Origin of the sequence: Streptomyces caelestis (assembly GCF_001279005.1) — a bacterium.
In the GTDB taxonomy this organism is placed as follows: Bacteria; Actinomycetota; Actinomycetes; order Streptomycetales; family Streptomycetaceae; genus Streptomyces; species Streptomyces heliomycini.
Window position 1 is genome coordinate 55,391 of sequence record NZ_LGCN01000177.1, and the last position, 56,445, is coordinate 111,835.

General features: G+C 70.8%; 53 protein-coding genes, 1 tRNA gene and 1 pseudogene (2 of these 55 only partly in view). 33 read left to right on the top strand and 22 right to left on the bottom strand.

Annotated features, from left to right (window positions below):
• Together ADK41_RS15675 and ADK41_RS15680 are read right to left on the bottom strand one after the other, a co-directional pair.
• A protein-coding gene (locus ADK41_RS15675) for a pyridoxamine 5'-phosphate oxidase family protein (protein WP_030835426.1) crosses the window boundary here: on the bottom strand, positions 1 to 90 show its start. It extends 336 nt beyond the left edge of the window; 90 of the gene's 426 nt are visible here — the first part of the coding sequence; it begins with the start codon at positions 88 to 90; the stop codon falls past the left edge of the window.
• 204 nt (positions 91 to 294) lie between these two features.
• Positions 295 to 930, bottom strand: coding sequence for a TetR family transcriptional regulator (locus ADK41_RS15680; RefSeq protein ID WP_030835429.1), 636 nt, complete (start codon positions 928 to 930; stop codon positions 295 to 297).
• Positions 931 to 1,064: 134 nt separating this feature from the next.
• Here ADK41_RS15680 and ADK41_RS15685 point away from each other — a divergent pair, with 134 nt between their 5' ends.
• Both ADK41_RS15685 and ADK41_RS15690 read left to right on the top strand, forming a co-directional pair.
• The gene (locus tag ADK41_RS15685) at positions 1,065 to 1,787 is read left to right on the top strand and encodes a VOC family protein (RefSeq protein WP_030835431.1); all 723 of its coding nucleotides are present in this window, start codon (positions 1,065 to 1,067) and stop codon (positions 1,785 to 1,787) included.
• 182 nt (positions 1,788 to 1,969) lie between these two features.
• Positions 1,970 to 4,336: a PQQ-binding-like beta-propeller repeat protein gene (locus ADK41_RS15690; RefSeq protein ID WP_053670256.1), complete on the top strand. Its 2,367-nt coding sequence runs from the start codon at positions 1,970 to 1,972 to the stop codon at positions 4,334 to 4,336.
• 346 nt (positions 4,337 to 4,682) lie between these two features.
• On the opposite strand, the gene ADK41_RS41685 is transcribed toward ADK41_RS15690, so the two are convergent.
• From ADK41_RS41685 to ADK41_RS15710, 4 genes and pseudogenes are all read right to left on the bottom strand, one after another.
• Positions 4,683 to 4,898, bottom strand: a complete 216-nt coding sequence (locus tag ADK41_RS41685) for a hypothetical protein (RefSeq protein ID WP_030822133.1) — start codon at positions 4,896 to 4,898, stop codon at positions 4,683 to 4,685.
• A 222-nt stretch (positions 4,899 to 5,120) separates the two neighbouring features.
• Positions 5,121 to 5,306, bottom strand: a complete 186-nt coding sequence (locus ADK41_RS15700; RefSeq protein WP_030822130.1) for a hypothetical protein — start codon at positions 5,304 to 5,306, stop codon at positions 5,121 to 5,123.
• 203 nt (positions 5,307 to 5,509) lie between these two features.
• Positions 5,510 to 8,467 carry an AfsR/SARP family transcriptional regulator gene (locus ADK41_RS15705; RefSeq protein ID WP_030822127.1) on the bottom strand — a complete coding sequence of 986 codons (2,958 nt, stop codon included), beginning with the start codon at positions 8,465 to 8,467 and terminating at the stop codon, positions 5,510 to 5,512.
• Positions 8,468 to 8,579: 112 nt separating this feature from the next.
• A pseudogene (locus ADK41_RS15710) lies at positions 8,580 to 9,004 on the bottom strand (nitroreductase/quinone reductase family protein).
• Between the two features lie 105 nt (positions 9,005 to 9,109).
• Here ADK41_RS15710 and ADK41_RS15715 point away from each other — a divergent pair.
• The 4 genes from ADK41_RS15715 (at position 9,110) to ADK41_RS15730 (ending at position 13,598) form a co-directional block, all read left to right on the top strand.
• Complete coding sequence (locus ADK41_RS15715) at positions 9,110 to 9,316, top strand: hypothetical protein (protein WP_030822124.1); 207 nt, start codon at positions 9,110 to 9,112, stop codon at positions 9,314 to 9,316.
• A 113-nt stretch (positions 9,317 to 9,429) separates the two neighbouring features.
• The gene (locus ADK41_RS15720) at positions 9,430 to 10,293 is read left to right on the top strand and encodes an LLM class F420-dependent oxidoreductase (RefSeq protein ID WP_030822121.1); all 864 of its coding nucleotides are present in this window, start codon (positions 9,430 to 9,432) and stop codon (positions 10,291 to 10,293) included.
• Positions 10,294 to 10,337: 44 nt separating this feature from the next.
• Complete coding sequence (locus ADK41_RS15725; protein ID WP_030822112.1) at positions 10,338 to 12,926, top strand: bifunctional FO biosynthesis protein CofGH; 2,589 nt, start codon at positions 10,338 to 10,340, stop codon at positions 12,924 to 12,926.
• A gap of 105 nt (positions 12,927 to 13,031) precedes the next feature.
• Positions 13,032 to 13,598 (top strand): L,D-transpeptidase, encoded by a 567-nt coding sequence (locus tag ADK41_RS15730; RefSeq protein ID WP_030822108.1) that lies wholly within the window; start codon positions 13,032 to 13,034, stop codon positions 13,596 to 13,598.
• Positions 13,599 to 13,856: 258 nt separating this feature from the next.
• Here the strand turns inward: ADK41_RS15730 and ADK41_RS15735 are convergent, their stop codons facing one another.
• Positions 13,857 to 14,369, bottom strand: coding sequence for a DUF2165 domain-containing protein (locus ADK41_RS15735; protein ID WP_030822106.1), 513 nt, complete (start codon positions 14,367 to 14,369; stop codon positions 13,857 to 13,859).
• A 247-nt stretch (positions 14,370 to 14,616) separates the two neighbouring features.
• Between ADK41_RS15735 and ADK41_RS15740 the strand changes: the two genes are divergently transcribed.
• Positions 14,617 to 15,735 (top strand): ADP-ribosylglycohydrolase family protein, encoded by a 1,119-nt coding sequence (locus tag ADK41_RS15740; protein ID WP_030822103.1) that lies wholly within the window; start codon positions 14,617 to 14,619, stop codon positions 15,733 to 15,735.
• A gap of 159 nt (positions 15,736 to 15,894) precedes the next feature.
• On the opposite strand, the gene ADK41_RS15745 is transcribed toward ADK41_RS15740, so the two are convergent.
• From ADK41_RS15745 to ADK41_RS15755, 3 genes are all read right to left on the bottom strand, one after another.
• Positions 15,895 to 17,451, bottom strand: a complete 1,557-nt coding sequence (locus tag ADK41_RS15745) for a sodium:solute symporter family protein (RefSeq protein WP_030822100.1) — start codon at positions 17,449 to 17,451, stop codon at positions 15,895 to 15,897.
• A gap of 219 nt (positions 17,452 to 17,670) precedes the next feature.
• Positions 17,671 to 19,536 (bottom strand): MFS transporter, encoded by a 1,866-nt coding sequence (locus tag ADK41_RS15750; RefSeq protein WP_030822097.1) that lies wholly within the window; start codon positions 19,534 to 19,536, stop codon positions 17,671 to 17,673.
• 111 nt (positions 19,537 to 19,647) lie between these two features.
• On the bottom strand, positions 19,648 to 22,071 hold the full coding sequence (locus ADK41_RS15755; protein ID WP_420706732.1) for a D-alanyl-D-alanine carboxypeptidase: 2,424 nt from the start codon (positions 22,069 to 22,071) through the stop codon (positions 19,648 to 19,650).
• A gap of 400 nt (positions 22,072 to 22,471) precedes the next feature.
• On the opposite strand from ADK41_RS15755, the gene ADK41_RS15760 reads away from it, so the two are divergent.
• The 3 genes from ADK41_RS15760 (at position 22,472) to ADK41_RS15770 (ending at position 24,835) form a co-directional block, all read left to right on the top strand.
• Positions 22,472 to 23,227, top strand: a complete 756-nt coding sequence (locus ADK41_RS15760; RefSeq protein WP_030822091.1) for a GOLPH3/VPS74 family protein — start codon at positions 22,472 to 22,474, stop codon at positions 23,225 to 23,227.
• Positions 23,228 to 23,559: 332 nt separating this feature from the next.
• Positions 23,560 to 24,417: a helix-turn-helix domain-containing protein gene (locus ADK41_RS15765; protein ID WP_030822088.1), complete on the top strand. Its 858-nt coding sequence runs from the start codon at positions 23,560 to 23,562 to the stop codon at positions 24,415 to 24,417.
• A gap of 226 nt (positions 24,418 to 24,643) precedes the next feature.
• Positions 24,644 to 24,835, top strand: a complete 192-nt coding sequence (locus ADK41_RS15770; RefSeq protein ID WP_030822084.1) for a DUF397 domain-containing protein — start codon at positions 24,644 to 24,646, stop codon at positions 24,833 to 24,835.
• A 129-nt stretch (positions 24,836 to 24,964) separates the two neighbouring features.
• Here ADK41_RS15770 and ADK41_RS15775 read toward each other — a convergent pair whose 3' ends face one another.
• The 5 genes from ADK41_RS15775 to ADK41_RS15795 form a co-directional block, all read right to left on the bottom strand.
• A complete protein-coding gene (locus tag ADK41_RS15775; protein ID WP_030822081.1) occupies positions 24,965 to 25,828 on the bottom strand; it encodes a MerR family transcriptional regulator in 864 nt (287 codons plus the stop codon).
• Between the two features lie 80 nt (positions 25,829 to 25,908).
• Positions 25,909 to 26,418 carry a glutathione peroxidase gene (locus ADK41_RS15780; protein ID WP_030822078.1) on the bottom strand — a complete coding sequence of 170 codons (510 nt, stop codon included), beginning with the start codon at positions 26,416 to 26,418 and terminating at the stop codon, positions 25,909 to 25,911.
• A gap of 71 nt (positions 26,419 to 26,489) precedes the next feature.
• Complete coding sequence (locus tag ADK41_RS15785; RefSeq protein WP_037803679.1) at positions 26,490 to 27,311, bottom strand: SAM-dependent methyltransferase; 822 nt, start codon at positions 27,309 to 27,311, stop codon at positions 26,490 to 26,492.
• A gap of 505 nt (positions 27,312 to 27,816) precedes the next feature.
• The gene (locus tag ADK41_RS15790) at positions 27,817 to 28,104 is read right to left on the bottom strand and encodes a DUF4190 domain-containing protein (RefSeq protein WP_030822071.1); all 288 of its coding nucleotides are present in this window, start codon (positions 28,102 to 28,104) and stop codon (positions 27,817 to 27,819) included.
• A 122-nt stretch (positions 28,105 to 28,226) separates the two neighbouring features.
• On the bottom strand, positions 28,227 to 30,455 hold the full coding sequence (locus ADK41_RS15795) for an MMPL family transporter (protein ID WP_030822068.1): 2,229 nt from the start codon (positions 30,453 to 30,455) through the stop codon (positions 28,227 to 28,229).
• A gap of 272 nt (positions 30,456 to 30,727) precedes the next feature.
• Here ADK41_RS15795 and ADK41_RS15800 point away from each other — a divergent pair, with 272 nt between their 5' ends.
• The 6 genes from ADK41_RS15800 to ADK41_RS15825 all read left to right on the top strand — a co-directional run bounded on the left by ADK41_RS15800 (position 30,728) and on the right by ADK41_RS15825 (position 35,130).
• Entirely contained in the window at positions 30,728 to 31,459 is a 732-nt protein-coding gene (locus ADK41_RS15800) for a TetR/AcrR family transcriptional regulator (RefSeq protein WP_030822065.1), read from the top strand.
• Positions 31,460 to 31,499: 40 nt separating this feature from the next.
• Positions 31,500 to 31,862 carry a hypothetical protein gene (locus ADK41_RS15805; protein WP_037803675.1) on the top strand — a complete coding sequence of 121 codons (363 nt, stop codon included), beginning with the start codon at positions 31,500 to 31,502 and terminating at the stop codon, positions 31,860 to 31,862.
• Between the two features lie 100 nt (positions 31,863 to 31,962).
• The gene (locus ADK41_RS15810) at positions 31,963 to 32,829 is read left to right on the top strand and encodes an AraC family transcriptional regulator (protein WP_030822060.1); all 867 of its coding nucleotides are present in this window, start codon (positions 31,963 to 31,965) and stop codon (positions 32,827 to 32,829) included.
• Between the two features lie 35 nt (positions 32,830 to 32,864).
• Positions 32,865 to 33,149 (top strand): hypothetical protein, encoded by a 285-nt coding sequence (locus ADK41_RS15815; RefSeq protein ID WP_030822057.1) that lies wholly within the window; start codon positions 32,865 to 32,867, stop codon positions 33,147 to 33,149.
• A gap of 282 nt (positions 33,150 to 33,431) precedes the next feature.
• Positions 33,432 to 34,064: a response regulator gene (locus tag ADK41_RS15820; RefSeq protein ID WP_234318621.1), complete on the top strand. Its 633-nt coding sequence runs from the start codon at positions 33,432 to 33,434 to the stop codon at positions 34,062 to 34,064.
• Positions 34,065 to 34,458: 394 nt separating this feature from the next.
• Positions 34,459 to 35,130: an enoyl-CoA hydratase-related protein gene (locus tag ADK41_RS15825; RefSeq protein WP_030822051.1), complete on the top strand. Its 672-nt coding sequence runs from the start codon at positions 34,459 to 34,461 to the stop codon at positions 35,128 to 35,130.
• A 31-nt stretch (positions 35,131 to 35,161) separates the two neighbouring features.
• Here the strand turns inward: ADK41_RS15825 and ADK41_RS15830 are convergent, their stop codons facing one another.
• Positions 35,162 to 35,674 carry a DUF6584 family protein gene (locus tag ADK41_RS15830; protein ID WP_030822047.1) on the bottom strand — a complete coding sequence of 171 codons (513 nt, stop codon included), beginning with the start codon at positions 35,672 to 35,674 and terminating at the stop codon, positions 35,162 to 35,164.
• A gap of 601 nt (positions 35,675 to 36,275) precedes the next feature.
• Here ADK41_RS15830 and ADK41_RS15835 point away from each other — a divergent pair.
• The 4 genes from ADK41_RS15835 (at position 36,276) to ADK41_RS15850 (ending at position 39,962) form a co-directional block, all read left to right on the top strand.
• Positions 36,276 to 36,884 (top strand): superoxide dismutase, encoded by a 609-nt coding sequence (locus tag ADK41_RS15835; RefSeq protein ID WP_030822044.1) that lies wholly within the window; start codon positions 36,276 to 36,278, stop codon positions 36,882 to 36,884.
• A 657-nt stretch (positions 36,885 to 37,541) separates the two neighbouring features.
• Entirely contained in the window at positions 37,542 to 38,225 is a 684-nt protein-coding gene (locus ADK41_RS15840) for a DUF2238 domain-containing protein (RefSeq protein ID WP_030822041.1), read from the top strand.
• A 224-nt stretch (positions 38,226 to 38,449) separates the two neighbouring features.
• Positions 38,450 to 39,382, top strand: a complete 933-nt coding sequence (locus ADK41_RS15845) for a hypothetical protein (RefSeq protein WP_030822038.1) — start codon at positions 38,450 to 38,452, stop codon at positions 39,380 to 39,382.
• 265 nt (positions 39,383 to 39,647) lie between these two features.
• Positions 39,648 to 39,962, top strand: coding sequence for a hypothetical protein (locus ADK41_RS15850; protein ID WP_030822035.1), 315 nt, complete (start codon positions 39,648 to 39,650; stop codon positions 39,960 to 39,962).
• Between the two features lie 154 nt (positions 39,963 to 40,116).
• On the opposite strand, the gene ADK41_RS15855 is transcribed toward ADK41_RS15850, so the two are convergent.
• From ADK41_RS15855 to ADK41_RS41690, 4 genes are all read right to left on the bottom strand, one after another.
• Positions 40,117 to 40,563 carry a hypothetical protein gene (locus tag ADK41_RS15855; protein ID WP_030822031.1) on the bottom strand — a complete coding sequence of 149 codons (447 nt, stop codon included), beginning with the start codon at positions 40,561 to 40,563 and terminating at the stop codon, positions 40,117 to 40,119.
• Positions 40,560 to 40,826 carry a hypothetical protein gene (locus ADK41_RS15860; protein WP_030822029.1) on the bottom strand — a complete coding sequence of 89 codons (267 nt, stop codon included), beginning with the start codon at positions 40,824 to 40,826 and terminating at the stop codon, positions 40,560 to 40,562. The genes ADK41_RS15855 and ADK41_RS15860 overlap by 4 nt, the downstream gene beginning before the upstream one ends.
• A gap of 169 nt (positions 40,827 to 40,995) precedes the next feature.
• On the bottom strand, positions 40,996 to 41,370 hold the full coding sequence (locus tag ADK41_RS44265; RefSeq protein ID WP_051843029.1) for a hypothetical protein: 375 nt from the start codon (positions 41,368 to 41,370) through the stop codon (positions 40,996 to 40,998).
• Positions 41,371 to 41,576: 206 nt separating this feature from the next.
• Complete coding sequence (locus tag ADK41_RS41690; RefSeq protein ID WP_158717643.1) at positions 41,577 to 41,891, bottom strand: hypothetical protein; 315 nt, start codon at positions 41,889 to 41,891, stop codon at positions 41,577 to 41,579.
• A gap of 327 nt (positions 41,892 to 42,218) precedes the next feature.
• Between ADK41_RS41690 and ADK41_RS43925 the strand changes: the two genes are divergently transcribed.
• The 5 genes from ADK41_RS43925 to ADK41_RS15890 all read left to right on the top strand — a co-directional run bounded on the left by ADK41_RS43925 (position 42,219) and on the right by ADK41_RS15890 (position 47,263).
• Positions 42,219 to 44,261: a PA14 domain-containing protein gene (locus tag ADK41_RS43925; protein WP_051843028.1), complete on the top strand. Its 2,043-nt coding sequence runs from the start codon at positions 42,219 to 42,221 to the stop codon at positions 44,259 to 44,261.
• Between the two features lie 423 nt (positions 44,262 to 44,684).
• On the top strand, positions 44,685 to 44,810 hold the full coding sequence (locus tag ADK41_RS43930) for a hypothetical protein (RefSeq protein WP_267883139.1): 126 nt from the start codon (positions 44,685 to 44,687) through the stop codon (positions 44,808 to 44,810).
• A gap of 349 nt (positions 44,811 to 45,159) precedes the next feature.
• A complete protein-coding gene (locus ADK41_RS15880) occupies positions 45,160 to 45,429 on the top strand; it encodes a type II toxin-antitoxin system Phd/YefM family antitoxin (RefSeq protein ID WP_030822025.1) in 270 nt (89 codons plus the stop codon).
• A complete protein-coding gene (locus tag ADK41_RS15885; protein WP_030822023.1) occupies positions 45,419 to 45,886 on the top strand; it encodes a type II toxin-antitoxin system VapC family toxin in 468 nt (155 codons plus the stop codon). Before ADK41_RS15880 ends, ADK41_RS15885 begins: the two co-directional genes overlap by 11 nt.
• A gap of 774 nt (positions 45,887 to 46,660) precedes the next feature.
• A complete protein-coding gene (locus tag ADK41_RS15890) occupies positions 46,661 to 47,263 on the top strand; it encodes a hypothetical protein (RefSeq protein WP_030822020.1) in 603 nt (200 codons plus the stop codon).
• Between the two features lie 194 nt (positions 47,264 to 47,457).
• On the opposite strand, the gene ADK41_RS15895 is transcribed toward ADK41_RS15890, so the two are convergent.
• Together ADK41_RS15895 and ADK41_RS15900 are read right to left on the bottom strand one after the other, a co-directional pair.
• Positions 47,458 to 48,291 carry an alpha/beta fold hydrolase gene (locus tag ADK41_RS15895; protein WP_051843027.1) on the bottom strand — a complete coding sequence of 278 codons (834 nt, stop codon included), beginning with the start codon at positions 48,289 to 48,291 and terminating at the stop codon, positions 47,458 to 47,460.
• A 196-nt stretch (positions 48,292 to 48,487) separates the two neighbouring features.
• Positions 48,488 to 48,560 (bottom strand) — tRNA-Arg (locus ADK41_RS15900).
• Positions 48,561 to 49,052: 492 nt separating this feature from the next.
• Between ADK41_RS15900 and ADK41_RS41695 the strand changes: the two genes are divergently transcribed.
• From ADK41_RS41695 to ADK41_RS15935, 8 genes are all read left to right on the top strand, one after another.
• Positions 49,053 to 50,720, top strand: coding sequence for a hypothetical protein (locus ADK41_RS41695; RefSeq protein ID WP_158717642.1), 1,668 nt, complete (start codon positions 49,053 to 49,055; stop codon positions 50,718 to 50,720).
• A 446-nt stretch (positions 50,721 to 51,166) separates the two neighbouring features.
• Positions 51,167 to 52,018, top strand: a complete 852-nt coding sequence (locus tag ADK41_RS15905) for a helix-turn-helix domain-containing protein (RefSeq protein ID WP_078661850.1) — start codon at positions 51,167 to 51,169, stop codon at positions 52,016 to 52,018.
• A 97-nt stretch (positions 52,019 to 52,115) separates the two neighbouring features.
• On the top strand, positions 52,116 to 52,505 hold the full coding sequence (locus ADK41_RS15910) for an ATP-binding protein (protein WP_030822011.1): 390 nt from the start codon (positions 52,116 to 52,118) through the stop codon (positions 52,503 to 52,505).
• A 175-nt stretch (positions 52,506 to 52,680) separates the two neighbouring features.
• On the top strand, positions 52,681 to 53,532 hold the full coding sequence (locus ADK41_RS15915; protein WP_030822008.1) for a sigma factor-like helix-turn-helix DNA-binding protein: 852 nt from the start codon (positions 52,681 to 52,683) through the stop codon (positions 53,530 to 53,532).
• Entirely contained in the window at positions 53,529 to 54,350 is an 822-nt protein-coding gene (locus ADK41_RS15920; protein ID WP_030822005.1) for a protein phosphatase 2C domain-containing protein, read from the top strand. Before ADK41_RS15915 ends, ADK41_RS15920 begins: the two co-directional genes overlap by 4 nt.
• Positions 54,351 to 54,529: 179 nt before the next feature.
• Positions 54,530 to 54,877: a hypothetical protein gene (locus ADK41_RS15925; RefSeq protein WP_030822002.1), complete on the top strand. Its 348-nt coding sequence runs from the start codon at positions 54,530 to 54,532 to the stop codon at positions 54,875 to 54,877.
• A 5-nt stretch (positions 54,878 to 54,882) separates the two neighbouring features.
• Positions 54,883 to 56,244 (top strand): FtsK/SpoIIIE domain-containing protein, encoded by a 1,362-nt coding sequence (locus ADK41_RS15930; protein WP_030822000.1) that lies wholly within the window; start codon positions 54,883 to 54,885, stop codon positions 56,242 to 56,244.
• An 83-nt stretch (positions 56,245 to 56,327) separates the two neighbouring features.
• A protein-coding gene (locus ADK41_RS15935; protein ID WP_030821997.1) for a hypothetical protein crosses the window boundary here: on the top strand, positions 56,328 to 56,445 show its 5' portion. 95 nt of this gene lie beyond the right edge of the window; only the first 118 of its 213 coding nucleotides appear in the window; the start codon lies at positions 56,328 to 56,330; its stop codon lies beyond the right edge, outside the window.

Genomic DNA, 56,445 nt, shown 5'->3' on the forward strand with positions numbered 1-56,445 from the left:
CGGGGCGCGGCCGGCCCCCGCGTCGACCGCCAGCGCCGCGACGTGCGGCTCGGCCAGGAACTGTTCGCGTTCTTCGCGGGTCAGGGCCATTCCGGGTTCCTCCTGCGACGTGCGCGTCGGGTGTCCACTCGGGTCCGTGGTCGGTTCGTCGATGCACAACACCGTCCGGGCGGCGCCGTGTTCCCCTTCTCCCCGGCGCCGTGCGGAAAGCGACGGGCGGCGGCCCACCGGAGTGAACCGCCGCCCGTCTGACAGGACTTGCGCGACCGTGCATCGGTGTGGACCGCCGGGCGCCTACCTCGCCGGCTTCTTGCCGGTGATCCCCAGGTGGACCAGCAGGGCCAGGTTCGGTTTGAGTTCCGCCTGCTTCACGCCCCAGGAGGAGAAACCTTTCTGGTGGGAGGCGACGGCCGCGAGCATGGCCACCAGGGAGCCGGCGATCGCCGCGGGATTCACGTCCTTGTCGATCCGGCCCTTGGCCTGCAGTTCGGTGACGGCGTCCGCCAGCGAGGCGTTCACGGAGTTCAGGATCTTCATGCGGATCTTGTAGAAGCGCTTGTCGCCCTCGGCCGCGCCGAGGTCCACGACCCGCAGGATCGCGTCGTTGTCGCGCCAGAACTGCAGGAAGCCGTCCACGAGTTCCTGCGCCGTCTGCCAGCCGGCCTTCCCCGCCCAGGAACGGCCCTCCAGCAGCTCGCTCAGCCCGGAGCTCTCGGCGGCCGTGCGCTCGGCGATCTCCAGGACGGCGCCCTCGACGTCCGGGAAGTACTGGTAGAAGGTCGCGGGCGAGGTGCCCGCCCTGCGTGCGACATCGATGACCTTGACGTCCCGGTAGGGGGAGGAGCTGAGCATCTCGCTGAGGCAGTCGAGCAGTTTCTGCCGGGTCGCCTGCCCACGCCGGCCGGCCACACGGCCGTCGACGGTACGCACTTGTCCTGTCATGCCGTCAGCTTACCGACGGGTGATCCGAGCGCGATTCGGCCGACTGCAAATGGGGTGTGCGGGTCCCTGGAGGCTGGTGTGCCTGGTCTGCGGCCTGCGGGCGACGCGGTTACTTTGGCGGCATGGCCGAAAACAGGGCATCGGAGTACACGGAGGGCACCCCCTGCTGGGTGGACGCGCAGCTGCCCGACGTGGAGGCGGGCAAGCGGTTCTACGGCGACCTCTTCGGGTGGACCTTCGAGGACCAGCCCCAGGGAACCGTGCGGGCGTCGAAGGACGGCGCCCCCGTCGCCTCCCTCGCGCACAAGACGGACGGCCGGCTGCCCACCGTGTGGACGGTGTCCTTCGCCACCCCGGACGCCGGGGCGCTGTGCCGGCGGATCCACGCGGCCGGCGGGCAGGTCGTCGCCCCGCCGGTCCCCTTCGGCGACCTGGGCGTCACCGCGCTGGTCACCGATCCCGAGGGGGCGGTGTTCTCCCTCTGGCAGGGCGCTCGGACCCCCGGCTTCGGGCGCCGCCACGAGCCGGGCACCTTCGCCTGGGTGCAGCTGTACACGCGGGACACGCGGACGGCCAACACCTTCTACGGCGGCCTCTTCCACGACGCCCTGTTCGGCCCGGACGCCGACCCCGACTTCGGCCGCGCGCCGGTCTCCGACGTCTTCCCCGCCGAGATGCCGCCGCACTTCCTCGTCCACTTCGCCACCCCGGACCCCGGGGCCGCCATGGCGGAGGTGGTCCGGCTCGGCGGCCGGGTCCAGGTCCCGCCCTTCGAGACGTCCTACGGCACGGCGGCCGTGGTCACCGACGATCAGGGGGCGTCCTTCGCGCTGCTGCGCCGATGAGCCGTTTTCATCACCTGTGTCGTATGGAAACCTGGACACCCTATTTGTCGGCCGGTTCGCAACCGGGGGCGCGGCCAGGAACAATCGGGGTGCGTGCCGCCACGGCGGTGCGGTGGTGAGACGCTGCACTACGGTCGCGGGCACAGGTGGTGGCGCGACTCGTACGGGGAGGTGGCAGGCAAGTGGTGGATCAGCTGACGCAGCACGATCCGCGGCGTATCGGGCCGTTCGAGGTGCTGGGACGGCTGGGAGCCGGCGGCATGGGGCTGGTCTATCTCGCGCGCTCGGCGTCCGGGCGGCGGGTGGCGATCAAGACGGTCCGGACCGAACTGGCCGAGGACCAGCTGTTCCGGGTCCGCTTCACGCGCGAGGTCGAGGCGGCCCGCGCGGTCTCCGGTTTCTACACGGCGGCCGTCGTGGACGCCGATCCGCGCGCCGCCGTGCCGTGGCTGGCCACCGCGTACGTTCCCGCGCCCTCCCTCGAGGAGATAGTGAACGAGTGCGGGCCGCTCCCGGCCCAGGCGGTGCGCTGGCTCGCGGCGGGCGTCGCGGAGGCGCTCCAGTCGATCCACGGCGCCGGGCTGGTCCACCGTGACCTGAAGCCCTCCAACGTCCTCGTCGTCGAGGACGGCCCCCGGGTGATCGACTTCGGCATCGCCTCCGGCGTTTCGAACACCCGTCTGACGATGACGAACGTCGCCGTCGGCACCCCCGCCTACATGTCCCCGGAGCAGGCCAAGGACTCCCGCAGCGTCACCGGCGCGAGCGACGTGTTCTCGCTCGGCTCGATGCTGGTCTTCGCCGCCACGGGGCATCCGCCGTTCCACGGCGCCAACCCCGTCGAGACCGTCTTCATGCTGCTGCGCGAGGGTCCGGACCTCGAGGGTCTCCCGGACGAGCTGCGCCCGCTCATCGAGGCCTGCATGCAGATGGACGCCACGGCCCGGCCCAACCCCGCCGACCTCCAGGCCCAGCTCGCCCCGCACCTGTTCGGCTCCGGCTCCGACGACAGCGGTACGGCGTCGGCGTGGCTGCCCGAGCGGGCGGTGAGCCTGATCGAGACGCGGCGGGGCGGCCGGACGGCGGTCAGGCCCGCGCACGGGACCGGCCGCAGCGGCGGCGGGGCCCGCCCCCACGTCCCCCCGCCGCCCCCGCACGACCCGGTCGTCCCGCCGCCGCCCCCGTCCAGACCCGCGCCGGTGGGCGCTCCGGCGGGCGCCCCCGACACCGGCCCCGTACGGCTGGCGGGCGTGGCGGTGCCCATCGGACCCGGCCCGCGCGTCGCCGACGCGCGCGCGGCCGCCGCCAAGGCGCCCTCGCCGGCCGCCGCCCTGGCCGCCACCTGGTCCAAGCCCCGCCCCGGCGTCAACGGCGCCGACCCGGCCGTACCGGCGCCCGCCGCGCCGCCGGAGCAGCCCGGCGGCTGGCGCCCGTGGCGCTTCCGCATGTCCAACGACGTCTGGGGCACCCCGGCCGTCGACGGCGACCTCGTCTACGTCACCTCCTTCGAGGTGCACGCCCTCGACGTCGCCACCGGCCGGCGCCGTTTCAAGACCCGCGACGTCGCCTGGTCGATGACGGTCGCCGACGGCCGTATCCACGCCTCCGACGGACCCACCCTGTTCGCCCTCGACGCCCGCGAGGGCGGCGACCTGTGGCGGCTGTCCACGGACGCCTGGGTGTACTCCCTCAAGGCCGACCGCGGCACCGTCGTCACCGGCACGCGCGGCGGCGGCGTCCAGGCGTGGGAGGCGTCCACCGGCCAGAAGCTGTGGGAGGTCACCGGCTGCCAGACCGACTTCGAGTCCCCCGAGGCCGGCCCCGCCGTCCACGAGGGCACGGTCTACGTCTGGCAGGACGCCCGCCTGCGCGCCCTCGACGCCCGCACCGGCGACGAGCGCTGGTCGTACCCCATCGGGGACGCGGCCTCCTGCGGCGGGGTGCCGGTCCGGGTGACGCACGCCCCCGACGGCCACGTCTACGTCTGCGCCGGCACCCGGGTCCTCGCCCTGGAGGTCACCACCGGCCACGTCCGCTGGCACTTCGAGGCCCCGGCGGTCTTCCTCGCCCCGCCCGCGTTCGTCCCCGGCCCGGCGGTCACCGGCGGCGGCCTCTACCTCGCCGACTACCTCGGCACGGTCTACGCCCTCGACGCCACCGACGGCCGCGACCGCTGGCGCATCGCCACCGAGTCCCGCGCCTCCGTCGACCCGGTCCTGGTCGCCGCCGGCCACGTCCACGTGGGCAGCGGCAAGGGCCTGTACACGCTGGACGCGGTCACCGGCACGCCCAAGTGGCGCTTCCAGTCCGGCGGCGAGATCGTGGGCGCGCCCGCGGTCGCGGAGGGCCGCATCCACTTCGGCTCCAGCGACCACCTGCTCTACACCCTGAAGGCCGACGACGGCCGCCTGAGGTGGAAGCTGGCGACCGGTGGTGAGATCACCGGCTCCCCGGTGGTTCGGGACGGCGTGGTGTACGCGTGCAGCAAGGACCGCTGCGTGTACGCGCTGGACGCGGAGAAGGGGACGGGGACGGCGCGCACGACGTAGGCGGGGTGCGGGACGGCCCTCGTACCGGGGCGCACGGAAGGGTGGCCGGACGGCGGCCGCCGCCGCGGGGAGCGGCGGCCCGCCGCTCCCACCGCGGTCGCCACGCCGGGTACGCGACGGTCGCCGGACGGTGACGTGCCCGTGACGCGGGGCTCGACGGCCTGACGGCCATGAATCCCCGGGGGAACACACTCGGGCTCGCCGCGGTCTCGGCGCTCGCCGTCCTCACCCTCACCGGTTTCTCGACCGGCCGCGGCCACGGCGGCAGCGGCGACGGGGGCGGCGGGTGCAGCAGCTCGGGCCAGAACCACGACTCGTCGACCTCGGGCGGCGGCTCGCACCGTGACTACGACGACGATGACGACGACCACGACACCTCGGGCGGCGGCGGGGGCGGCGGAGACGCGTCGACGTCCCCGCAGGACGCCACGGTGGCGCTGGTGGACTGCGCCTCGGAGGAGACCCCGTACGCCACGGTCGAGGTCACCAACCCGAACACCGCGGACGGCGTGTTCACCGTCACCGTGATCTTCGAGGACGCGGCCGGCGCGGAGGTCGTCACCCGGTCCGAGGAGGTCGCCGTACCCGGGTCCGGGACGGTGCCGGTCCGGGTGGAGGTCGGCGACGGCGAGGACGTGCCCCGGATCGCCGCATGCGACCCCGGCCCGTCCGCCCCGGTCGTGCGGTCGGCCGGCAGTTCTCGTGGACATACGTCGGCCGCGGCGGCTCCCCCTCCGCGCCGCCGCGGCCGACCCCCCGTCGGGATGGAAGTGCCCTCGACTCCTTACCGGCCGTCCAGGTCCAGGGCGGGCGGGGCCGGTGCGTGCTGGTCGAGCGTGGTGACCTCGCCGATGCTCGGCGGAGCGGGCGCGTGCTGGTCGAGCGTCGTGATCTCGGGACCCTTGCTCGGCGGAGCGGGCGCGTGCTGGTCGAGCGTGGTGATCTCCGGGTCCTTCTTGGCTTCGCTCATGACATGTACCCCCAAGTGGTGGACAAAGCTTCGCGGTCCGGACCGCCCGTTCGGTGACTCCCCCGGAGGTCGCCGAACGGGCGGTCCAGCGGGCCTCGGACCGGAGCCGGGCCCCTGGAGATCCGCCTGCCCCCCGACGCGACGGATCCGTTCCATGAGAGTCGCAGCCGGACATAAACGTTCGATGAACGCGGTTCCCGGCGTCAGGTCGCGGAGAGCGGAGCGAGCAGCCGGCGCACCTGGGCCGCTTCGGCGGAGCCCGCCTCGTCGTAGATGACCAGGGCTTCGCGCCAGCACGCGCGGGCCCGGTCCGCCTGACCGAGTGCGTCCAGTGCCCTGCCGAGCACGGTCAGGGCGTTGGCCCGCATCCAGTCGCCCCCGATGCAGCCGGTCACCAGGGCCTGTTCGGCGTGCCGGGCGGCCCGCGTCGGGCGGCCGGCCCTCAGGTGGACCTCCGCGATGCGGTAGTGGGTCGTGCCCTCCCAGAGGGACTGCCGGTTCTCCGTGAAGATGCGCAGCGCCTCGTCGAGCTGGACGAGCGCCTCGGCCGGCCGCCCCGCCTGGGCGAGCACGATGCCGGAGGCGTACCTGGCGTTCGCCAGACGCACGGACAGTCCCAGCTCGTCGTAGATCTCGATGCCCCGCTGCGCCAGTTCGACGGCCTCGGGGCTGCGGTCCATCGAGGCCAGGGTGCGGGAGAGGTTGCAGACCGCGCTCGCCTCGCCCGGCGCGTTGTCGTCGGCGCGGAAGGCGTCGATCGCCCTGAGGAAGTACCCCTCGGCGTCCGCGTAACGGGCCGTGCACAGGGCGATGATGCCCAGCTGGTTGGGGGCGGTGCTCCTCGCCCAGGGGTCGTCCGTACCGCGCAGCAGCGCGTCGGCGCGCCGGGCTTCCTCCTCCGCGGCTTCGAACCGGCCCGCTTGGCTGAGCACTTGGGCCAAGGTGACGCGCGCCCGCATTTCGGCTCGCGCCTCCCCCAGAGCGGCGGCGGCGTCACAGGCGGCGATCGCGGTCTTCCGGTACTGACGCGAGTCGGCCCCGGATTCCGCCAGGTCGATGGAGACCACGAGCAGGTCGACGGCGCGCCGCAGCATGGGAGCCTCGAGGGACTGCTGCACGCAGGCCAGGAGCGGTCCGGCTTCCGCGTGCAGCCAGTCCAGGGCCTTCGAGGCGTCGGCGAACTCCTCGCCCGTGAACCGGCCCTTCTCCAGGTGCGCGACGGTCCGGTCGCCCGGGCGCTCGATGGCGTACACCTGGACCGCCCTCGCCAGGTAGAAGTCCAGCAACCGCGACATCGCCGCGTCCCGCTCCCCGGGCGGCTGTTCGTCGCGCTCCGCGCACGCACGCGCGTAGAGGCGGACCAGATCGTGGAAGCGGTAGCGGCCGGGGGCGGCGGATTCCAGGAGGGACGTGTCGACCAGGGACTCCAGCAGATCCTCCGTGTCGTCCACCGGGAGGTCGAGCACGGCCGCGGCGGCGGCCAGGGAGACGTCGGGGCCGTCCGCCAGGCCCAGCAGGCGGAACGCGCGGGCCTGGGTCGCGTCCAGGGCGCCGTACCCCAGTTCGAAGGTGGCCTTGACCGCGAGGTCCCCGGCCTGGAGTTCGTCCAGACGGCGGCGGCCGTCGGCCAGCTTGGCGGCGAGGGCCGAGACCGTCCAGGTGCGGCGGGCCGCCAGCCGGGACGCGGCGATGCGGATCGCCAGCGGGAGGAAACCGCAGGCCGCCACCACGTCCAGGGCCGCCTCGCGTTCCGGGGCGACGCGCTCCTCGCCGACGATCTTCGTGAACAGGGCCAGCGCCTCGTCCGGCGACATCACGTCCAGGTCGACCAGGTGCGCGCCGGCCAGATCCACCATCCGCACCCGGGAGGTCACCAGCGCCGCGCAGCCCGCCGTGCCGGGCAGCAGGGGTCTCACCTGGGCCGCGTCATGGGCGTTGTCCAGCAGGACCAGCACCCGGCGGCCGTCCAGGAGCGAGCGGTACAGCGCCGCCCGCTCCTCCAGCGAGTCCGGGATCGCCGAGTCCGCCGTGCCGAGGGCGCGCAGGAAGGAGCCCAGGACCGTCTCCGGCTCCGCCACGCGCGCGCCGGCGCCCTGGAGGTCGACGTACAGCTGGCCGTCGGGGAAGGCGGCCCGGGCCTGGTGGGCCACGTGGACCGCGAGGGTCGTCTTGCCGACGCCGCCGATGCCCGCCAGCGCCGACACCGCCATCACCCGGGCCCGGTCCCCGGACGCCGACGCGAGTACCTCGCTCAGCTCCCGTACGAAGGAGGCGCGCCCCGTGAAGTCCGGCACCGTCGCCGGGAGCTGGGCCGGGCGGACGAGGACCGCCACCGGTTCCGCCAGGGGGGCGGGGGGTTCCGCCAGGTTCGGGTCGGCCCGCAGGATGCGCTGCTGGAGTTCTCGGAGGCCGGGGCGCGGGTCCACCCCGAGTTCGTCGGCGAGGAGGCGGCGGGTGTCCGCGTACACCGCGAGCGCCTCCGCCTGGCGGCCGCTGCGGTACAGGGCCAGCATCAGCAGTTCGCGCAGCCGCTCCCGCAGCGGGTGCGCCGCCGTCAGCGCCGTCAGTTCCGAGACCGCCTCCGCGTGGCAGCCCTGCTCCAGGTCCATGTCCAGCCTGGATTCCAGCAGTTGGAGCCGCCATTCCTCCAGGCGGACCCGCTGGGCCTCCGCGTACGGGCCCGGCACTCCGGCCAGCGTCTCGCCGTCCCACAGGGACAGGGCGCGGTTCAGCACGTCCCGTGCGTGGCACAGGTCCCCGGTGTTCCGCGCCTTCTCCGCCTCCGCCGCCAGCTCCTGCGCCGCCGCGAGGTCCAGCGCCTCCTCGCCGAGCCCGCGCACCGCGTAGCCGCCGGACTCGCTGACCAGGACCCCGGGGTCCATCACCTTCCGCAGCCGGGAGGCGTAGGTGCGCACCGCCGCCAGTGCCTGGGAGGGGGGTTCCTCGCCCCACAGGGAGTCGATGAGCTCGGCCGCCGTGGCCGTACGGCCCTCGCGCAGCAACAGGGCCGCGAGCAGGGCGCGTTGCTGGGGGCTGCCGGTGGCGACCGGCTCGCCGCCGCGCCAGGCGCGCACCGGTCCGAGCACGCTGAAGCGCAGCGCCTCGGGCTCCGTCGAGGAGCCGGGGCGCCGTTGCTCCGGTCCCCGCGGCACACCGTCCATCCAGTCCCCCTCTGCGTCCTGAACAACTACGCCAGTTTGCCTTGTTCATGGCGGAAGCGGCAGCCGTGCGAGACGGCGATCACACGGCGGTCACACGGGGGACGGCGGGTCGTCACCGGGCCCGCACATGTTCTCCTCGGTCGTCCGGATCCACCCGCACCGTCAGCGGCCCCGCCCCGAAGGCCCGCACGGCGGCGCTGTCGAAGCGGGGCGGGGCGCGCGGCCGGGCCAGGGGGTCGTCGTCGGGCAGGAGGCGGGCGGTGCCGGTGTGCCGGCGGCCCCGGACGCGCACCCGCGCCCGGGGTCCGCCTCGATGTCGCGGACGTACTGCGACCGTTCGCCGAACTCCGGCGCCGGCCGGAAGGAGTCCCCGGCCCGCCGTCCGCTCGCCGGGGTCCGGCGGGGCGGCCCGGAGACCCGGCCGGCGGTCTCCGGAACCGTCCGGAACGGGAGCCGGCGCAGGACGGGGTCGATCCGGCGCCGGAAGGCGGTGGCGCTCCGGTACGTGCGTGCGGCGTGCGGGGTCCCGGAAGCCATCGTGCGGCGAGCCCGCCGGCGGCCGGTGAGGACCGGACCGGTGCTGTGAGACCTTTGCCGTGACCGCTGAACTGCCGTGCGGGAGAAGGGAATCGACAGCAGATCATGAGAATCGCCTGGTTCGTCTGGCTCATCCGGCACATCAACGAGTTCGGGTTCAGCCACGGCCTCGTGAAAGGCGCGATCGGAACGGCCGCCGTGCTGCTCACCGCCGTGCTGCTCGGTCTGACGCTGTACCGCCACCGGGCGGCCGGCCTGGCCGTCGGCGGTGTCACGGTGGTCGCGGGGATCGGCTGGCTGGCCTTCCACTGAACGGAGCGCGGGGAGCCGAGGGAGTCGGGAGGGGAATTCCGACCGGTCGGTATGGACAGATGAGGGCCGCACGGGTATTGATGGGTCCGTCGTCCGCGTACGAAAGGCCGCCCATGCGCATCGCCGTCACGATCTTCCTCACCGACGAGACGATCACCCCGGTCCGGCTCGCCCGCGAACTGGAACAGCGCGGGTTCGCCGGGCTGTACCTGCCGGAGCACACGCACATCCCCGTCGAGCGGACCAGCCCGTACCCGGCGGGCGGGGAGCTGCCGCGGGAGTACGGCCGCACGCTCGACCCCTTCGTCGCGCTCGGGCAGGCCGCCGCCGTCACCGAGCGGCTGGGGCTCGGCACCGGCATCACGCTCGCCGCGCAGCACGACCCGATCGACCTGGCGAAGCAGGTCGCGACCCTGGACCACCTCTCCGGCGGCCGGTTCACGCTCGGCCTCGGCTTCGGCTGGAACGTGGAGGAGGCCGCCGACCACGGGGTGCAGTGGCGCACCCGGCGGGAGCTGGTGCGGGACCGGATGGGGCTGATGCGGGCGCTGTGGGCGGAGGAGCCGACGGCGTACGACGGGGAGTTCGGGAGCGTGCGGGCGAGCTTCGCGCACCCCAAGCCGGTGCAGAAGCCGCGCGGACCGGTGGTCGGGCCGCGCACGCTGGTCGGCGGGGCGGCGGGGCCGAAGCTGTTCGGGAGCATCTGCGAGTACGCCGACGGCTGGCTGCCGATCGGCGGCCGGGGCCTGACGGAGTCGCTGCCCGCACTCCGTACCGCCTGGGCCGACGCGGGCCGTGATCCCGGCGCCCTCCAGGTGGTGCCGTACGCCGTCCTGCCCAACGCGGGCAAGCTGGCCCACTTCGCGGAGCTGGGCATCGAGGAGGTCGTGGTGCAGCTGCCGCCGGAGGGGGAGGCGGGGGTGCTGCGGGCGCTGGACGCGTTCCAGCCCTTCGTGGACGGACAGGCGGACCGATGAGGAGGGACAGGGGGGCCTGATCAGTCCGAACGTATGCTCAGAGGATGACGACTTCCGTGACCACCGGAACCGGCGGCCCCACCGAGAACTCCCTGCGGCGCGCCCTCAGACGCGCCCGGGACGGCGTCTCCCTGGACGTCTCCGAGGCGGCGGTCCTGCTCCAGGCGCGCGGCGAGCACCTCCGGGACCTCTCCGCGTCGGCCGCCCGGGTGCGGGACGCGGGGCTTCGGGCGGCGGGGCGGCCCGGTGTCATCACGTACTCGAAGAGCGTCTTCGTCCCGCTGACCCGGCTGTGCCGGGACACGTGCCACTACTGCACGTTCGTCACCGTGCCCGGCAAGCTGCGCCGGGCCGGGCACGGGATGTTCATGTCGCCGGACGAGGTGCTGGACATCGCCCGCAAGGGCGCCGCCGCCGGCTGCAAGGAAGCCCTCATCACCCTCGGCGACAAGCCCGAGGACCGCTGGCCCGAGGCGCGCGAGTGGCTCGACGCGCACGGCTACGACGACACGATCGCGTACGTGCGAGCGATCTCCATCCGGATCCTGGAGGAGACGGGACTCCTCCCGCACCTCAACCCGGGCGTCCTGACCTGGACGGACTTCCAGCGGCTGAAGCCCGTCGCGCCCTCCATGGGCATGATGCTGGAGACCACCGCCACCCGTCTGTGGTCCGAGCCCGGCGGCCCCCACCACGGCTCCCCGGACAAGGAGCCCGCACTGCGGCTGCGGGTCCTGGAGGACGCCGGCCGCTCCTCGGTCCCCTTCACCTCCGGCATCCTCATCGGCATCGGCGAGACGTACGAGGAGCGCGCCCAGTCGCTGTTCGCGCTGCGGAAGGTCTCCCGCGCCCACCACGGCATCCAGGAACTGATCATCCAGAACTTCCGCGCCAAGCCGGACACCGCGATGCGCGCCGCGCCGGACGCGGAACTGGACGAACTGGTCGCCGCGGTCGCCGTCGCCCGGCTGGTCCTCGGCCCCTCCGCCTGCCTCCAGGCCCCGCCGAACCTGGTCGACGCCGCCTACGGGCGGCTGATCGAGGCCGGCATCGACGACTGGGGCGGCGTCTCCCCGCTCACCATCGACCACGTCAACCCCGAACGCCCCTGGCCGCGGATCGAGGAACTGGCCGAGAAGTCCCGCGCGGCCGGCTTCGAACTGCGGGAACGGCTCTGCGTCTACCCGGAGTTCGTGCGGCGCGGCGAGCCGTGGCTGGACCCGCGGCTGCGCCCGCACGTGGCCGCGCTCGCCGACCCGGCCACGGGCCTCGCGCGCCCCGACGCGCTCCCGCGGGGGCTGCCCTGGCAGGAGCCGGACGAGGCGTTCACCGCGACGGGCCGCACCGATCTGCACCGCACCATCGACACAGAGGGCCGCACCGGTGACCGGCGCGACGACTTCGACGAGGTCTACGGCGACTGGGACGCCCTGCGCGAGGCCGCCGCTCCCGGCATGGCGCCCGAGCGCATCGACACCGACGTCCGCGAGGCCCTGCGCACCGCGGCCGACGACCCGACGAGGCTGACCGACGCGGAGGCCCTCGCCCTGCTGCACGCGGACGGACCCGCCCTGGACGCCCTGTGCGAGGTGGCGGACGACGTCCGCAAGTCGGCGGTGGGCGACGACGTGACGTACATCGTCACCCGCAACATCAACTTCACCAACGTCTGCTACACCGGCTGCCGCTTCTGCGCCTTCGCGCAGCGCCGCACGGACGCGGACGCCTACACCCTCTCGCTCGACCAGGTCGCCGACCGCGCCCGGCAGGCGTGGGACGTGGGCGCGGTGGAGGTCTGCATGCAGGGCGGCATCCACCCCGACCTGCCCGGCACGGCGTACTTCGACATCGCGCGGGCGGTGAAGGAACGCGTCCCCGGCATGCACGTGCACGCCTTCTCCCCGATGGAGGTCGTCAACGGCGCGACCCGCACCGGCATGTCGATCCGGGAGTGGCTCACGGCGGCGAAGGAAGCCGGCCTGGACACCATCCCCGGCACGGCGGCGGAGATCCTCGACGACGAGGTCCGCTGGATCCTGACCAAGGGCAAACTGCCGGCGGCGACCTGGACCGAGGTGGTCACCACGGCCCACGAACTGGGCATCCGCTCGTCCTCGACGATGATGTACGGCCACGTCGACCAGCCCCGCCACTGGCTGGGCCACCTGCGCACCCTGGCGGGGATCCAGCAGCGGACCGGCGGGTTCACCGAGTTCGTGACCCTTCCCTTCGTGCACACCAACGCCCCCGTCTACCTGGCGGGCATCGCCCGTCCCGGCCCGACGGTCCGGGACAACCGCGCGGTCACGGCGATGGCCCGCCTCCTGCTGCACCCGCACATCCCCAACATCCAGACGAGCTGGGTGAAACTGGGCGCGGAGGGCGCGGCGGAGATGCTCCGCTCCGGGGCGAACGACCTCGGCGGGACGCTGATGGAGGAGACCATCTCGCGGATGGCGGGCTCGTCGTACGGCTCCTACAAGTCGGTCAAGGACCTGATCGCGGTCGCGGAGGCCGCCGGACGCCCCGCCAGGCCCCGTACGACCCTGTACGGCGAGGTGCCGGAGGAACGCCGTCGCGCGGCGGAGGCGTCGGACGGCCACCTCCCGGACCTGCTGCCGGTGCTGGACTGAGACGGGCCGGGGAAGCGCCGACGCTGGCAGTAGGATGATCCGAACCGCGTTCGATCGGGTGCCGTGGCCCTCGATCGGGACCCGTAGCTGAGGAGATGCGTACCGGTGCCTGCCCGTCTTCCCTCGTGGGCCTGGGTGACCGGGCTGACCACGGGGGCGATCGCCGCGGTGGTGGTCCTGGCCGTCCAGGCGGACCAGGGGACGAAGCCCGTCGCCGCCACGCCCCGGCCGAGCGCGTCCGCGACGGCGGACGCGAAACCGTCCGCCCGGCCGCGGGAGGAGAAACCGGCGGCGGTGCCGGACGACTCGGGCGCCGGCCGCCGGATCGTCTACTCCCTCGGCGCGAAGCGGGTCTGGCTGGTGGACGCCAGCGACGCGCCCCTGCGCTCCTTCGCGGTCTGGCCGGGCACGGTCGCCCCGGACCCCGGCACGTACACGATCGGCAAGCGCACCGAGGCCACCACCGGCAGCGACGGCGTCGCGGTCGAGCACATCATGTACTTCGCCCAGAAGTCCGGTGTCTTCGTGGCCTTCTCCAACGCGGTCGACGGCTCCTCGCCCCCGCCCGCCGAACCGGGCGCGCAGACGGGCGGCATCCGCGTCGCCAAACCCGACGGCAAGGCCCTGTGGACCTTCGGCGCGGCGGGCACGACGGTCCGGGTCGTCGGTTGACCCGCTCCTCGGGGTGAAGCCCGAGGATTCCGGCCTTCTCGATCGTCGCTGTGCCGCTGTGCGGCTGTGCGGCTGTGCGGCACGGGGTCCGGTCGGGAATCCGTGGCTTCCTGTTTCTTCGCGCTGCGCCGGAACGGGTCCTGGTCCCACCGGCGCCCCGCAGGCCGATGCCGCCGGTCCGGCGGCCGTGGGCATCGCGCATGCCATGAGTGCGGCGGTCGGCCGTCCCCGGCCCGTGGGGAGAGGTGCTGCGGCCCCTCAGCGGGCGTCGTGCCTTTCGGCGCGCGTCACCGGCAGGTGGTTGACCAGCAGGACCACGCCGCTGAGGACGAAGACGCGCAGGGCCGCGTCCAGGCCGTTCCAGTCCTGCGACTGCCACATCGCGAACCACTCGCCGCCGATCGCCATGAAGCCGGCGCCGAAGAGGAGCATCACCATCAGCAGGCCGTACGTGGAGACGCGGCGGGCGCGTGCGTGGTCGGGGCGGGTCCAGAGCCAGGCGCCGTACGCCAGGACCAGCGCGGCGGCCGTCTCCCAGACGATGATCGCGACGTACGCGGCGTCCTGCACGCCCTCGTTCGTGATCGCGCGCCACATCAGGTCGTCGTCCCTGAACGTGGTGTCCATGGCGAGCACGTGCCGGACGAACTCCTGGTTCGTCCCGAAGTCCGTGATGTTCCCGAGGGCGACCAGCGCCATGTAGAGGGCGACGGAGGCGGTGAGCAGCATGGCGGCGAGGGGTAATGCGCCGCGTGAGTTTGTAGCGAGCATGGCGATTTTCTTCCCTCGTGCGGCAGCTCGTATCCAGGAAGCCCCGGGCCCGCGTGAGGTGGGCCACAACGCGGGCGAGGGGCGCTCCGTGCCGCCGGACGGGACGGGGGGGACCCGGTCGGCGGCTTCCGGTCCCGCGGTTCACACGCTTCTCACTCCGTGTACCGATCTGCTCCCTGAACCCACCGTCCCCGTTCGATTACAGTGCTGGGCGTCGTACGTACGGACGGTGCCCCGGGAGGTCTTGGTGGGCGGTACTGCCGGGCCCGTGTGGGGGCGTCGCGAGCAGCAGGACTTCCGCGGCCGGGTGCGCGGGACGCTGCTCGGGGCGGCCCTCGGGGACGCGCTGGGCGCGCCCGTGGACGGGCTGACGGCCGACGGGATACGGGAGGCGCACGGCGCGGAGGGCCTCGTCGACCTCGCCCCCGCCCACGGCCGGCGCGGTGCCGTCACCCACCACACCCAGCTCACCCTCTTCTCCGTGGACGGTCTGATCCGCGCCCAGGTGCGGCGCGACACCGGCGCCTGGCACCCGCCGACCGACCTGCACCGGGCGTACCTGCGCTGGGCCGCCACCCAGCGGGACTGGGGCCCGGACGAACGGCGCGAGGAGGACGGATGGCTGGCGCGCGAGGAGTGGCTCTACGCCCGCCGGGACCCCGTCCGCACGCTGCTGCTGGGGCTCGGGGACGACACCATGGGGACGCTCGAGGCGCCCAAGAACCCCGGTGCGGCGGGGCCCGAGGCCGCCGCCCGGTCCGCGCCGTTCGGGCTGCTCGTCGGCTGGGACCCGCAGCTCGTCGTGCAGCTCGCCGTGGAGTGCGCGGCGCAGACCCACGGCCACCCGGTCGCCTGCCTCGCGGCGGGCGCGTACGCCGTGATCGTGCACGGGCTGGCCCGGGGCGAGAGCCTGGACGCGGCGGTGCGGCGCACGCTCGCGCTGCTGGCCGCCCGGCCGGGGCACCAGCCGGTGTCGGACGCGCTCCAGCACGCGCTGGGCGCCGTACGGCAGGGGGCGCCCACCCCGGGGCGGGTCACGGAGCTGGTCGGGAACGCCACCGCCGAAGGGCTGCTGGCCGCCGCCGTGTACTGCGCGCTGGTGGGGGAGGACGTACGGCAGGGGCTGTGCCTGGCCGTGAACCACGACGGACCCAGCGCCGCCGCCGGGGCGCTGACCGGCGGGCTGCTCGGGGCGCTGCACGGCGAGACGGCCCTCCCGCCGGCCTGGCTGGCCGAGCTGGAGGGCCGTCCCACGATCCTGGAGCTCGCCGACGACTTCGCGATGGAGATGACCCAGGGGCCCGCACTGCACGGACCCGCGGGGGCTTCGGCGGCGTGGCTGGCGCGGTACCCGCGGAGGGCTTGAACTCGGGGGATTTCGCCCCGCCGCCCCATCCCCGGCGCGCGGGTGGGTGGTTGTTCGCGCAGTTCCCCGCGCCCCTCAGGGGGCGCGGGGAACTGCGCGAGGGGGGTCTGGGGGCGAAGCCCCAGGGACGGGACGGGAAGGGGCGGCGGGGGCGAGGAACTACGCCTGATCCCGCACCGGCGCCGGCGAGGGCACCGCGGCCGCCGCGGCCGAGTCACCGTCACCGTCGGTGTTGACACGCTCGATGATCGCCATCCGCTCCGGGGTGTCCTCCGGCTTCACGTAGCCGATCAGGACGTAGAGGACCAGCGAGACCGCCAGCGGGATGGAGACCTGGTACTCCAGCGGCACGCCGCCCTCGACGGCCCAGTGGATCGGGTAGTTCACCAGCCAGAAGGCCAGCAGGCCCAGGGCCCAGCTGGTGAGGGCCGCCGTCGGACCGGAGCGGCGGAACGGCCGCAGCAGGCCCAGCATCATCGGGATGGCGATCGGGCCCATCAGTCCGGCCACCCACTTGATGACGACCGTGATGATGTCCTTGAAGGCCGGCGAGTTGACCTGCGTCGCGACCGCCATGGACAGGCCGAGGAAGACCACCGTCGTCACGCGGGCCGCGATCAGACCCGACCGGTCGCCCCACAGCCGCGCCCGCTCCGACAGCACCGGCGCCACGTCACGGGTGAAGACGGCCGCGATGGCGTTGGCGTCCGAGGAGCACATGGCCATCGTGTGGGAGAAGAAGCCGACGATGACCAGGCCCAGCAGGCCGTGCGGCAGCAGCTGCTCGGTCATCAGGGCGTAGGAGTCGGAGCCGTCCGCCTTCTGGGACTCCACCAGCAGCGGCGACATCCACATCGGGAAGAACAGGATCACCGGCCAGACCAGCCACAGCACCGCCGACAGCCGCGCCGAGCGCTCCGCCTCGCGGGCGTTGGGGGTGGCCATGTAGCGCTGGGCCTGGTTGAGCATGCCGCCGTTGTACTCGAACAGCTTGATGAACAGGAACGCCAGCAGGAAGATCGTGCCGTACGGCCCGACCAGCGGTTCCCCGTGGCCCTGGAGCTCCGGCTCGTCCCACGCCCCGAGGAAGCCGCCGTGGTCGCCGAGCTCGGCCACCACCGCGACGAACATCGCGATGCCGGCCAGCAGCTGGATGACGAACTGCCCGAGTTCGGTCAGCGCGTCCGCCCACAGGCCGCCGATGGTGCAGTAGATCGCCGTGACGACGCCGGTGATGAGGATGCCCTGGTTGAGCGAGACGCCGGTGAACACCGACAGCAGGGTGGCGATGGCCGCCCACTTCGCGCCCACGTCCACGATCTTCAGCAGCATGCCGGACCAGGCCAGCGCCTGCTGCGTCTTCAGGTCGTAGCGGTTCTTCAGGTACTCCAGCGGGGAGGCCACGTGGAGCCGGGAGCGCAGCCGGTTGATCCGCGGGGCGAACAGCTTCGACCCGATGGCGATGCCGAAGGCGATGGGGAACGACCAGGTGACGAAGGACGTCACACCGTAGGTGTAGGCGATGCCGGCGTAGCCGGTGAACATCACCGCGCTGTACCCGGACATGTGGTGGGAGATACCGGAGAGCCACCACGGCATCTTGCCGCCGGCCGTGAAGAAGTCGCTGACGTTGTCCACCCGCTTGTGCGACCAGACACCGATGCCGACCATCACGGCGAAGTATCCGATGAGAACCGCCCAGTCGAGACTGTTCATGTCCCCCCTTCCAGGGTCTTCCTTGTGAACTCCGCTCAGCTGGTTGGCACTTCGCCTGAGCGGGGTAGGGACGAGGAAGGCCGCGAAGTGCCCGCTCATCCTGGGCGTTATGGCGCGATCATGACAAGGAAGCGTAAGGTCAAGAGAACGTAAAAATGTTCGGCTCATTGACCGGAGTTCATGGTTGTGAACTGGCGGGGCGGGGCGGAACCTCCGGGCTCAGTGCAGCTCGTCCGGGCAGGGCGTGCCCCGGTCCCACTGGTAGGGAGCCGCCAGGCGGTACGTCCCCGGCTTCGGCGCCAGCAGCATCGTCCAGGTGTCGCCCTCCGCGTCCTCCTCCGTCTCCCTCAGACAGCCGTGGACGTTCTCGTACGTCTTCGGCTCACCCTCGGGACGGTTCTCGGACTCCTCCGTCTCCTGCGGCGGCTCCAGCTTCTCGCCCTCCGCGTCGACGAGGCTCAGCCACGGCGAGTACGGGACGCGGATCAGGATCCGGCCCGCCTTCTCCACCCGCAGCGTCCACTCGCCCTGCTCGGCCCGCTCCACCACCGTGTTCGGCTCCGCCAGCGGCGTCGGCTCGTCCACCGCGAACAGCTGCCAGTTGGCGTCACCCCAGATCTGCGTCAGATACGGCAGGCCGCGCTGCACCAGCTCCCGCTCCCGCTGACCGCCGTCACCGTCCGGCTCGTCCTTGGGCAGCACCACGAAGCGCACGCCCCAGCGCTTGAGCCATTCGCGGTAGTTCGCCGAGTTGAGGGTGTCGTCGTAGAAGAGGGGGTTGCGCTCCATGTCGGCCTGCCGGTTCCAGCCCCGGGCCAGATTGACGTACGGGGCGAGCGCGGACGCCTCACGGTGCGAGCGGGCCGGTACGACCTCCACCCGGCCCCGCCAGGCGCCGACCTCCTGGAGCTCGTTCACCAGCGGCGCCAGCTCGCGCGCCCAGGACGCGCGCGGAGTGGTGTGCACCACGTCGTCGACCGACTTGAAGCCGATCCAGCCGGTGAAACCGACGAAGGCGACGACGATCGCGTACCACTTGAGGGACTTCGGCGCCGCGAACGGCAGCGCCGCCACCAGCGCCACCCCGCCGAACAGCATCGCCAGCCGGGTCATGTTCGACCCGATCTGCGAACTGATCAGCCAGACCAGCACGATCCCCAGCCCGTACACGGCGGCCGTGATCCGTACGGTCCTCCACTCCGCGGGGACCAGGACGTACACCAAGGCCGAGTACAGCAGCGGCAGGACCACCGACCCGAAGCCCATCGGCTGCGTCCCCGAGAACGGGAACAGCCAGGCCGACACCGCCACCACCGCGGTCGGCGCGAGACCCAGCGCCCACGCCCCCGGCAGGCGCTTCTGCAGGAACAGCGCCACCGCCACCAGCCCCACGAACAGCCCCGCGACCGGCGAGGCCATCGTGGCCAGCGCCGCCAGCGGGGCCGCGCACAGGGCCTTCGCCCAGCGCTTGTAGCGCCAGCGGTGGGGCCAGCAGAAGACGACGGCGACCGCGCCGAGCGCGAACACCGTGCCGAGCCCGTACGTCACCCGCCCCGAGGCCGCGTTGCACAGCAGCGCGAACACGCCCGCGAGCGCGGCCCACAAGGGGTTGCGCACCGCCCGGCTGCGCATCAGCACCAGCGTCAGCAGCCCCGCCGACACCGTGCCCGCGATCATCATCGTGGTCCGCACCCCGAGGACCGACATCAGGTACGGCGACACCACGCTGTACGACACCGGGTGCATACCGCCGTACCAGGCGAGGTTGTACGCGGAGTCCGGGTGCCGGCCGACGAACTCGGCCCACGCGTCCTGCGCGGCGAGGTCGCCGCCGCTGTTGGCGAACGTGAAGAACCAGACGATGTGCAGCAGGCCGGCGAGCGCGGTGACGGACAGCACCGGGTGGCGCAGCATGCGGGCGCGCACGGCGAGGACGGCGGCCATGGGGGCGCCGGGGGTGCGGGAGGCGCCCGGGGTGTCCTCAGCGCCCTCGGGGGGCCGCTGAGCCCCGGACACCGGTATTCGCGGGCCGGATCCCGGGTCCGGATCGGCGTCGTCGGCGCGTGTCGGCTCCGCTGTGGCCACCTGAAGACACTCCCCGTATCCCGTTCCGCTTGCCCGTTTCGTGACGCTAGCACGCGGCCCGGCGGCCGTCGCCCGGGTGGGCGGCGGCCGCCGGCTCCGTACGGTCCCGGATCAGCTCAGGCGCGTCAGCCTGTCCGTGAAGCCGGGCTCCACGAGGTCCTCCTGCAGGGCGACCGGCACCTCGACGGCGCCGCTCGTGCCGTCGCCGACGGTGAGCGCGCCCGCCTTCGTGCCGGCCTTCGCCGTGTGCGGCACCTCGTCCCCGGCGAACGTCAGCTTCACCGACAGGCCCGCCCAGCCGACGGCCTTGACGTCCTCGGTGACGGCGACGGGCGTACGGCCGCCGAGACCGTCGTCCACGTACCCGACGACGTCGCCCTTCTTCAGGATCTTCGCCGAGGTCAGCGCCTCCTGGGCGGCGCGCAGCGCGGGCTTGCTGACCTCGTTGACCGTCGTCAGGATCGGGCTCTTGTGCTGGCCGAGGATCGCGCCGACGACGATGACCGCCTGACCGTCCACCTCCTTGCGGGCGGCGAAGAGCAGGTTGCCGCCGGCCTTGGTGGTGGAGCCGGTCTTGATGCCGATCGCGCCCATGGTGTAGGGCAGCTCGTTGTAGTTGCTCCAGTACTTCCCGCTCGGGTCCGTCCAGCTGGCCGCGCTGGTGATGGCCACCATGGCCGGGATTCGCATGGCCGCGATGCCGAGCTTCGTCTGGTCCTCGGCGGTGGAGACGGTGGTCTCCTTCAGCCCCGAGGGGTCGGTGTACGTCGTGTTGGTCATCCCGAGCTCCTTGGCGGTGTCGTTCATCTTCTTGACGAACGCCTCCTCGGAGCCCGCGTCCCAACGCGCCAGCAGACGCGCGATGTTGTTCGCGGAGGGGACCATGACGGCCGACAGCGCCTGCTTCTCGGTGAGGGAGTCGCCGGCCTTGACGGTGTTGAGGGTGGACTCGCCGACCTTGTCGTAGCCGCCCTCCTCCTCCGCCCTCGCGTCGACCTCGATCTTCGGGCCTTCCTCACCGGGCTTCAGCGGGTGCTCGCGCAGGATGATGTACGCCGTCATGGTCTTGGCGACCGAGCCGATGGCGACCGGCTTCTGCTCACCGAAGTGGTCCATCGAGCCGATGCCGTCGCCGCTCATCCACCCCTGGCCCTCGTCCGGCCAGGGCAGCTTCACCTGGTCGCCGTCGAAGGTGTGGGCGTCCTCCGCGGTGAGCACCAGGCTGGGAGCCGGCAGCGGCCGTACGGCCTGCACGATCGCGAAGACGATCACGAGGAGCACGACCAGCGGCGCCCAGATCTTGACGCGCCGCACGGCGGTCCGCAGCGGGGTCTGCGGGGGCGGCGGGGTGTTGGTCAGCTCGGCCAGCAGGTCCAGCGGCGGCCTGGGCGGCAGCGGCTGCTGCGTGGTCCGCTCGGGGCCGACCTGCGGGAGCGAGGCGGTGGGGGCGGCGGGCGTGGCCGGGGGCTTGCGGACGCCGAGGTCCCCGTCCCGCTTGAGCGCGACGAACTTGCTGGTCCGCTCGGCCTCGGTCTCGCGGCCCGCCGTGCCCAGCTTGAGCATGGTGGTGGGCTGGTCCACGGCCGGCGCGGAGGGCCGCCCGGTCCGGAACACGGCGGTGGGCTGGTCGACGGGGCCCCCGGCCTTCGGCCGGCCGTCCCGGTCCTCGTCCTCGCCCTTCGCGCCGGCGTCGTCCGCCGCTCCGGACCCGTCCGCGTCGTGCCGGTCGTCGCCGTCCTCGACGGAGGCGTCGTCGGCCGCTTCCCGGGCAGCCGGGGCCGCGCCCGCGGGGACGACGGCCTTCGCCGTACCGGCGGCCCCGGAGGAGCCGCCCTCCTCCGCATCCGCGCCCGGCCCGTCCTGCGCGGCGCCCCCGGCCTCGTCCCGGTCACGAGTGACGTCGCTGTGGGGCGCGTCTGTGGTCGTTCCGGCGTCCCCGGCCCCCTCCTCGTCGCGGGACGCGTCGTCCGCGGGGGCGGCGGCCTTGGACGCGTCCGTGTCCGTGCCGGTCGCGGAGGCGTCCTTGCCGGGTTTCTCGGGCCCGTCCTGGTCGTGGGAGGCGTCGGCTGCGCGCTTCGGGGCGTCGGTGCCCGTGCCGGTCCCGGAGGCGGCCCGCGCGGCGTCCCCGGCCTCGTCCTCGGCGCGGGGCGCGTCGGCCGTGGCGGCGGGCGTCCCGCTCCCGGCGCTCCCGGGCTCCTTCCGGTCGCGGGAGGCGTCCGCCGCATCCGTGGGAGCGTCCGCGGCCTCGTCCTCCGGCAGCGCGGCGGCAGCCGTCCGCCCGGAGGCGTCCTCGTCCGCGGTGCCCGCCCGGCCGGGCTCCGGCTTCGTCCCGGGCCCGTCCTGGGCGCCGGAGGCGCCGGACTCCGGCGCGTCCGCGGCCGTACCGGTCCCGGAGGCGTCCTCCGCCCCGTCGGCGGCGCCCTCCGGCCCGTCCTCGTCCGGTTCCGCCGGACGGACCCACGTGGCCGCCGCCTCCCGCAGGCGACCGGACCCCTCACCCCCGTCGGCGGGTGCGTCGTCGCGCGCCGACAGCACACGGGTGGTCGTGTCGACGTTCCCGCGGCCCTCCGAGGACCCGGCCCCGCGGCTCACCGCCAACCGGGGGTCCCGCTTCCCGGGAACCGGGCCCCCGTTCCCCGACGTCGTTTCTTCCGACGACTCGCGCTGCTTCGACCTGTCGGGGGACTCGCCCGCCACCGATGCCTCCTCATGTGCCGCACGCCCCGCGTGCGCCAACCGAACCGTGAACCGCCCCGCCCGCGACAGCACTCCGCAGCGCTGTCCGAACCATGTACCAGTGTCCTGTGTGCGGGCTTCCCCCACCTGGTAGACGAGAACGACATAGCCACTGGTTCCACTACGAACCGGTCACGCACCCTCGACAGACCAATGTGAGAGGGGTCACCCTGTCATTCATCCACGCGGGGAGGCATGGATGGGCAGGAGCCGCAGAACACTTCCGGAGGAGCTTCTGCTGCTGGCGCTGGACCCGACCACGGGTACCACCGCACAGCCGCAGTCGCTCGACCTGGGTCTGGCCGGAGCACAGCTAGTGGAGCTGGCGCTGGCCGGACGGATAGCCCCAGACGGGGATCGTATCGCCGTGGTGGTGCCACGGCCGACTGGAGACCCAACACTGGACTGCGCGTTGGAGTTGCTGCGAAGGCGCGGCGCTCCGGTACGGGCGGTCCACTGGATCGGCGGGCCGCGTCTCGGGCTCCGCCAGGTCTACCTCACGCATCTGGAGCGGTGCGGCATGGTCGCCGCCGTGGCCGGACAGATGTGCGGGGTGCTGCCGACGACTCGCTACCAGGCGACGGACACCGAGATCAGCCGGGAGATCAGGTCCCGGCTGGACTCCGCGATCCGCACCGGCGTACCGCCGGACCCGCGGACCGCGGCGCTCGCCGCCCTGGCGCACGCGGTCGGCCTCGGCAAGCACCTGTACCCGGGGAACGAGGGACGCTCCTCGCGTTCCCGGTTGCGGGACCTGATCCGGCACGACCCGATGGGCGGACTCGTCGCGCACGCCGTGATGGACGTCCAGAACGGCGCGGCGGCCCAGCCGCGCCGCAGCCCCGCTCCGGCAGGCCGGCAGGCCCCCGCCGGCGGCCGGGGCGCACCGGAACCCGCCCGAGGCGTTCCGGCGCAACCGCACCACGGATCCATGGCACGCGCCGCGGCCCACTGAGCCGCAGGCCCCCGGGGCCGACAGCACGACACGGCGGGCGGATCCAGGGCAGCCGAACCCACGGCGGCCGGATCCACGGCCGACGGACCCGGTCACGGGAGCCGCGGTCCGAGCGGGGCGGGGAGAACGCACGGGTTCTCCCCGCCCCGCTCGGCGCACCCGCGTCCGGCGCCGTCGCGGGCCGGCGCCCGCCACCACACCGTGAAGTGGCGCGTACCCGTCGCACATCCCCCGTTTCCCAGCGGTGGGAAGCACCTTGGTGGCAGTCTGCTCACCAGCAGACACGCAAAGTGGCAAGCAGTACGAGGCACGCAGCCGGAGGTGCACGTCCCGTGGCGTCCAATGTCAATCCCACCGTCAGGCGGCGCCGGTTGGGCCAGGAGCTGCGCCGGCTCCGCGAGGTCAAGGGCATGACCGCCGAGGAGGTGGCGGAGCGGCTGCTGGTGTCGCAGTCGAAGATCAGCCGCCTGGAGAACGGCCGGCGGAGCATCAGCCAGCGTGACGTCCGCGATCTGTGCGGGGTCTACGAGGTGGAGGACCAGCGGATCGTCGAGTCGCTGATGCAGATGGCCAAGGACTCGCGCCAGCAGGGCTGGTGGCACGCCTTCGGCGACATCCCGTACAGCGTCTACATCGGCCTGGAGACGGACGCGGAGTCGCTCCGCGTCTACGAACCCCAGATCATCACCGGTCTGCTGCAGACCCGCGCGTACGCCGAGGCGATCGTCCAGGGCGGTTCGCCGGAGTCGTCCGAGCAGGACAACGACAAGCGGGTCGAGGTCCGGCTGCGCAGGCAGGGGCGGATCACCGCCGAGAAGGACCCGCTGCGGCTGTGGGTGGTGCTGGACGAGGCGTCGCTGCACCGGGTCGTCGGGAGCCGGCAGGTGATGCGCGAACAGCTGGAGCACGTCATGGAGTTGTCCCAGCTGCCGCACATCACCGTGCAGGTGCTGCCGTTCGAGGTCGGCGCGCACGCCGGCATCAACGGCCAGTACTCGATCCTGGAGTTCGCCGACGCGGCCGACTCCAGCGTCGTCTACATCGAGGGCGTCACCAGCGACCTGTATTTGGAGAAGCCGCACGACGTGCAGAAGTACACGGTGATGTACGAGCACCTGCGGGCCCAGTCGCTGAACGTGGAGGCGTCCCGGCAACTCGTCGAGCGCCTCGCGAAGGACTACGCGCGCTGAGGGCCGGCCGGGAAGTGGCGGGATGCTACACCGCTGACAGGCCGGCTTGGAAGACTCGCCTGGCACATGCCACCCGGTCGAGTGAACGGTCGCTCCGGAAGAAGAGAGTGGCGAGTAGCGTCGATCACGCCAACCACCAGCGGAGGTTGGCGAAATCCGTTCCGCGGGCCCACGCCGGAACACGCGGGACGGTGACAGCGACTCAGCATCTGGCTACGGAGCGAACATGGCAATTCGTCTGGGCGCCACGGAAACGTGGACGACGTCCTCCTACACCAACAACAACGGCGCGTGCGTGATGGTCAGGTCGACCACCGAGGCGGCGCTGGAACTCGGGGACACCAAGGTCCCCGAGGGTCCGAAGCTGTCCTTCCCCGCGGACGCGTGGAGCGCCTTCGTGGCCTCGGTCAGGAGCTGACCGGTCCGGCGATCGGCCGCCGGTCCGCACCGGACCGGCACGAGCACCACCGACGGGGCCCTCTCGACCAGTTCGCCGTCCTAGCCGAGAGGGCTCGGCCCGTAACCCCTCGGCCCGTAACCCCTCGGTTCAGCCCGACGCACGGCCCACCGGGAAGGCCACGTCGCACACCGGGTCCTCGGGACCCGCGGCGTCCCAGTCGGCGAAGTACACCTCCCGGCAGGGGCCCGTCGGCGTCAGCCCCGCCGCCTTCATCCACTCCTCCACCGCCTCGAAGGCGGCCAGGATCTGCGGATGCGCCACCTGCGCCTTGGTGATCCGGGTACGGGCCAGCCGCTGCGCCGGCTCCACCCGCACCGTCGTCCCCCGGGCCCGGCCCCGCCGCTCCGCCCAGGCCCGCGCCGCCGCCTCGTCGACGACCGGCACGCACGCCTCCGCGGGGCCGTCGCTCTCCACGGACACCTCGGAGTGGTACGCCACGAACGGCGCCCCGGCGACGCCCCCGCACTCCCGGGCCGCCTCCTCCAGCCGGCCCAGCGAGGCCCCGATCCACGCCGGCAACTCCTCCGCCAGCACGTGCCGCACCTCGGTGACCAGCACCTGCGCCGGCACCTCCACCGTCTCCACCACGAACGTCCCGTACATCTCGGAGCTCCTCCCCGACAACCGTCCACGGAGGTACGCGGCGAGCGTCCGCCGTCCGGCGTGCCGCTCCTCGACGTCCGCCCAGTAGGCGGCGAGCCGCCTCGCGGCCGTCGCGCCGTCGTCCGCGTCGACGACCTCGGCGATCCGGGCCAGCGGCATGTCGAGCTGCCGCAACAGCGCCACCAGCCGGGCGCGTTCGACCTGGCCGGGCCGGTAGAACCGGTAGCCGGTTGCCCCGTCGACCCGTGCCGGGGCCAGCAGCCCCAGCCGGTCGTACAGGCGCAGCGCCTTCGCCGACAGCCGCGCCCGCGCCGCGAACGCCCCGATGCCGATCAGTTCCTCGTCCACGCCGACATCCTCCGTCGCCGGACGGTCCCTCCGCCCGGCGACGGTCACGCTCACCCCTGCCCCAAGGGCAAGGTCAACGGTCAGCCGAGCGCCTTCTCCACCGCCGCCACGACCTGAGCGGACTCCGGCTCGGTCTGCGGCGAGAACCGGGCGACGACCTCGCCGTCCCGGCCGATCAGGAACTTCTCGAAGTTCCAGCGGATGTCCCCGCTGTGCCCCTCCGCGTCGGCGAACCCGGTCAGCCGCTCGTACAGGGCGTGCCGCCCGTCCCCGTTGACCTCGATCTTCTCGGTCATCGGGAAGGTCACGCCGTACGTCGCCGAGCAGAACTCGGCGATCTCCTCCGCGCTGCCCGGCTCCTGCCCGAGGAACTGGTTGCAGGGCACGCCGAGCACGGTGAAGCCCTGCTCCGCGTACCGCTCGTGCAGCCGTTCGAGACCGGCGTACTGCGGGGTCAGCCCGCACTTGGAGGCCACGTTCACCACGAGCACGACCCGCCCCGCGTACCGGTCGAGCCCGGCGGAGCCACCGTTCAGCGCACCGATCTCGACGTCGAGGGGGGAGGAACCGTTCTTCTCTGCAGTCGTCATGAACGGGAGCCTAGCCCCACGGCGCGCGGCGGAGCGGCGCTCCGGGCCCTCCGCCGCGCCGGGGCCGGCGGTCAGGGCTTGCGGCCCACGCCGCAGTAGGCGTCCACGGCCGCCGCCGTGTCGTCGTCGTCCGTGTCCGGCCGCCATTCCGGCACCCGTACGACGCCCGGCTTCACCAGCTCCAGCCCGTCGAAGAACCCGGCGATCTCGTCGACGGCGCGCACGTGGTACGGCACGGCGCCGCTGGAGTTGTACGCCTCGGACGCGGCGATCATGCCCTCGCTGGTGGCCGTGCTGTCGCTGATCACCAGGTGGCTGCCCGGGGGGAGGCCCGCCATGAGCCGGCGCACCAGGTCGCGGGCCTGCTCGTAGTCGGCCACGTGGCCGAGCGTGTTGAGGATCATCAGGGCGACCGGCCGGGACAGGTCGAGCGTCCCGGCGGCGGCCCGCAGCACGGCCTCGGGGTCGTACAGGTCGGCGTCGAGGTACGCCGTCCTCCCCTCGGGGGCGCCGGCGAGCAGGGCGTTCGCGTGGGCCAGCACGATCGGGTCGTTGTCGACGTACACGATCCGGGCGTCCGGGGCGACGCGCTGGGCCACCTCGTGCGTGTTGTCGGCGGTCGGCAGCCCCGTGCCCACGTCCAGGAACTGCCGTACGCCCTGCTCACCGGCGAGGTACCGGACGGCCCGCCCCAGGAACCGCCGGCTGGTGTGCGCCACGTCCGCCAGACCGGGGAAGATCTCCTTGATCTGGTCGCCTATCTCCCGGTCGACCTTGTAGTGGTCCTTCCCGCCGACGAAGTAGTTCCAGAACCGCGCCGAGTGCGGCTTGGTCGTGTCGATCCGGGCGCGGGTCGCGAAACCGGAGCGGTCCTGGGTGATGTCCTCGGGCACGGGCGAGCCTCCTGGAGTGGGCGGTCGAGGGCCGGTTCCCCCAATCTAGGCGAACCGGCCTTCGCGCACGGGGAGTTCGCGGACGGGGGAGCACCGCCCCGGCACATCCCCGGTTTCCCCTCCGGGGCGGCCGCGACGGCCCGGCGGCGGCGCCGTTCCCGCAGGGCGCCCACCGCGGCGCGGGCGGCGTCGCCGCCACCGGCGTGCCCCGCCTGCCGGCGTACCGCCCCGGCGCGACCCCGCCGACGCGGTCGTCCGCCTCCTCGTCCTGCGCGCGAGCGCCCTTGTCCCCGCCCACGCGGCCGGCGCCCCGTTCTCCGACGCCCGCACCCTGGCCGGCACCGGCAGTGTCCCCCTGCGCCCCGGCGCGGTCCCGGCATGCCGCTCGCCGTACGGCTGAGCGCCGGCCCGGCTCGCCGGTTCCCGCGGTCACGGGGCCGCACAGCGGAGCGCGGGTGGGTACCCGGTACCCACCCGCGCGCGAACTCGCCCTCCCGCGGGGCCACTAGCCGCCCACGTACCAGCTGAACCCGCCGTTGTTCGCGGCGACGAGCAGCAGCACGAGCCACAGGACCACGTCGACGACGCCGAGGACGATACCGGCCTTCGCCATCCCGGCACCGTTCTTGACCGACGTCTGGCGGCGGGCGACGGCACCGAAGACGATGGCCAGCGGGCCCAGGATGATGTTCAGGACGAACAGTCCGACGATGCCGCAGCACAGACTCGCGATCGCCAGGCCGTTGGTGCGCGAGCCGGAGGACGCGGCGGAAGAGCTGCCGTAACTCGTCATTGGATACTCCCGGTTGTCGGTTGCACGGACCGAACGGGCCGCAGTTTCAGTACTCTTGACTTGCTCGTTCCGAATGCCCCCTCGCCGCGCTCCCATGTCAGCCGGCCGGACGACGCGTCCCGTCAGACCCTCGTCAGGTCCTTCACGTGCGACGACTCCGCCGTCGGGATGGCCCCGGGCCCGCCCTCACTGAGCCCGAACCGGTCGTGGAGCCTGCGCAGGGAAGGGGGCGCGTACCAGGCCGAGCGGCCGAGCAGGCGCATCGCCGCGGGGACGAGGACACCGCGTACGGCGATGGCGTCGATGAGGATGGCCAGCCCGCTGCCCAGGCCGAACATCTGCATGAAGCCGATCTTCGAGGTGCCGAAGGCGAAGAAGCTGATCGCGAGCAGGCAGGCCGCCGCGCTGACGATGCGCCCGGTGTGGCCGAGGCCGTCGGCGACGGCGGACTCGTTGTCCGCGCCCGCGGCGTGGAGTTCCTTGATGCGGCTGGTGACGAACACCTCGTAGTCCATCGACAGGCCGAAGGCGATGCAGAACATCAGCACCGTCATCGCCACCTCCATCGGCTGCGCGGTGAAGCCGAGCAGGGAGGAGAGGTGGCCGTCCTGGAAGATCCAGGTCATGACGCCGAGGGTCGCGCCCAGGCTGATCAGGTTCAGGACCAGCGCGCGCAGCGGCTGCACCACGCTCCCGGTGAACAGGAAGAGCAACAGGAAGGTGGTGAGCGCGACCAGCGCGACGGCGATCGGGAGCCGGTCGCCGATGGAGTCCTTGGAGTCGACCAGCTGGGCGTCGACGCCGCCCACCAGGGGGTGCGCCCCCTCGGGCGGGGTGACCGCCCTGACGTCCTCCACCAGGTCCTGGGCCGCGTCCGACTTCGGCACCAGGCCGCTCACCACGGTGATCCGCTGCGCGTCGCCACGGCCGAGCGCGGCGTCGCCGGGGCCGGCCGCCGCGGGCCGTCCCCCGGCGTAGCCGCCCGTACTGGCCTCGACGCGGACGACCCCCTCGACTCCGGACAGCGCGACGGCGTACGCCTCCAGCCGCGCCCTGCCCACCGGCTCGTCGATGACGACGTGCAGGGCCGAGTCCTCGCTGCCGTCGAAGTTCTCCCGCAGGGCGGTGGCGACCTGGCGGCTCTGTGCGTCCTCGGGCAGCACGCGCTCGTCCGACGTGCCGAAGGTGATGCCCAGCAGCGGGCTCGCCGCCAGCAGCAGGACCGCGAGCACGGGGAGCGCGGTGAGCGCGGGCCGCCGCATGACGGTACGGGCCAGCCGTCCCCACAGCGGCGGCACCCGGGTGCCGGAGCGCCCCGGCTTCGCCCACGGCAGTCGTCCGCTGTCGACCCGGTGGCCCAGGACGGCCAGCAGGGCCGGCATGACGAACAGGGTGGCCACGGCGGCGACGGCGACGACCCCGAGCCCGGCGAAGCCGAGCGAGCGCAGGAAGTACTGCGGGAACACCAGGAGCGCCCCGAGCGCCGCCGCCACGGTCGCGGCGGAGAACGCGACCGTACGGCCCGCGGTGCTCACCGTGCGCCGGACGGCGTCGTCCACGCTCGCCCCCGCCGCGAGCTGCTCCCGGAAGCGGCTGATCATCAGCAGGGCGTAGTCGATGCCCAGTCCGAGGCCGAGGGCGGTGGTGAGGTTGGTCGCGGTGTCGGCGACGTCGGTGACGCTCGCGAGCAGGGAGAGCTGGGCGAACGAGCCGATGACGGCGATGAGGGCGATGACCAGCGGCAGCAGAGCCGCGACCACGCTGCCGAAGACGAACAGGAGCAGGACGAGGGTGAGCGGTATGGCGATGGCCTCGGCCAGCACCAGATCGTCGACCACCTGCTTCGACATGTCGCTGTCCACGGCGGCCCCGCCTCCGGCCCGGACCGTGAGGACGTCCTCGTACGTTCCCGTGTAGGCGTCGAGCACCTCCTGGGCGTTCTCCCGCCGTTGTGTCTCGTCGCCCGTCACATGGGCGAGCACCATGGCCTCGCTGCCGTCCCGGGAGCGGAGGTCGTCGCTGCCCGACTCCCAGTACGAGACGACGTTGGTGAGCCTCTTGTCCGCCGAGAGGTCGGCGGCCAGGGCTTCCCCGCTCCGTCTGGCGGCGGGAGCGTCGACACGGCCGTCGGAGGTCCGGACCAGCAGGACGAGATTCGTCTCGCCGCCGAACTTCTCGGCGATGACCTCCGCCGCACGGGTGGACTCCGAGGCGGGGTCGTCGAAGCCGCCACCGAGGAGCTTGCCGAACGCGCCGACGCCGAGTACGCCCATGAGGGCCACCGCCAGGACGGCGACGACGAGCACCACCCGGGATCGCCGAATCGTCAATTCGGCCAAACGTTCGAACATATGCGGTCTCCTTGGTGTCGGAAGAGGGGCGGGGGTTCGCAGGTGCGGAGGATCGGGGGAGACGAGGACGACGTGTGCCGACCGGATGCGCGGGAGGGCCGGCGCGGTGCCCGCCGAGGCACTCGCTCCGTGCGAACGGGTACGTGTCGCACTCCTCGTCGCCGCGAACGACGTTAGTCAGGAGGCGACTTATTGAGCAGGAGGAGTTTTTTCTGACAGTGTCAGTTTTTACGAGTGCTGCGCAGTTTTCCGTCGCGTCATAGGGTCACCTCATGCCCGCAGTCGAACACCCGACGGCCCCGCCCACGCTGCGCCAGCGCCGCCGGGCCGTCGCCACCCAGGAGATCGTCGAAGCCGCGGAGCGCCACGTCGTCGAACACGGCCCCGCGGCCCTGTCCCTGCGGGCGGTCGCCCGCAGCCTCGGCATGAGCGTTCAGGCGCTCTACCACTACTTCCCGAACCGGGACGCCCTCGTCACGGTGCTCATCACCCAGGCGTACGACGACTTGGCCGACGCGGTGCAGAGCGCGGCCGACACCGTGCCGGACGACCCGGCGGTACCGCGGTTCGTGATCGCGGCCGAGGGCTACCGCAGCTGGGCCATCGCCCGTCCCGAACTGTTCCAGCTCCTGTACGGCACACCGCTGCGCGACTACGCGGCGCCCTCCGAGGGCCCGACCACCCGCGCGATGCGCCGGATGAGCGCGGTCTTCCGGCGCGTGCTGTTCGACGGGTTCACCGAGGCGCAGCTCGCCGCCGCCGACACGCGCACGCTCTCCTCCCCGCTCCGGGCGCACCTGGAAGCCCTGCCACCGGACGGCGCGCCGGCACTGCCGGCCCCCGCGACGGTGCTCATGCTCAGCGGGTGGGGTCATATGCACGGCCTTGTCGTCCTGGAGGTGTTCGGCCACACCTCCTTCATGGGCGACCACCAGGCCGAGATCTTCCACATGGCGATGCGCGACCTCCTCACGGACATCCACCGCCGCATCCCCGCACGGTGAGCCGGTGCCGGACGGCCCGGCGGACGGGCAGGATGACCCCATGACGAAACCGCCCGCACAGAAGACCCGTCGCACCTCCTCCGGTTCGGTGCTGTCGTTGTGGTCGCAGGACTCCGTGCTGTCGATCGGCTCGGTGGGTTCGGTGCTGTCCGTGGGATCCGTCGGGTCGGCCCTGTCGGTCGCCTCGATCGGAAGCGCCCTGTCGGCCGGATCGATCGGGTCCTCCCTGTCGCTGCTCTCCGTCGGCTCATGGCTGAGTACGGGATCGCTGCTTTCCGCGCAGTCCCGGTGGTCGGTGCTGTCCCGGCGTTCCACGCGCGGTTTCCTGACGGCGGGAGCGGTGGCCGGGAGCGCCCTGCTGTCGGCCCGGGCGCTGCACGGGAAGGACACCGGCACCACCTGACCCGGACCGGCCGCACCCGATCGGATCGGGCACGGATCGTCGGGTCGGGGAGGGGGCCGCTTCCTACCGTGGTGCACACGAAACAGGAAGGGGACCGGGAGTGCTGGAGCGTCTCAACCAGGCCCTGGAGCACATCGAGGGCCGCCTCGACCAGCAGGTCGACGTGGCCGAGGTGGCCCGTATCGCGGCCACCTCGGAGTACCACCTGCGCCGGATGTTCTCCGCACTCGCGGGCATGCCGCTGTCGGAGTACGTACGGCGCCGTCGGCTCACCGTCGCGGGCGCCGAGGTGCTCGCGGGGCGGGAGCCCCTGCTGGAGATCGCGGTGCGCTACGGCTACAGCTCGGGCGAGGCGTTCGCCCGGGCGTTCCGCGCCGTGCACGGCATCGGTCCGGGCGAGGCCCGGCGCACCGGTGCCGCGCTTGTCTCCCAGCCCCGCTTGGCCTTCCGCCTCACCGTCGAAGGGAACAGCAGCATGCGCTACCGCGTCGTGGACAAGCCGGACTTCACCGTCGTCGGGCTCAAGACCCGGGTGCCACTGGTGCACACGGGACCCAACCAGGCCATCATCGACTTCGTCCGCGGGATCGTCCCGCAGGCGCTGGAACGCCTGGAGAAGCTGTCGGACCAGGAGCCGCGGGGCATCGTCGCGGTCTGCGACGACCTGGACCCGAGCCGCGCCGAGGGCACCGAACTCGACTACTACCAAGGGGTGATCACGGCAGCGGCCGCCCCCGAGGGCGCCACGGTGCTTCCCGTCCCGGCCGGCACCTGGGCGGTCTTCACCACCTCCGGACCGGCCCCGCGGGCCATTCAGGAACTGTGGCGGGACGTGTTCACCCAGTGGTTTCCGTCCAACCCGTACCGAGGCCGCCCCGGCCCCGAGATCCTGCGCACCACCCTGTCCTCCGACGGGGCCGAAGCGGACGCCGAACTGTGGCTCCCGGTGGAACGGGACACCGACTGAACCCGGCCGAGGGGAAGTCCGGCGATACTGGGCCGATGCCGGGGCAGCGCAGGAGAAGACGTCGACAGCAGGACGAAGCGCGGCGGGCCGCTGATCGATTCGCACCCGACGCGGGCCGCTGGGAGGTGCTCTTCGAAACCCGGGACGAGTCGGAATGGCACGCCCACATCCGCCGCCTCCGGGCGTCGGACCCGCGGATCGACTGGTCGGCGGTGCGGGTGGACACACTCTGCGGCCGCCTGGCGCACCCGACCACCTTCCGCCTGAGCCTCTTCGTCCCGAAGGGCGAGCCCGCCCCGGACCGGGACTCCTCCACGTAGCGGCACGCGTGGCGCACGACCCCGTACACCACGAAGGGCCGGCCCAGTGTCCGGGGCGACCGCGCCCCCTTCGTCCCGGCCTACTGGCCGAAGGCTTGTCGAGGGTCAGCGAACCGGCCGGAAGGCCCCTGAAGGCCGTCGGTGATCGGCTGAGGTCGGGAAGACTGCTGTACGGCGCCGCTGTACCGCCAAATCCCCCGGCGGTTCGGCTCAGCGCCTTTCCCCGGAAGATGTCCGGTGAAGTGACCCCAGGGCGAGGGCTCTTTCTCCGATGATATGGAGATGTCCGACGTTTTATGGATAAAGATCATCGGGACGATCCCCGCGATGCTCTGGGTGGCCTTCGCCGTCACCGTGTTCTTCACTCTGCGAGGGACGCTCGTCCAGCAGATGGTGCCACGACTGACTGCCGTACGAGCATTGGGCGTCGAAATCGAACTCGCTGCCGAACTGCTCGACCGCGCTCAGGACGAGAGCCGGGCGACTGTCACCGCGACCGCCAGGCGTACAGCGCTGGGCAGGCTGGAGCACGCTGCCGATGTGCTGCGGGGCGGCAAGATGTTGTGGGTCGACGATCGCCCGGAAGGAAATGCTCCGCTTGTCGAGCTCTTCCGGGCGGTCGGCATGCACGTCGACGTAGCTCTGTCCACCGAGGAAGCCACGCCCCTGTTCCGCCGCAGGCCGTACGACGTCATCATCAGTGATCTGGACCGGGACGGCGATCGGCAGGCAGGCATCAAGATGCTGCGCGTACTGGACCAGTACGGAATCGATGTGCCCGTGGTGATCTATACGGGAAGGTTTGACCCCGAGAGGGGTGTCGATCGAAGGATTTTCGCTGCCACCACCGCGCCGGTTGAACTGGTCCACTACGTGATCGATCTTATGGAGCGGGCACGGTTGGGGCCTCCCTGATCTCGCGGTCGCGTAGCTCACCCGGATCGGCATCGCCACGGACGTCTGCACGTGCGTCGCCCAAGGCGCCCGGCGGCGAGGCCGTCAGTCACATGGGCCACCCGCTCGGGAGACGCCGCATCCGCCAGTAACCGCCCGCGTCGATGCCGAGAGAGAGGGAGCGCCATGGGCCGGCCCCGTCGTCGGCGCCGCCGGCCGCGCGCCGCTTCCCGCCGCGGGCGAGGGCCGGCGCACGCCTTCCCCGTGCCGGCGGGGCGACGCACGGGGACGGCGTCCTCGGAGGCCTGAGTGCCAGGACGTCGGGAAGGCCAGGCCCCGGACTCACTTGTCTTGCGTGACCCACGTCGCGCCCCATAAGTTACTGACGAGTAGACCGCTTGTCGAAGGAGCCGTCATGCCCTCGCTCGACCGTCAGGAAAACGTCTTCGTCCTCGACCTGGGGGACGGCGAGAACCGCTTCCACCCCGACTGGATCGGCGCGGTCGGCGCCGCGCTCGACGAGGTGGAGAAGGCGGAAGGCCCCCGTGCCCTGGTCACCGCCGCCACCGGCAAGATCTACTCCAACGGGCTCGACCTGGAGTGGCTGTTCGCCCACGCCGACCAGTACCACGACTACGTCGTCTCCGTGCACGGACTGTTCGCGCGGATGCTGTCACTGCCGGTCGTCACGGTGGCCGCGCTGCAGGGCCACACGTTCGCCGCCGGCGCGATGTTCTCCCTCGCCCACGACGTTCGCGTCATGCGCGCCGACCGAGGCTACTGGTGCCTGCCCGAGGCGGACATCGACATCCCCTTCACCCCCGGCATGTCCGCCCTCATCCAGTCCCGGCTGGCGCCGCAGACCGCGCACGAGGCCATGGTCACCGCCCGCCGCTACGGTGGTGCCGACGCCGCAGCCGTCCACATCGTCGACCAAGCGGTCCCCGAGGAGGCCGTGCGCTCCACCGCCATCGAGACCGCCCGGGCCCAGGTGAACAAAGCAGGCGACACCCTCGGCACCATCAAGGCCCGCATGTACGCCCCGGTCCTGGCCGCCCTGCGCGACACCGCCAACCCCCTCGGCTGACCGGCGCCACACCGATCTGCCGACGGACGAGTCAGCTGAACAGGGCGATCAACCCGTTCAACCAGATCCCCACCATTGCGAGGAGGGCGATCAGGCAGCCGGTTCCTGCCAGGAAGCCGCTGAACTTCCTCATGGCGGAGCCCGGTTCGTCATCCAGGGCGGAAGGCGTCGAGTCCCAGTCCACCGGGCGCCCCAGGGATTCGGAGCAAGCGGTGCGTACCGCCGTCAGCTGCTCCACGGCGAACTCGGACGGAGCGAGCGACTCGGGGCCGCTCCACGCGAGTGCCCTCATGCGCTCCCGGGGCGTCCGGTACCTCGCTTCGAAGGCGGAGGTCTCGGCCGCGTCCCGGTCCTCCTCGAGATACATCCAACGCCCCGCTTCCGCGGGCTCGCCGTACAGCCGGTACACCTCTGCCAGGCGGCGGCGGAGGGTCAGGTCGTCGGGGTAGGAGGAGACCAGTCCGCGTAGGCGCTGACGCGCCATGGGCACGCGACCGGCTGCCAGATCCGCGTCGACTCGGGCGAGGGTGGCTGTCAGGGGCATGGACGCATGATCGGCCAGGCCGGTGGGGCGATTCGACTCCTTTTCACCGGCCGAGTGGTCGACCCCGGTTCGGTGAGGCAGGACGGTCCGGCTGCCGCTCGCCGGTTGCGGAGTTTCCCCAGCAGCTCCAGGCCCGCGCCGTCCTCTCGGTGGCCGACGACCGGTGACCGGCAGCGGTGAGCGGCAGCGGTAAGCGGACGTCCTCCACCATCGTCCGCTGGTACGACAGCAGGACAGAGGCGCTGACGCGCGTCCCCGTCCGGCGTTGCTGATGACGGTTGCGGATGCAGGGCCCCCTCGGTGCGACCTATGAGCGGGAGGGCGGAGCAGCGGCCCCCCGGATGCGGAAGATCCCACTGAGCGAGGAGCGCGCCGCCCGCCGGGGTGAGGCGCGGGGCCGGCCGGATCCGGCGGACGCCGGTTGAGAAGACGATCACCTTCCCGGAAGGACCACACCCATGCCGGGCGCTGTGCCACCGAAAGCTGACGGGCCGACCCCGCCACGACTCATGCTGATGCAATGAGCAAGTTGTTGCAAGTCATTCGCAATAAAGTCGTAGGGTGTCCCAGGACGATCAACTCATCGAAGGAGACGCGCCAGATGGGCACCTACGCGCTTCCCGACCTGCCGTACGACTACTCGGCGCTCGCGCCGGCCATCACGCCGGAAATCCTGGAACTGCACCACGCCAAGCACCACGCCGCCTACGTCAAGGGAGCCAACGACACGCTGGAGCAGATCGCGGAGATCCGCGACAAGGACCAGCTCACGCCCACCGGCCTCGTCGGCCTGGAGAAGACCTACGCCTTCAACCTCTCCGGGCACGTCCTGCACTCGATCTTCTGGCAGAACCTCTCCCCGGACGGCGGCGACCGCCCCGACGGAGCGCTGGCGACCGCGATCGACGAGCACCTGGGTGGCTTCGAGGCCTTCAAGAAGCAGCTCACCGTGGCCACCACATCCGTGCAGGGCTCGGGCTGGGGCGTGCTCGCCTGGGAACCCCTGGGCAAGCGCCTGATCGTGGAGCAGGTCTACGACCACCACGGCAACGTCGGCCAGGGCAGCACCCCGCTGCTCGTCTTCGACGCCTGGGAGCACGCCTACTACCTGCAGTACAAGAACGTCCGACCGGACTACGTCACCAAGCTCTGGGACCTGGTCCACTGGGAGGACGTCGCAGCCCGCTACGCCGCGGCCGTCGGCGCCTGACCGACGTCATCACCTCCTGACCAGGGCTCCGGACGTCCGCGTCAGGGGCGGGGTGCCGGAGGATCGCCGGCACCCCGCCCCTCGCGCGCTGAGAGCCATGACGCCTGTGCGCCGTCCTCCTCCCCGCGGCACAGGCACCCTCACCCCTTCTCATCACGCCCGCCGCCGACCCGGGTTCGGACCACGACCCACGAGGGTGAGAGGCGAGTTCCGCCTCGACCAGCCGATCGGCAACGCGGGCGGCGCCGGCGGCAGAACGGCGCCATGACGAACTCCTCTGGCTCGATCCCCGTGACCTGCCCGCATGAAGGCGGCCCTGGTGCAGTTCACCCCGGATGTCGGGGTGCAGGCCACCGTGACGGGCCGGGCGCGGGGCCGCTCCCGTACGGCGGTACGGGAGCGGCCCCGCGCCCGGTGGTGATCCGTATGCCGGAGTCCGTTGTCCGCCACACGCCGGCCACCCAGGGCGCCCGAACAAAGGACGACGGCCACCACCTGGACCCGGCCGCACCGCTGCTCACTTCCTGAGTTCCGGCCCGGGCCTCCCGCTGAGGTCCCCACCCGCTTTCCACGCACGGCAGATGAGTAGGCGCACTCATGCCGGGCTTCGCGACGACCCCGAGGATGGCGACAGCACACAGACAAGAGGAGCACACGATGTCCGCCATCAACATGTCCGTCAACCCGTCGCCGTCGGACGTACCGCCGGCCCCCGGCGGTACAGGTCGCCGACTGCCCGCCGTTCTCGTGGCCGTCGTCGCCGCAGCGCTCATGGCGTCGGCGTGGGGTGCCAAAGAATCGACCACCTGGCTGCTGGAGACGGTGTGGGTGATGGTGGGCCTGCCCCTGGCGATCCTGCTGCGGCGGCGGTTCCCGCTGAGCGGCCTGCTGTGTGGTCTGCTTGCCGTCCACGCGCTGGTCCTGATCGTGGGTGGGCACTACACCTACGCGGAGGTCCCGGCCGGTGACTGGGTGCGCGACTGGTTCGGCCTGGAGCGCAACCCCTACGACCGCTTCGGCCACCTCATGCAGGGCTTCGTCCCGGCGATCCTGGTCCGGGAACTCCTCGTCCGCACCTCGCCGTTGCGCGGCAGCCGCTGGCTCGCCCCGCTGACCGTCTGCGCCTGCCTCGCCTTCAGCGCCGTCTTCGAGATGCTGGAGTGGGCGGCGGCCGTGATCGGCGGACAGGCCGCCGACGCGTTCCTGGCCACTCAGGGCGATGTCTGGGACACCCAGTGGGACATGTTCTGCGCACTGATCGGCGCCACCTGCTCACTGCTGCTCCTCAGCCGCCTGCACGACCGCAGCCTCACTCGCCTGCCACGTGCGGCGAAGAACTGAACCGGTCCCTCAGCCCGGCGTGGTGTGCGGAGCGAGGAGCCTCGCCGTCCGCAGCCGCATCAAACGCTGACCATCTCCTTACGCGGTCTGGCGTTCAAGTGAGTGGAAGACTTCAACGAGCACCGCGAGTATTTCCGGCCGGGCCCCGCTGGCGGAGGGTGCGGATCGGGTCGATTGACCAAGGGCATCATCGGCGCACCGTAGTCGCCGTCTACGCTCTTGACATGCAGCGCAGCGATGTCACGCGGAACGACGGCGCGTGGGTGGGCCTGTCCTTGGACGTACAGGACCGCCACCAGCCGGAGCTGTGCATTTTCACTGCTGGACCACGGCTGCTGGTCTCCCAGTCGTCGAAGCCTGTGCTGCTCGCTGCCGTCGAAGAGCCCTTACAAGGCGTGGACTTCTGGCGTACCGACGAGTACCGCTCCTTTGTCCCACCGCTGCGCGCCGACGTGGGGCGTGCCCTGTCGCGCAGCCCGCAACGGTGGGCTCACCGCTTCGCGCACTACCTCATCGACTCACCGGGCAGCCCGTTGCACGAGGGCCGGTGGCTGCTCTCCTGCGAGAGCCCGCTCCTGCGCTGGCGTCACGCTGCCACTTCGCATGCCGAGTACTGGAGCTCGATGCTCGTCGAGGGCCATCCGAACGGATACATCGACTGGTTCTTCCACTCCACATCGTTCGAGGTCCTGCCGCTACGGCCCATGCCCGGCCCGGGCGACAGCCGAGTCAAGGCGTACCGCAAGCAGGTCCGCGAGGGGACGCTCCCACCCGTTCTGTTGTGGTGGGTCAGTGGTCTGGACTGTCATCTGATCCTGGACGGTCACGCACGACTCGCCGCGGCGATCGCCGAGTCCATCGAGCCTCCGCTGCTGCAGTTGCACCGCACCATGCCGCGCGATGACCTGGCCACACGTATCGATGACGCTGTGGGCTTCTACGAGTACGAACTGGAACGCTTCGCCGAGCTCCGCGCCGTCCACGGTCCCACCGTCCCGGACGGCTCCGCCACCGCCGGCCCACAGCTCGTCCGCCTCCTCCACGATGCGAACACCGCAGAACAGCCGACCTGGGCCTGGCCCTTGCCCGGAGGGGAAGGCCAGTGGCATCGCATCGCACGCGAGGCAACCCTCGGCAAGGACTGGCTTCGTACCTGAGCCCTGCCGATAGGACACACCCCAGGGGGAAACTCAGGGGAACCTCAGGCGCCCTTCCCTTCTGTGTCCCCGGCAGGATTCGAACCTGCGACACCCGCTTGAGGAGTTCGATCCGGGCCCGCCCCGGAGGCCGTCGTCGGCGGGTGCGGCAGCCGGACAGGGATGCTGATGTACACCTTCATCCGGCGTCGTTGATGTCCCGCGTGGATGTCACGCGTGGATGTCAGAGCGGAGCAACCCGCGCGCTCGCTGGCACGATGAGCCAGTGGTTGACCTGGAGCGCATCAAAGCAGAGACCGTGGCGTACTTCCGAGCACTCGATGAGAACGCCACCCTGCGGCACCACTTTCGTCACGCTGACGAGGAGGGGGGCTTGTGGTACATCGAGGCGGTACGCGACCGCGGCGAGTTGATCGTGATCAAGCAAGCCGAGCTGACTTCGGCCGGCCAACTCCACCGGTACAGCTGGGAGCACCTGGAGGACGAGCGCGGCTTCCTGACAGACCAGGCGATCAATCCTGAAGAGGACCCGCTGGAGGCCATCCCGGCCGAAGAGTTCCTGCGGGTGTGGACGCAGTGAACAGCGTCTGATCCCGCACCGTGGTGCAGACCTGCGAAGCCGACTCGGGAGGGGCGCGCACGTGGTGAATGCGTGCTGGTGGGTGTCGTACGGTGAATGCGCGGGTTGCCCGGCGGAAGTCGGCGAGCAACCCGAGTGAGGTGTACGCGCCCCGTCAGACCTTCTCCACTCGTACGGGGCGGCCTGCGAGAAGCTGATTCAGATCATCGGTGTCCGAAGTGAAGACGGTCGCCTGGGCTCCCCGCTCGGCTTCCTGTGCGGCCACGGCCGCAAGGACGGCATCGATGGCGTACTTGTGCCCGTGCAGGCCGGCGGTCTTCAGCATGTCCCGCGCCGTGGCGATCACCTGGTCGTCCGTGTGCACGATGCGGATCCGGGACAGTGTCCAGTTCCACAGTGCCTGCCTTGACGTTTCGCGCGGATCCCATGCCTCCAAGGTGGTGAGGGCCGAGGTGACGACGGGGATGTCGAGCCGCGGAGCCGCCTTGATCAGCGCGATCACCTCCCGATCTCCTCGAATGGCCTTGGAAAGGGCCTCGGAGTCGAACACGAAGACGCGTTGTCGTGGCTGGTGCAGCTTCGCTCGGGTGGTGCGGCTCACGCGGCCGCACCGGGGTGCGATCGCTGCTCGTCATGCCAACCGTCGATGGCGGCGATGCGGTCCAGCGCTGCCTGCTGCTCGTCGTCCGTCACCGGCCCGTGCTCCTCCTCGAGGCGTTCGGCCAGCTCGCGCAACCGGTCCATGGCGTCCTGATGGGCGGCGGCGGCCGCGATGTAGCCGGACACCCCTCGTGCGTCGACACGCTCCTTGATCGATTCGACAAGCTCTTCCGGCACGGTAATGGTGATCTTTCGAGTTGCCATACTTGAAGTATGCCAGGCTCTGCGTCAGGCGACCTGGCTTTCTCCGCGGCCCGGCCCGGAGGTTCCCCTCGTCATCCTTGTTCAGGGCGCCGGCCTCTCCAGATCACCACCAGACGATCAGAGGTGTCAGGTCCTCCGGGTGATCGATGAAGGCCGATCTCTGACGTCCCTACCGATGGCTCGGGCGCGTACCCGCGGACGGCGTGGCGACAGCCGCCCTGCGCGGTCCTCGAAACGGCGAAGGGCCGGCCCCGGAGAAAAGCTCTCTCGAACCGACCCTTCTGTCCGTGCCCCCCGGCAGGATTCGAACCTGCGACACCCGCTTGAAGAGTTCGATCTCGTCGATGCCGATGCGGCGCCCGAGCTGCCTGCTCTCCTCGCGGGCCCAGCGGTCCAATAGCGTGCAGTACCGGACGTAGGCGCTGGCGGGCCATCCGTCCTCACCGAGCGAGCCCCACTTGCAGGTGTTCCTGAGCGTGGCGGCCACCTGGGAGTCGAGGATCACGCACGGGTGGTCGAGAACGCTGCTGCCAGCGAAGTACAAGACCTTGGTCGAGAATGCCGGGCCCGGATACGCAATGGCGTTGCGGCGTTGCGGCGTTGCGGCGTTGCGGCGTTGCGGCGTTGCGGCGTTTCGGCGTTTCGGCGTTTCGGGCGTAGAGCTTCGTGCGCCTGCGCCGGATCCTCGCGGGCCGCCTGCATGGCCTGGCGCAGAGCCGCCACGGCTGAGGACGGGTTATCCGCCACAGCTCAATCACGCTGGCGATTGAGGCGGAGTTTCAGGCCACTGCCCCAAGCGAGGACTCGCCACGAACATCGCAGCAGCTCCTCTTCGAAGCCCGCATCAAGGTTGGCCGCATCCGTGAACACGTCGCCGCGACTGAGCCGCGTGACATCTGGTCCGGTCACGGGCGCACCAGGCAGGTGAGCGGCTGCTATCTCGTTGTTCCACCAGTTGCCGGCGATGGGGATGGTGTGACCGTCGATCCGCTCCGACCGCTGCTCGGCAAGAGCCTCACGGCACGCACGCGGCAACTGCAGGCGAGAAAGGTCTGTGGGTGCCATGGCCCTGTCCGGCCCCGTCGGAAGGAGGAGAGATGCCGACTCCGGTGCTCACGCTTGCCGGTGCCGGCGAACGACGACGCCCGTCGAACCCTGCGGCGCATGCTCGACGGCTTCGGCAACCAACGCGGCTCCGGAGGCCCGTTGCCTGTCCGGGGTCTCGGCCGGTCAGCGCCTTCCACTGACGTCCACCGGTACGGCCGTCGTGTGGCGAACGTCCGTGGGAAACGGTGAGCGGGCGGGGGCAACCCCGCCCCCGCCTCATGAGTCACACAGGCGTCGCCCGTTTCACATGCTTTCTCTTGGTCCAGAAGGGGCCCACTCCCTGTGATGACTCGTACCCGGCTGTCCGCGCTGGCCGCGACGGCGGCGCTCGCCACCACCGGCGGCCTGATCACCGCCGCCCCCGCCTCCGCAGCGGTCACCTGCACCTCTCCCGTCTGGAGGGCGCAGTACTTCGGCAACTCCACCTTCAGCGGCACGCCGAAGCTCACCGCCTGCGACACCGCCATCAGCGAGAACTACGGGTACGGCGATCCGGCCGGCGTCACGCTGCCCAAGGACAACTTCTCCGTCCGCTGGTCCCTCACTCGGGACTTCGGCTCCGGCGGCCCCTTCCGGCTCTCCGCCGCCACGCAGGACGGCATGCGCGTCTACGTCGACGGTGTGCGGAAGATCGACCTGTGGAAGAACGTCTCCACAACCGCCCGCAAGACCGTCGACCTGACCATCCCGGCCGGCAAGCACACGCTCCGCGTGGACTACGTCGCATGGACCGGCGCCGCCAACGCCGCCTTCACGTACACCCCTCGCACCGAGGCCGCCGTCGACACGGTCAAGCCGCTCGCCCCGACCGGCCTCACCGCCGCGTACGACAGGACGACCGCCAAGACCACCCTGCGCTGGACCGCCAACAAGGAGATGGACCTCGCCGGGTACCGCGTGTACCGCCGACTGAGCGCCACCAGCTGGGCCAAGGTCAGCGGGACGTCCCTGCTGACCACCCGGTCCTTCGTCGACGCCCCTCCCGCCACCGGCCAGACCTTCCTGTACGAGGTCCGCGCCGTCGACAAGGCCGGCCGCGAGTCCACCGGCAGCCCGGACGTGACGGCGACGACCGTCGACCGCACCGGGCCGGCAGCCCCCACCGGACTCACGGTCGCCACCGGCGACGGGTGGTGGGACACCCTGAACTGGCAGGGAGTCGCCGACACGGCGAAGTACGAGGTGTACGCCTCGTCCGCGGCTGCCGGACCGTTCGAGCTGCGCGGTACGACGACCACGACGTCGTACCGGACCAGCGGCGCCGTGAACACGAACACGTACTACCGGGTCCGGGCCCTGGACGCAGCCGGCAACCCGGGGGCGTACGCGACGGTCACCAGCGACGGCGTCGACCGGATGCCACCGAAGTCCCCGACCGGCGTCACCGCCGGCGCCCGTCCCGGCTACACCAATGTGCACTGGAGCCAGCCCGACGGTTTCTACGAGGACTGGGACAACGGCGGGCACTACCGCGTGTACCGCTCGCCCGGCAAGACGTTCGACCCGACCGCGCGCACCCAGGTGACCTGCGTCGCGGAGGAGAGCCACGAGGCGAGCAACGGCGGCAACTGCTACGACGTGGACATGCCCGCGAACACGTACGTGACGTACGCCGTCACGGCGGTGGACCCGTACGGCAACGAGTCGGCGTACTCCGCGCCGGTCGTCGTCCGCACCGGCGACACCGTGGCGCCCGGCCCGGTCACCGGCGTGAAGGTCACCCCGCGCAACGACGGCATGCTGGTGAGCTGGGCCGCTTCGCCCGAGGACGACATCGACGAGTACGTGGTCTGGACGGGCGTCCGGCAGGCCGACGGCACGGTCAAGTGGCTCGGCCCCGCCACCTGCGCGGAGGGCACGAGCAACTGGCTCGCGATCCTCTGCGGCAACCTGCCGGACGGCGAGGCGCACGTGTACGCGGTGACGGCCAAGGACCACTGGGGCAACACGCTGCACCCGAGCGACCCGAAGGTCACCGTGGTCGAGGCCACCGAGCTCGACGTCCGGCCGTCCGTGACCGTCACCCGGGACTGGAGCCTCGGCAGCCTGGGCCACAACCGGACGACCACTCGTCCGTCCGTCGACTGGCAGTGCACCGACACGACCCGCTGCGCCACGGTCACCGGCTACCGCGTGAGCCGATGGAACCCGGCGACCAAGGCGTACGAGCCCCAGCACGACGGACTGCTCCCGGCGGACGCCCGGACCTGGGAGGACGCCACGGCGACGAAGGGGAACACATACTTCTACACGCTGGAGGCCGTGACGGCCGACGGCGCCGTGGTGGGGACGTACCCCTGGTACACCGTCTTCCAGGACCGCGTCTAGCTAGAGGTCTTTCACTTAAGGCTTTGCTGATCCGTGCCCCAGTAATGGTGGGCTGCTGACACGAAAGGTCGGCGGAACGACTTTGGCCGGGAGCTGCTTCGGGGCGAGTGATCACGGCCCCGTAAGCGGAGACGGGGCAACTGCGCCCGGCGGAGAAGACGTGCACGACCAAGACCGACGCCCAAGTCTCCTTGACGCACATCGAATCGGACATCGTGCGCGGTCTTCGGCCGGACCCGGATGCCGGCGTGGTGAAACTTCGAGGAGTACGCCACCGCGCGGCTGCGGGACCGGAAACTCGCCGACCTCACCCGTGAGCGGAACGAGGCGGTGATGCGGCTGCACATCCTGCCCACCTTCGGGGCCGGGAGCGTGGCCGACGTGACGACGGCCCGGGTGCGCAGTTGACGCGGCAAGCTCCTCGTGGCCGGCGTCGGTGAGCCGTCGGTGGTCAAGGCGTACCAGCTGCTGCGCGCCCTGATGAACACGGCCGTGGAAGACGAGGTAATCCGGCGCGACCCGTGCCGCATCAAGGGCGCGGACCGCTAAGACGTGCCCGAACACGAAGAAGGGCCAGTCCGGGAGGAACCCCTCCTGAGCCGGCCCTTTCTTCTGTGCCCCCGGCAGGATTCGAACCTGCGACACCCGTTTGAGGAGTTCGGTCCGAGCGTGGCCCGACTGCTGTCGTCGACCGGCACGCCGGCCGGCGGGAGTCGCTGGCGTGTGTCCCCGTCCGACGTCGTTGATGTCAGCTGTGGATGTCGGCGCCTTCTCATCCGTAGCTCCAGCCGGATCGATCAGCGAAGGCCGTACCCGGCCGCTACGGCCGAAGCTCTGTCGGCGCAAGCCTTCGGGCGTCATGTGTCACCTGGTAGCACCCGGCGCTACCTTGGTCGGTATGAGCGTTCAGCCCGAAATCACCCAACGGGATCTACGCAGCCGGTCCCGAGAGATCATGGATGCCGTACAGGGCGGTCAGTCGTTCACCGTCACCCGCGACGGACATCCGATCGGACAGCTCGTCCCGCTGCGTCGACGCCGCCGGTTCGTCTCCCGCCAGGAGTTCGCCGCGATGTCCAGGACCGCTCCCGGCATCGACCTCGACAGGTTCCGCGCCGATCAGGACGCCACGGCCGACACCTACCCGGACGATCCCTATGACCGCTGACCGCTCGACGCATCAACAGGGCCTCCTCGACACCAACATCATGATTCTGCGCCGCTGGGTGGCACCCGAGGAGCTACCGGACGAAATGGCGATCACCGCCATCACCCTGGCCGAGTTGTCCGCCGGTCCGCACGAGGTCCGTCGCAACGACGAACAGAGCAGCTACGACGAACACGCCGAACGCGCCCGTAGGCTCGACGTCCTGCAACGCGCCGAGAACGAGTTCGACCCCATCCCCTTCGAGGCCGAAGCGGCCCGCATCTACGGCCGTATCTGTGCCGCAGTGATCAGCGCCGGCCGCAAGCCACGCCGCCGGGTGGCCGACCTGGTGATCGCTGCCATCGCCGTGGCGGAGAACCTTCCCCTCTTCACCACCAACCCCGACGACTTCAAAGGGCTGGACGACCTCCTCACCGTCGTGCCGGTCACCCGCCCGAGGGTGCCCCACGAAGGCTGACGGCAGGGCACTGGTGCGGTGGGAGCACACCGGGGCACGGATGTGATCACGCAGCAGGGCCGGTTCGAGGGATCAAGCCCTTCGAACCGGCCCTGTGCCGTGTGCCCCCGGCAGGATTCGAACCTGCGACACCCGCTTGAGGAGTTCGGTCTGACCGCCTGTCCACCCGTGCTGCGCGGGGAAGCTGTGGCCGTGTCAGACCGCACCGCGCCGCCGCTGTCCGCTGTCGTTGATGTCAGCCATGGATGTCACCTCACACCGGCTGGGGTCACTTGCGGCGCTTGCGTTTCTTCGCCTTGCGTTCGGTTTCCTTGCGCTTCTCGATGGTGTACGACGACCACTCGCCACGGTGCAGGTCGCATCGCGACGCACCGACCATCGCCAGCCGCTGACACCGAGTGCCCTTCTGCGTGAGCGCTCCACACCTGGACTGCGTACGAGCCACGTTTCCCACCCCCGGTCTCGACCGTCGTGCGGACCAGTGCAGGATTGCCGGGCACATGTCCTCTGTGGAAGGCGCACCGCTCCGCGCAGCGGTGCACGGCGGCCCAAGGAGGTTGCCCGGGGGGCGCACGCTTTCCAACTGTGTTGATGCCTCGCGGTTTCGCGTACAGGGCCGTTCACCTGCGTTCACGGGCGGCCCGCCCATGGGTTGCAGCCGACTCGTGGTCTCGCCTGAACGGCCCTGAACAGGGCTGAATGACACGGAAACTGAGGCGGAGCCCGCATACATCTCGGGTGATGGTTGGATGCGATCGGCGCTAGTGTGCGGCGGTGATCAGCAATGAGGGAGTACGCCTGGGTGCGGAGGCCGCACATCGCCTGGCACAGACGGGCCTCTATGAGTTCGGGGCGGGGCTGACGGAGGCCGAGTTCACGCGCATCGAGCGCGAGTACGGCTTCGAGTTCGCGGACGATCACCGGGCATTCCTTGCGGCCGGGCTCCCGATCAACGTCCCTCCCGAGGACGGGCAGACCTGGTCAAGGCCCTGGCCGGAGTGGCGCGGCGGCGATTTGGGCGGCTTGCGTCGACAGCTCGACTGGCCGGTCGAGGGTGTTCTGCTCGGCGTTGAGCACAACGCGTTCTGGTACGAGGGCTGGGGTGAGCGTCCAGCCGACGGAACGGCGGCACTGGATACGGCGCGGCGTCATCTGGCGGAGGCGCCGGTGATGGTGCCCGTGTATGCCCACCGATACCTGCCTGCCGGCCGGGGAAGCTTCGGACATCCGGTGCTCTCGATGTGGCAGACCGACGTCATCTATTACGGCCTGGACCTGGCCGACTACATGCACCAGGAGTTCGACGAGGCGCGGGACGAGGTCGACGACAGCTGGAACCCGCGAGCGACGGCCCTCTTCTGGCGGGACCTTCTCTGACTCATCGAGGAGCCCGGACAGGCGGCGAACGCTCTCAGCTTGGGAAGCTGAGGTGATCTAGGACTCGCTGTGGGGCTGATCTGCGGTGGAAGCCGCCCACGCCGGATGGGCGGGTCCGTTGATTTCCCGTGGTTCCCCGCATGACCTGGCACGATCTCTTCGTCCCGAAGACCTGGTTGTGTGGTGGGTGCGCTTCAGGGGTGCGACAGGAAGCGGGCGATCTCCGCTGCCACGGCTTCGGGCACCGTTGACGGCGCGAAGTGCATTTGGTCGGGGAACGTCGTGAGTGTGACGTCGGGCAGCACGCTCGCGAGTCGGTCGAGGGTTTCCGGCATGGGCTGCCATGTGTCGGCCCCCCGCATCAGCAGCGTGGGGACAGTGACAGCGGACCAGCGCTCCACGTCCACTGCATCGGCGGCCATCGATTCCAGGTCGCGGCACCAGCCGGGCGCGTCGGTGGCGGGCTCGTTGTCGGCCGGATCGCCGCCGTCCATGAAGTCCAGCAGCGGGGCCGGGACGCGGGCCACCTTCTCCGCCAGGAGCCGATCGGCCTGCAGCCGGTCACCCTGCGTGGTGAGTTCCTCGAATCGAGACAGCACGGGCGTCAGTTCCTCGCCCGCGGCGTACAGCGGCGGTTCCCACAGCACCAGGGAGCGGAGGGCGAGTCCGGCTGCCGCAGCGTGCAGGGCAACGGTGGCGCCGTAAGACATGCCGACCAGGTGCACCGGGCGGCCGATCCTGTTGATCAGTACTCTGATGTCGCCCACCTCGTCGGCGAAGCGCTTCGGAGATCGGCCCGACTGGCTCGGGGCGTAGCCGCGACGGGCCGGCGACCACAGCTCGAACCGGTCGGCGAGTCGTTCGGCCACCGGCTGCCAGGAGTGCAACCCACCGCCGGACCCGTGAACCATGACGACCGGCAGCCCGGACCCGATCCGTCGATATCCGATGATGGTCCCGTCGAAGGACTCGAACGACAGGAAAGCCCCGGAGGCGGAGGACTTCGACGACTGGATCGCACTCGGCATGCGGAGACCGTTGCACGGTCCACCGGACTCGGTCCACCGGATTTCGGTGGTCGGGTATGCAGGAGACGCAGCGCGAAGCCATGAGCCACATGGACCGGCTGCTCAGGAGGCGCCGCAGTCGTCAGTGACTGTCCTCGTTGTTGCCGGAAGTGGATGTCAAAGACCCCGGACCATGATCGGTCCGGGGCCTTTTGCCTGGTGCCCCCGGCAGGATTCGAACCTGCGACACCCGCTTTAGGAGAGCGGCTGGGTGATCTGCGGGCTGAGCTGCGAATTCGCCAGCCGAGGGAGCGGGCGGCTACTCGACCGAGGGACGCCGGTGTTGACCGCTGTTGCCCCCTGCATCTGGCACGGTTGTGGCACGAACCTCAGCCGACGACAGCCAGCCACGACGGTGGGTGCGTCGGCCGACCAGGCGCGCGTGTGCCTCGCTGCACCCCCGCCGACCTCAGCCACGGTGCTTGCCGTCGACGGGAGCAGGTCGCGCCGGCCGGGCCGCGGGAAGAACAGGGCTGCTCGGTCCCGCAAACCCTCAGCTTGGGAAGCAAGGGTGTTTCAGAGGTGGTTCTCTATCTGACCTGGGGCGATGTGCTCTCGGTGTCTGTCTGCCTGCACGCCCTATGTCCCAGTGTTCGTCCGCTGATTGTCTATTCAAGTTCTCTCGGGTTGCGATCAAGGGTAACTCTGCATTCTCTGGAACATGTAGTAGCTAGTGCCTGCTTAGCTACCTGTGGCTTGCAGCGCCAGGAAGGCTAAATCTCATGCTTCGCAAGAATCAGGGTTATGACCTTTCAGAGGGAGCACGCTATAGCGGCAAGGTGAGCGCCAGAGCTGCTATTGAGATTATAGAACTCATCTTCTCCAGCAAGGATTGGATAGTAAGGCGCGTTGACTCTGTATCCTTCCCGGACGAACTGAGCATAGCGCGCCGCGTGAGCGTCGATATCGTGACGCCGGGGGTGCAACCTAAAGTGAGCCTTGACAATGGCTCCGATGTCACTCTGCTGCCGATTGCCATGCTAAGCAAGGATGTGATCTCCGACTTCGACTTCTGGGGAGAAAAAGAAGAGGAGAGACTACCCAAAATCTCAAGGAAACTTGGGCGAGAGGTCATGAAGGAGATGCTCGTCCAATGGGCACAGAAACTTTGCTCGAGGATGAGCCAAGGTGAGATCCGGGACGTGGCGGACAGGCTACTTCAATCCCCTATAAGCGAACTGAAGGGAATTCCCGATGGAGATCTAGAGGAACTCCTCCGTGATGGCGACAAGTGGGGCTTCGATCCGCCTGACGGAACTAAAGCGAAAGCTTTTTTGGTCTTGGCTAGGATGCTCTCCCGCAACTTCATTCTGTTTTTGCCGCTTGATGACGTGATCGGAAAAGGCGAGAGGGTGATTGTCAAGTACTCTTATGTCCGTCCGCTTGCTCTCTACAGAAGTCGTCGCAACGGGCGATGGGGTGCAGTCCAGGCACTCGCCAAGAAGCTAATTGGTCTTGACCACCTAGACGTCATCCTCAACGCCTCCAACGTTGCTTACTCGCAGAGCTATCACTTTGAGCTCAAGACGCCGAGTAACGTAGGAATAACCAGAGCAGAGCTCTACGATGATGCAGATGTCAGGAGCAAGCTATCGAAGGCTGAGGACTCCACGGCCGCGTCCTTTTTCAGGCAGGCGAAAGTAGCCAGGAAACTCAAGAATCTCCGGCCTCAGATCCTGGCCCCCGAGGAAAGGCAGGTGGAGAGTCAAAGGGCAACGCGATTCGGGCTTTACCCGATCGAGGGAGCGGCTTATGGCACGCATGGAAAAGTCTTTATTAGATTGGCTGCGCCACGGCGGTTGTGGTTGTGGGCCGTCGCTGTCACCTCAGTGCTCGTTACCGTCGCGCTAGGGATAGCTGCATTCGTTCAGAGTGTCCGTAACTCCGAAACGGACGCTAACATCTCGCTTTTGCTGGTATTTGCCGCCGTTTTTCTGCCGACTCTGATGGCTCCCGACCCTAACGATTTCTCAAGATACATCTTGACGCCAACCAGAATTGCCGGTCTTATTTCGAGCGCCCTGCCCATTAGCCTTGCATTGGCTGTAATTGTCGGCTGGACCCCCTTCGGTCAGCCGTGGGCGTATGCCCTATTTGGCCTTGCCGTGATAATTTCACTGCGACAGGTCGTGGCGCTTATCGTGGCGACACCTTCGGCCGAAACGAGACAGCTTTCCTGGTTGGCTAGGAGGAGGTATGCTTTCCTCGGAAAAGGTATTTTCAGGTCTACGGTCGATCGCCCGAATTGGCAATATGAGCAAGAATTCTTACGGTTGGAAAGTGTCCGAGGTGTTATAGCTAAAGAAATTCGAACCAAAAGCGGGTTGGTCCGCCTGCTCGGATGGAGGTGCCAATGTGATTTCTGGAAAAAGGACGCGGATGGTGGCTGAACATGATGCGAGGTTGGCCGAACATCTTAGGTCGGTGGAGCGGCTTTGGGGTGGCGCTGCTTTGGCGCGAGTGATCATGGCCCCGTAAGCTTCCGGCGCGTCGGGCAGTCTGTGGACCTGCCCGGTAAAGCACGACGTTGGGGCCATGATCTGCGAGGCTCGCGCCAAAGTGGCTCCGTAAAGCCGCGTAGTCGACCGCCCCAGCCACGACGTACCTCTTCTCTGGCGTCAGACGGCTGATTGCTGTGTGCGCGGCACGGGCGCTGGCCGGGCTGGAGCGGGGCGGAGACAGGAGCGCAGGCCCGGCCGGGGGCCGTGCCGCGCGCGGTGAGCGGAGCGAGCCGCCTTGAACCAGTAGAGAAAGTTTGAATCATGCTCGGGGCGCTTGGTGATCACTGAGGCTCATGCACCCGGTCATCGCTGTCCCGTGGTGTAGAACCCTGGGTATGGGGAGTGAGCGGCGGGAGCGGATGAAGGCGCTCGGGGTGCGTCTTCGGGGGCTGCGTACTGAAGCCGGCCTGACGGGTGCCGTGCTGGCACAACGGGCCGGTGTGGGGCAACCGACCGTTTCCAAGGTCGAGACCGGGCGCATGGTGCCGAGTTCTGACGTGCTGGACCGGCTCTCGCGTGCCCTCGGCCTCGACGACTCGACCGCGCGTGAGGTGCGTGACCTCCTGGTGGCCGTGGAGGCTGCCGCGGACTCCGGTCCGGCATCCGGTGATGAAGCTCCCGCTGGGGCTGTCCTCGATGAAGCGGTGCGGTCGGCTCGGTTGGTGCGGTCGTTCCAGTGCGTTGTTCTGCCGGCCCTGCTGCAGAGCGCGGAGTACGCCCGGCACGTCTTCGAGAGTGCGCCGAACTCGACTCCTGAGGCGGTCGGTCGGGCGGTTGCTGCCCGTGTGGAGCGGCAGAGCGTGTTGTACGAACCGGGGCGTGAGTCGGTGTTCGTGCTGACGGAAGCGGTGTTGCGGACCTGGCCCGGAACTCCGGCGCTGATGCTTGCCCAGCTCGACCGGTTGCTGGCCGTCGAGAGTCTGAGCACGGTACGGCTCGGGGTCATCCCTTGGCGTCGGCCGGTGCCGCTTCTGCCTCGTCACGGGTTCACGCTGTGCGATCAACGGGCGGTCGTGGTCGAGGCGTTCGCCGGGGAGCGGGTGTCGGTCGACTCCGCCGAGGTGGCCGCGTACGAGGAGGAGTTCGGTCGCTTCGAGCGAGTTGCCGTCTTCGGTGACGAGGTGCGGGAGCTGCTGTTGCGGGTGATGAAGGAGTTCCGCGAGCTGGGAGACACCGTCACCCCTTAGAGGAATAATTCCTCTGTATGCCTGGCCTGTTGGTCACGCATGGGAATACTCTGCCGCTGCGCTGTCTAGACCCCTAGACGCAGACAAGGAGCTTGCCATGCGTACCAAGTGGTGCCGTGCCTTTCCCGGCCTGGCCGAGCAAGTGGTCCAGGCCCGTCACTTCGTGGCCGCCATGATTACCGAGGAGGGTCCGGTCGATGACGCCGTCCTGGTCGTCAGCGAGCTGGCGACCAATGCCGTGCGGCACTCGCGGAGCGGTTCGGCCGGCGGCTGGTTCCTCGTGATCGTCGGCTTCGGTGGCGGCCTCGTGCGCATCGAGGTGGTCGACCAGGGCGGCGAGCGTGTGCCGCACCTGTGCGACGTGACCAGCCAGGAAGAGGGCGGGCGCGGGCTGCTGTTGATCGCGTCCTGCGCCAAGGACTGGGGTGTGAAGAACTGGCCCGACGGGCGTTCCGTATGGGCCGAGCTGGCATGGGAGGGCGCGTGACCGGGCTCCGCTCGTCGATAGTCGACGGTTGCCTTGCGGGCGGTGGCGGGTGAGTCCGCGGGGTGTGCCCCGGCGGCGGTCCCGGTTCTTCGTGGTCGGCGGTCGTACGGGACGGCGCCTGCCGCCCATTCCGTCTAGGGCCCTAGACTCCTGGGTACTTCTGGGAGGTGTGGTCATGTCGGACGAGTTGCAGCGGATCATGGCGATCGATGATCCGTACCTGCTCCTGCGTGAGGTCACGACGCGGTTGGCCGACGCGCAGCAGGAGGTGACCGAACTCGCCCGACTCCGCCGCCGTGTAGTCCAGGACCTCCATGCGCAGGGACTGTCCTATGCGCAGATCGCGGAGAAGGCCGGCCTGAGCCGCGGGCGGATTCACCAGATCCGCCATACGGGTCCGGCACCTGAGGGGGCCTTCCTCGGCACGGGTGCCGTCACGGTCGTGACTCCGCTGCGGTGGGACGACGTGAAGAAGCGCCCGGTCGTCGCCATGGCCGACGTGAACTCCGGGAAGCGTCTGGAGGAGCTGGCGAAGACGTACGGGCTCAGCGTCAGCTCCGGCCACGTACTGGTGAGCGGTGAAGTCGACCTCAACCGTGACGGCCTGGTCGTCGTCTGCGGGCCGGGCATGTCCCAGGCCATGAGTGACCTGTACGCCCAGGACCCGGTACTCGCCTGGGAGCATCCGGAGGGCGAGCCGTGGGCGCTGGTGGACCGGCGCACCGGCACGGCGTACCGTGCGGGGGCGGACATCGAACCGCGCCGTCCGCACGATGTGGGATACCTCGGCAGGCTGCCCCGCCCGGACGGCAACGGCTCGGTGCTCGCCATCGCCGGCATCCACACGGCAGGCTCCCTCGGCGTCGTCCACCTCCTCGCCTCGGACCTCGGCACGCTCTGGGGGCAGGTGGGGGAGCGGCACTTCTCCGCGCTGGTGAGCGTCGAGTACGACCCCGAGACCGACGAACCGCAATCCGTCGAACTGCTCTGTCCCCTCTATCTGCACGACGAGGAGACGACGGCGTGAACGTGGCCCTCGGCTCCCTGCCCGCCGAACCGGGCCAGCAGAACGAGGACTTCGCGGCCGTCGCCCCCGGCGCGGCCGTTCTCCTCGACGGTGCCAGTGTGGCCGGGGCGGAGACCGGATGCGTGCACGGCGTCGCCTGGTTCTCGTCGACGCTGGGCGGGCTGCTGCTGAGAAGCATCACGGCACACCCCGCCCGGCCGCTCACCGACTGCCTCGCCGACGCGATCCGGGACGTCCGTTCGCTGCATGAGGACACCTGCGACCTGGCCTATAGGGCCAGTCCGACCAGTACGGTCGTTGCGGTCCGGACCGGTGGGGAAGCTCTGGAGTACCTCGTCCTCGGTGACTCGACCCTCCTCCTCGCCGACAGGGACGGGAAGACGACTGCTGTCACCGACCAGCGCCTGGACGAGGTCGGTGAACGGCTCCGCGCGCCGGTCGACGAACTGCCCACCGGTTCACCCGAACACGCTGCCGCCCTGGCCGAGTACCGCGACGCCCTGACAGGGCTCCGTAACCAGCCGGGCGGCTTCTGGATCGCCGGCCCCGAACCGCGGGCGGCCGAACACGCCCTCACGGGAACGGTGCCCCTGGAGTCGCTGGCGTCCGTGACGCTGATGAGCGACGGCGCCACGCGCCTCGTCGACCAGTTCGCCCTCGCCGACTGGCGAGAGGTGCTGGCCGTCCTCGGCTCCTCCGGCCCGGACGAACTGATCCGCCGCGTGCGGGAGGCGGAGAACGGCGATCCCGACGGGCGGCGCTGGCCGCGTGGCAAGGCAAGTGACGACGCGACGGTCCTTCACTGGGCGCTCTTGTAGCGCGTCCAGGTGGCCTTCAAGAGCCGCTCGTATACCCCCCTAGACAGTTGACGGAGCGTCGGGTTACGGTAGCCGTCAACCCCCTAGACGGTTGGGGCGGGCCCCTCCCTGCGCTGTCTAGGGGGGTATTCAACGGCTCGGCGTCCGTGACGGACGCCCGATCAAGTGAGGTTCACACAATGCGTGTTATCCCCGTGGACACCTCGTCCGCCACTCTGCTGGTCACGAAGCTGCCCGAGGTCAAGGTGAGGGACCGGCAGACCGGAGAGGTGGCCGTGGACCCGGTCACCAACGACCGGCTCATGGTCCTGGAGCTGGTGTTCATCGCCCAGGGTGGCTCGGATATGATCAAGGTCACTGTGCCCGAGAAGGGCATCGGCGAGGGCCTGGTCATGGGCGCGCCGGTCTTCCTGTCCGGCCTGGTGGCCCGGCCCTGGGAAAGCGAGTTCGGCGGCCGTTCCCGGCACGGCATCGCCTACCGGGCGGACGCCGTCATGGTCGGCACTCCGGCTGCGGCACAGGGCTGAACGTCATGACCGACGCCCTGTGGGTTCTGGTGCCGGCGCTGCTGGCGGTGGCCGCGCTGGTCGCGGTGCGCCGTCGGCTGCCGGTCCTGTTCTGGTGGCTGGTCGGGTATCCGGTTGTCGCGCTGCGGGTGCTCGCCACGTACCGGGCCACCATGGACGCCTGCGGCCTGACGGTGCCCGCCTCGGTCATGCGCCGGGCCACCGCCCGGATGGCGGGGCGGCAGGCTGCTCCCGTACCGCCTCGCCGTTCGCTGCCGCTGCCGACCGGGTCCGGGCTCGTGATGCGGCTGCGCATGGCGGCCGGGCAGGCACCCGAGGACTTCACCGCCTCGGCCGACCGGCTGCGGCACGCCTGGGGCGCGCACGCCGTGCATGTCCGGCCCACCAAACCGGGACGGCTGGAGCTGCGGTTGGTCGGCTGGGACGTCCTCGCCGACGTCCGGCCCGCTCGGCGGCTGCGGACCGAACCGCTGTCCCTGCCGCTGGCGCTGCGCGAAGACGGACAGTGGCACGTCCGGGACTTCCGCACCGTGCCGCACGAACTGATCCTCGGCGCGACGCAGTCGGGCAAGTCCGTGTACCTGCGGAACCTGCTGTGCGGGCTGGCCCGGCAACCCGTCGCGCTCGTCGGCATCGACTGCAAGTGGGGCGTCGAACTGGTTCCGTTCGCGCCCCGGTTGTCGGCGCTCGCCGACACGTCGGACCGTGCGAACGACCTCCTCGACGTCCTGGTGGAGGAGATGGAGGCACGGTTCCGTCTGATCGGCATGACGGGCGGGACCGGTCAGGACGCCGTGCTCACCTCGGACGTCTGGGGCCTGCCCGAGAAGGCGCGGCCGGTGCCGGTCGTGGTTGTCGTCGACGAGGTCGCCGAACTCTTCCTCGCCGCGAGCAAGGACGACGAGAAGCGGCGGGACGCCATGGTCACCAAGCTCATCCGCCTCGCCCAGCTCGGCCGCGCGGCCGGCATCTACCTGGAGGTGTGCGGGCAGCGCTTCGGCGCCGAACTGGGCAAGGGCGCCACCATGCTCCGCGCCCAGCTCACCGGACGGGTCTGCCACCGCGTCAACGACGAGACGTCCGCCAACATGGCGCTCGGCGACATCGCACCGGAAGCGGCGCTGGCCGCAACCTCCATCCCGGCCGAACGGCCCGGCGTCGCGGTCGTCGGCGACTCCTCCGGCGGCTGGTCCCGCGTCCGCTCACCCCACCTCACCCTCGACGAAGCGGCGGCCATCTGCCGCGACACCTCGGGCCTGGTCCCGGAACTGCCCCGCCTCGACGCCTTCCGGCCCGTCGTCGCCGAACCGACGGGGCCGCCCTCACTCCCCGCCGCGGTGCCCACCACTCGCCCGGCCACCGAGTAACCGCACTCCCTCTCCCACGGCCGGCGTGACCGCCTCGCGCCATGTCCCTACCCCTCCCATGCCCGAAACCGGAAGGAAGCCCTGTGCCACGTCCCTCCATCGCCGAGGTCAGCGCCCTCATCGCGGACCTGGCCGCGCTCCGGCAGAACCGGACCTCTGCCGAGTACGCCGTGCTCATGGACCGTAAGGCGGAGCTGCTGG

Coding starts and splice junctions, on each gene's coding strand:
- ADK41_RS15840 (WP_030822041.1), top strand. CDS start 37,542: ATGTCCGCCATCAACATGTCCGTCAACCCGTCGCCGTCGGACGTACCG.
- ADK41_RS15885 (WP_030822023.1), top strand. CDS start 45,419: ATGACCGCTGACCGCTCGACGCATCAACAGGGCCTCCTCGACACCAAC.
- ADK41_RS15880 (WP_030822025.1), top strand. CDS start 45,160: ATGAGCGTTCAGCCCGAAATCACCCAACGGGATCTACGCAGCCGGTCC.
- ADK41_RS15790 (WP_030822071.1), bottom strand. CDS start 28,104: ATGACGAGTTACGGCAGCTCTTCCGCCGCGTCCTCCGGCTCGCGCACC.
- ADK41_RS41695 (WP_158717642.1), top strand. CDS start 49,053: ATGCTTCGCAAGAATCAGGGTTATGACCTTTCAGAGGGAGCACGCTAT.
- ADK41_RS15685 (WP_030835431.1), top strand. CDS start 1,065: ATGGCCGAAAACAGGGCATCGGAGTACACGGAGGGCACCCCCTGCTGG.
- ADK41_RS15780 (WP_030822078.1), bottom strand. CDS start 26,418: ATGACGACTGCAGAGAAGAACGGTTCCTCCCCCCTCGACGTCGAGATC.
- ADK41_RS15845 (WP_030822038.1), top strand. CDS start 38,450: ATGCAGCGCAGCGATGTCACGCGGAACGACGGCGCGTGGGTGGGCCTG.
- ADK41_RS15830 (WP_030822047.1), bottom strand. CDS start 35,674: ATGCCCCTGACAGCCACCCTCGCCCGAGTCGACGCGGATCTGGCAGCC.
- ADK41_RS15715 (WP_030822124.1), top strand. CDS start 9,110: ATGAGAATCGCCTGGTTCGTCTGGCTCATCCGGCACATCAACGAGTTC.
- ADK41_RS15720 (WP_030822121.1), top strand. CDS start 9,430: ATGCGCATCGCCGTCACGATCTTCCTCACCGACGAGACGATCACCCCG.
- ADK41_RS15905 (WP_078661850.1), top strand. CDS start 51,167: ATGGGGAGTGAGCGGCGGGAGCGGATGAAGGCGCTCGGGGTGCGTCTT.
- ADK41_RS15925 (WP_030822002.1), top strand. CDS start 54,530: ATGCGTGTTATCCCCGTGGACACCTCGTCCGCCACTCTGCTGGTCACG.
- ADK41_RS15735 (WP_030822106.1), bottom strand. CDS start 14,369: ATGCTCGCTACAAACTCACGCGGCGCATTACCCCTCGCCGCCATGCTG.
- ADK41_RS15770 (WP_030822084.1), top strand. CDS start 24,644: ATGGCAATTCGTCTGGGCGCCACGGAAACGTGGACGACGTCCTCCTAC.
- ADK41_RS15700 (WP_030822130.1), bottom strand. CDS start 5,306: ATGAGCGAAGCCAAGAAGGACCCGGAGATCACCACGCTCGACCAGCAC.
- ADK41_RS15820 (WP_234318621.1), top strand. CDS start 33,432: ATGTCCGACGTTTTATGGATAAAGATCATCGGGACGATCCCCGCGATG.
- ADK41_RS15795 (WP_030822068.1), bottom strand. CDS start 30,455: ATGTTCGAACGTTTGGCCGAATTGACGATTCGGCGATCCCGGGTGGTG.
- ADK41_RS15895 (WP_051843027.1), bottom strand. CDS start 48,291: ATGCCGAGTGCGATCCAGTCGTCGAAGTCCTCCGCCTCCGGGGCTTTC.
- ADK41_RS15760 (WP_030822091.1), top strand. CDS start 22,472: ATGGGCAGGAGCCGCAGAACACTTCCGGAGGAGCTTCTGCTGCTGGCG.
- ADK41_RS15805 (WP_037803675.1), top strand. CDS start 31,500: ATGACGAAACCGCCCGCACAGAAGACCCGTCGCACCTCCTCCGGTTCG.
- ADK41_RS15860 (WP_030822029.1), bottom strand. CDS start 40,826: ATGGCAACTCGAAAGATCACCATTACCGTGCCGGAAGAGCTTGTCGAA.
- ADK41_RS15915 (WP_030822008.1), top strand. CDS start 52,681: ATGTCGGACGAGTTGCAGCGGATCATGGCGATCGATGATCCGTACCTG.
- ADK41_RS15825 (WP_030822051.1), top strand. CDS start 34,459: ATGCCCTCGCTCGACCGTCAGGAAAACGTCTTCGTCCTCGACCTGGGG.
- ADK41_RS41690 (WP_158717643.1), bottom strand. CDS start 41,891: ATGGCACCCACAGACCTTTCTCGCCTGCAGTTGCCGCGTGCGTGCCGT.
- ADK41_RS15910 (WP_030822011.1), top strand. CDS start 52,116: ATGCGTACCAAGTGGTGCCGTGCCTTTCCCGGCCTGGCCGAGCAAGTG.
- ADK41_RS15745 (WP_030822100.1), bottom strand. CDS start 17,451: ATGAACAGTCTCGACTGGGCGGTTCTCATCGGATACTTCGCCGTGATG.
- ADK41_RS15800 (WP_030822065.1), top strand. CDS start 30,728: ATGCCCGCAGTCGAACACCCGACGGCCCCGCCCACGCTGCGCCAGCGC.
- ADK41_RS15725 (WP_030822112.1), top strand. CDS start 10,338: ATGACGACTTCCGTGACCACCGGAACCGGCGGCCCCACCGAGAACTCC.
- ADK41_RS15930 (WP_030822000.1), top strand. CDS start 54,883: ATGACCGACGCCCTGTGGGTTCTGGTGCCGGCGCTGCTGGCGGTGGCC.
- ADK41_RS43925 (WP_051843028.1), top strand. CDS start 42,219: ATGACTCGTACCCGGCTGTCCGCGCTGGCCGCGACGGCGGCGCTCGCC.
- ADK41_RS15835 (WP_030822044.1), top strand. CDS start 36,276: ATGGGCACCTACGCGCTTCCCGACCTGCCGTACGACTACTCGGCGCTC.
- ADK41_RS15705 (WP_030822127.1), bottom strand. CDS start 8,467: ATGGACGGTGTGCCGCGGGGACCGGAGCAACGGCGCCCCGGCTCCTCG.
- ADK41_RS15815 (WP_030822057.1), top strand. CDS start 32,865: ATGCCGGGGCAGCGCAGGAGAAGACGTCGACAGCAGGACGAAGCGCGG.